This is a genomic window from Corynebacterium sp. CCUG 71335 (assembly GCF_024454075.1).
Classification (GTDB): domain Bacteria; phylum Actinomycetota; class Actinomycetes; order Mycobacteriales; family Mycobacteriaceae; genus Corynebacterium; species Corynebacterium genitalium.
Genome location: NZ_JAGPYY010000002.1, coordinates 1 through 56,965, shown reverse-complemented (window position 1 = coordinate 56,965; position 56,965 = coordinate 1). Strand labels below are relative to the sequence as shown.

The 56,965-nt window shown below is 63.1% G+C and carries 51 protein-coding genes, 6 tRNA genes, 1 other RNA gene and 1 pseudogene (1 of these 59 cut by a window edge); 32 read left to right on the top strand and 27 right to left on the bottom strand.

All coding sequences use genetic code 11. The features are described 5' to 3' along the window. The 5 genes in view from KBX19_RS01800 to KBX19_RS01780 are tightly spaced (at most 51 nt apart) and all read right to left on the bottom strand, a layout consistent with a single transcriptional unit that may run on beyond the window. Positions 1-1,505 carry the start of an arabinosyltransferase domain-containing protein gene (locus KBX19_RS01800; protein ID WP_255997189.1) on the bottom strand. The gene continues 1,999 nt to the left of window position 1, outside the view, so only the first 1,505 of its 3,504 coding nucleotides appear in the window; the start codon lies at positions 1,503-1,505; the stop codon falls past the left edge of the window. Further along, a complete protein-coding gene (locus KBX19_RS01795; RefSeq protein ID WP_255994711.1) occupies positions 1,502-3,508 on the bottom strand; it encodes a galactan 5-O-arabinofuranosyltransferase in 2,007 nt (668 codons plus the stop codon). The genes KBX19_RS01800 and KBX19_RS01795 overlap by 4 nt, the downstream gene beginning before the upstream one ends. Positions 3,509-3,559: 51 nt before the next feature. Then, positions 3,560-4,324 carry a decaprenylphospho-beta-D-erythro-pentofuranosid-2-ulose 2-reductase gene (locus KBX19_RS01790; RefSeq protein ID WP_255994712.1) on the bottom strand — a complete coding sequence of 255 codons (765 nt, stop codon included), beginning with the start codon at positions 4,322-4,324 and terminating at the stop codon, positions 3,560-3,562. A 40-nt stretch (positions 4,325-4,364) separates the two neighbouring features. Next, entirely contained in the window at positions 4,365-5,780 is a 1,416-nt protein-coding gene (locus KBX19_RS01785) for an FAD-binding oxidoreductase (RefSeq protein WP_255997188.1), read from the bottom strand. Positions 5,781-5,796: 16 nt separating this feature from the next. Continuing rightward, positions 5,797-6,015 carry a hypothetical protein gene (locus KBX19_RS01780; protein WP_005287412.1) on the bottom strand — a complete coding sequence of 73 codons (219 nt, stop codon included), beginning with the start codon at positions 6,013-6,015 and terminating at the stop codon, positions 5,797-5,799. 41 nt (positions 6,016-6,056) lie between these two features. On the opposite strand from KBX19_RS01780, the gene KBX19_RS01775 reads away from it, so the two are divergent. Further along, a complete protein-coding gene (locus KBX19_RS01775) occupies positions 6,057-6,902 on the top strand; it encodes a hypothetical protein (RefSeq protein ID WP_005287409.1) in 846 nt (281 codons plus the stop codon). A gap of 24 nt (positions 6,903-6,926) precedes the next feature. Further along, positions 6,927-7,385: a GtrA family protein gene (locus KBX19_RS01770; RefSeq protein WP_005287406.1), complete on the top strand. Its 459-nt coding sequence runs from the start codon at positions 6,927-6,929 to the stop codon at positions 7,383-7,385. A gap of 18 nt (positions 7,386-7,403) precedes the next feature. Here the strand turns inward: KBX19_RS01770 and KBX19_RS01765 are convergent, their stop codons facing one another. Next, positions 7,404-8,321 carry a glycosyltransferase gene (locus KBX19_RS01765; RefSeq protein ID WP_255997187.1) on the bottom strand — a complete coding sequence of 306 codons (918 nt, stop codon included), beginning with the start codon at positions 8,319-8,321 and terminating at the stop codon, positions 7,404-7,406. Positions 8,322-8,410: 89 nt separating this feature from the next. On the opposite strand from KBX19_RS01765, the gene KBX19_RS01760 reads away from it, so the two are divergent. Next, positions 8,411-9,331 carry a hypothetical protein gene (locus KBX19_RS01760; RefSeq protein WP_255997186.1) on the top strand — a complete coding sequence of 307 codons (921 nt, stop codon included), beginning with the start codon at positions 8,411-8,413 and terminating at the stop codon, positions 9,329-9,331. 186 nt (positions 9,332-9,517) lie between these two features. On the opposite strand, the gene KBX19_RS01755 is transcribed toward KBX19_RS01760, so the two are convergent. Next, positions 9,518-10,336 carry an ABC transporter ATP-binding protein gene (locus tag KBX19_RS01755; RefSeq protein ID WP_255997185.1) on the bottom strand — a complete coding sequence of 273 codons (819 nt, stop codon included), beginning with the start codon at positions 10,334-10,336 and terminating at the stop codon, positions 9,518-9,520. A gap of 10 nt (positions 10,337-10,346) precedes the next feature. After that, the gene (locus tag KBX19_RS01750) at positions 10,347-11,195 is read right to left on the bottom strand and encodes an ABC transporter permease (protein WP_255997281.1); all 849 of its coding nucleotides are present in this window, start codon (positions 11,193-11,195) and stop codon (positions 10,347-10,349) included. Between the two features lie 118 nt (positions 11,196-11,313). On the opposite strand from KBX19_RS01750, the gene KBX19_RS01745 reads away from it, so the two are divergent. After that, the gene (locus KBX19_RS01745) at positions 11,314-12,576 is read left to right on the top strand and encodes an aminotransferase class V-fold PLP-dependent enzyme (RefSeq protein WP_005287390.1); all 1,263 of its coding nucleotides are present in this window, start codon (positions 11,314-11,316) and stop codon (positions 12,574-12,576) included. Between the two features lie 11 nt (positions 12,577-12,587). Here KBX19_RS01745 and KBX19_RS01740 read toward each other — a convergent pair whose 3' ends face one another. Further along, complete coding sequence (locus KBX19_RS01740) at positions 12,588-13,547, bottom strand: NAD(P)H-quinone oxidoreductase (protein WP_255997184.1); 960 nt, start codon at positions 13,545-13,547, stop codon at positions 12,588-12,590. Positions 13,548-13,595: 48 nt separating this feature from the next. Between KBX19_RS01740 and KBX19_RS01735 the strand changes: the two genes are divergently transcribed. Next, positions 13,596-13,683, top strand: a tRNA-Ser gene (locus tag KBX19_RS01735). 65 nt (positions 13,684-13,748) lie between these two features. On the opposite strand, the gene KBX19_RS01730 is transcribed toward KBX19_RS01735, so the two are convergent. Genes KBX19_RS01730 through KBX19_RS01720 form a run of 3 tightly spaced genes read right to left on the bottom strand, consistent with a single transcriptional unit; the run spans position 13,749 to position 15,661 of the window. Further along, positions 13,749-14,132: a phage holin family protein gene (locus tag KBX19_RS01730; RefSeq protein ID WP_005287384.1), complete on the bottom strand. Its 384-nt coding sequence runs from the start codon at positions 14,130-14,132 to the stop codon at positions 13,749-13,751. Positions 14,133-14,162: 30 nt separating this feature from the next. After that, positions 14,163-14,576, bottom strand: coding sequence for a hypothetical protein (locus tag KBX19_RS01725; protein WP_255997183.1), 414 nt, complete (start codon positions 14,574-14,576; stop codon positions 14,163-14,165). A gap of 53 nt (positions 14,577-14,629) precedes the next feature. Beyond that, positions 14,630-15,661, bottom strand: a complete 1,032-nt coding sequence (locus KBX19_RS01720) for a histidinol-phosphate transaminase (RefSeq protein WP_255997182.1) — start codon at positions 15,659-15,661, stop codon at positions 14,630-14,632. A gap of 78 nt (positions 15,662-15,739) precedes the next feature. On the opposite strand from KBX19_RS01720, the gene KBX19_RS01715 reads away from it, so the two are divergent. From KBX19_RS01715 to KBX19_RS01700, 4 genes are all read left to right on the top strand, one after another. Beyond that, positions 15,740-15,829: transfer RNA gene (locus tag KBX19_RS01715), tRNA-Ser, on the top strand. A gap of 1 nt (position 15,830) precedes the next feature. After that, positions 15,831-15,906: transfer RNA gene (locus tag KBX19_RS01710), tRNA-Arg, on the top strand. 83 nt (positions 15,907-15,989) lie between these two features. Next, complete coding sequence (gene mgtE / locus KBX19_RS01705; protein ID WP_255997181.1) at positions 15,990-17,354, top strand: magnesium transporter; 1,365 nt, start codon at positions 15,990-15,992, stop codon at positions 17,352-17,354. A 60-nt stretch (positions 17,355-17,414) separates the two neighbouring features. Further along, positions 17,415-17,490, top strand: a tRNA-Arg gene (locus KBX19_RS01700). A 97-nt stretch (positions 17,491-17,587) separates the two neighbouring features. Here the strand turns inward: KBX19_RS01700 and KBX19_RS01695 are convergent. The 4 genes from KBX19_RS01695 to KBX19_RS01680 form a co-directional block, all read right to left on the bottom strand. Continuing rightward, on the bottom strand, positions 17,588-18,493 hold the full coding sequence (locus KBX19_RS01695; protein ID WP_005287360.1) for a glycine betaine ABC transporter substrate-binding protein: 906 nt from the start codon (positions 18,491-18,493) through the stop codon (positions 17,588-17,590). A gap of 205 nt (positions 18,494-18,698) precedes the next feature. Next, positions 18,699-19,580 carry a proline/glycine betaine ABC transporter permease gene (locus tag KBX19_RS01690; RefSeq protein ID WP_255994724.1) on the bottom strand — a complete coding sequence of 294 codons (882 nt, stop codon included), beginning with the start codon at positions 19,578-19,580 and terminating at the stop codon, positions 18,699-18,701. After that, complete coding sequence (locus tag KBX19_RS01685; RefSeq protein ID WP_255994725.1) at positions 19,580-20,845, bottom strand: glycine betaine/L-proline ABC transporter ATP-binding protein; 1,266 nt, start codon at positions 20,843-20,845, stop codon at positions 19,580-19,582. Before KBX19_RS01685 ends, KBX19_RS01690 begins: the two co-directional genes overlap by 1 nt. Before the next feature lie 146 nt (positions 20,846-20,991). After that, a complete protein-coding gene (locus KBX19_RS01680; RefSeq protein ID WP_255994726.1) occupies positions 20,992-22,035 on the bottom strand; it encodes a prephenate dehydrogenase in 1,044 nt (347 codons plus the stop codon). Between the two features lie 39 nt (positions 22,036-22,074). On the opposite strand from KBX19_RS01680, the gene KBX19_RS01675 reads away from it, so the two are divergent. The 6 genes from KBX19_RS01675 (at position 22,075) to tgt (ending at position 27,246) form a co-directional block, all read left to right on the top strand. Further along, the gene (locus KBX19_RS01675) at positions 22,075-22,563 is read left to right on the top strand and encodes a tRNA adenosine deaminase-associated protein (RefSeq protein WP_005287348.1); all 489 of its coding nucleotides are present in this window, start codon (positions 22,075-22,077) and stop codon (positions 22,561-22,563) included. A 7-nt stretch (positions 22,564-22,570) separates the two neighbouring features. Then, the gene (locus KBX19_RS01670) at positions 22,571-23,059 is read left to right on the top strand and encodes a nucleoside deaminase (protein ID WP_370686987.1); all 489 of its coding nucleotides are present in this window, start codon (positions 22,571-22,573) and stop codon (positions 23,057-23,059) included. 93 nt (positions 23,060-23,152) lie between these two features. Then, positions 23,153-23,365: a CsbD family protein gene (locus KBX19_RS01665; protein ID WP_005287340.1), complete on the top strand. Its 213-nt coding sequence runs from the start codon at positions 23,153-23,155 to the stop codon at positions 23,363-23,365. A gap of 56 nt (positions 23,366-23,421) precedes the next feature. Further along, positions 23,422-23,509: transfer RNA gene (locus KBX19_RS01660), tRNA-Ser, on the top strand. A gap of 87 nt (positions 23,510-23,596) precedes the next feature. After that, positions 23,597-25,996 (top strand): MMPL family transporter, encoded by a 2,400-nt coding sequence (locus KBX19_RS01655; protein ID WP_255997180.1) that lies wholly within the window; start codon positions 23,597-23,599, stop codon positions 25,994-25,996. Next, entirely contained in the window at positions 25,993-27,246 is a 1,254-nt protein-coding gene (tgt, locus tag KBX19_RS01650; RefSeq protein ID WP_255994729.1) for a tRNA guanosine(34) transglycosylase Tgt, read from the top strand. The genes KBX19_RS01655 and tgt overlap by 4 nt, the downstream gene beginning before the upstream one ends. A 7-nt stretch (positions 27,247-27,253) precedes the next feature. On the opposite strand, the gene KBX19_RS01645 is transcribed toward tgt, so the two are convergent. Beyond that, positions 27,254-27,910: a queuosine precursor transporter gene (locus tag KBX19_RS01645; protein WP_255997179.1), complete on the bottom strand. Its 657-nt coding sequence runs from the start codon at positions 27,908-27,910 to the stop codon at positions 27,254-27,256. A gap of 7 nt (positions 27,911-27,917) precedes the next feature. Between KBX19_RS01645 and KBX19_RS01640 the strand changes: the two are divergent. From KBX19_RS01640 to KBX19_RS01615, 6 genes and pseudogenes are all read left to right on the top strand, one after another. After that, positions 27,918-28,034 (top strand): annotated as a pseudogene (locus tag KBX19_RS01640) (glutamate--tRNA ligase family protein); the annotation flags it as partial. A 211-nt stretch (positions 28,035-28,245) separates the two neighbouring features. Next, entirely contained in the window at positions 28,246-29,934 is a 1,689-nt protein-coding gene (locus KBX19_RS01635; RefSeq protein WP_255997178.1) for a DUF262 domain-containing protein, read from the top strand. Between the two features lie 214 nt (positions 29,935-30,148). Continuing rightward, complete coding sequence (gene gluQRS, locus KBX19_RS01630; protein WP_255997177.1) at positions 30,149-31,072, top strand: tRNA glutamyl-Q(34) synthetase GluQRS; 924 nt, start codon at positions 30,149-30,151, stop codon at positions 31,070-31,072. A 345-nt stretch (positions 31,073-31,417) separates the two neighbouring features. Next, on the top strand, positions 31,418-34,483 hold the full coding sequence (locus KBX19_RS01625; RefSeq protein WP_255997176.1) for a SpaA isopeptide-forming pilin-related protein: 3,066 nt from the start codon (positions 31,418-31,420) through the stop codon (positions 34,481-34,483). 97 nt (positions 34,484-34,580) lie between these two features. Continuing rightward, positions 34,581-35,303, top strand: coding sequence for an RraA family protein (locus KBX19_RS01620; RefSeq protein WP_255997175.1), 723 nt, complete (start codon positions 34,581-34,583; stop codon positions 35,301-35,303). A gap of 369 nt (positions 35,304-35,672) precedes the next feature. Beyond that, positions 35,673-35,909, top strand: a complete 237-nt coding sequence (locus KBX19_RS01615; protein ID WP_255997174.1) for a hypothetical protein — start codon at positions 35,673-35,675, stop codon at positions 35,907-35,909. Between the two features lie 24 nt (positions 35,910-35,933). On the opposite strand, the gene KBX19_RS01610 is transcribed toward KBX19_RS01615, so the two are convergent. After that, positions 35,934-36,022 (bottom strand) — tRNA-Ser (locus KBX19_RS01610). Positions 36,023-36,175: 153 nt separating this feature from the next. Here KBX19_RS01610 and ffs point away from each other — a divergent pair. The 3 genes from ffs (at position 36,176) to KBX19_RS01595 (ending at position 38,178) form a co-directional block, all read left to right on the top strand. Beyond that, positions 36,176-36,272: signal recognition particle sRNA small type (gene ffs / locus KBX19_RS01605), an RNA gene on the top strand. 113 nt (positions 36,273-36,385) lie between these two features. Continuing rightward, entirely contained in the window at positions 36,386-37,657 is a 1,272-nt protein-coding gene (locus KBX19_RS01600; RefSeq protein ID WP_255997173.1) for an aminotransferase class I/II-fold pyridoxal phosphate-dependent enzyme, read from the top strand. Continuing rightward, on the top strand, positions 37,657-38,178 hold the full coding sequence (locus tag KBX19_RS01595) for a suppressor of fused domain protein (RefSeq protein ID WP_255997172.1): 522 nt from the start codon (positions 37,657-37,659) through the stop codon (positions 38,176-38,178). Before KBX19_RS01600 ends, KBX19_RS01595 begins: the two co-directional genes overlap by 1 nt. Positions 38,179-38,185: 7 nt before the next feature. Here the strand turns inward: KBX19_RS01595 and KBX19_RS01590 are convergent, their stop codons facing one another. Both KBX19_RS01590 and KBX19_RS01585 read right to left on the bottom strand, forming a co-directional pair. Next, a complete protein-coding gene (locus KBX19_RS01590) occupies positions 38,186-38,833 on the bottom strand; it encodes a response regulator transcription factor (RefSeq protein ID WP_255997171.1) in 648 nt (215 codons plus the stop codon). Next, positions 38,821-39,507 (bottom strand): sensor histidine kinase, encoded by a 687-nt coding sequence (locus KBX19_RS01585; protein ID WP_255997170.1) that lies wholly within the window; start codon positions 39,505-39,507, stop codon positions 38,821-38,823. Before KBX19_RS01585 ends, KBX19_RS01590 begins: the two co-directional genes overlap by 13 nt. Positions 39,508-39,590: 83 nt before the next feature. Here KBX19_RS01585 and KBX19_RS01580 point away from each other — a divergent pair, with 83 nt between their 5' ends. From KBX19_RS01580 to recR, 5 genes are all read left to right on the top strand, one after another. Further along, on the top strand, positions 39,591-40,265 hold the full coding sequence (locus tag KBX19_RS01580; protein WP_005287301.1) for an ABC transporter ATP-binding protein: 675 nt from the start codon (positions 39,591-39,593) through the stop codon (positions 40,263-40,265). Continuing rightward, positions 40,262-41,653, top strand: coding sequence for an FtsX-like permease family protein (locus KBX19_RS01575; protein ID WP_255997169.1), 1,392 nt, complete (start codon positions 40,262-40,264; stop codon positions 41,651-41,653). Before KBX19_RS01580 ends, KBX19_RS01575 begins: the two co-directional genes overlap by 4 nt. Before the next feature lie 48 nt (positions 41,654-41,701). Further along, positions 41,702-44,176, top strand: a complete 2,475-nt coding sequence (locus KBX19_RS01570; RefSeq protein ID WP_255997168.1) for a DNA polymerase III subunit gamma and tau — start codon at positions 41,702-41,704, stop codon at positions 44,174-44,176. 60 nt (positions 44,177-44,236) lie between these two features. After that, positions 44,237-44,593, top strand: a complete 357-nt coding sequence (locus tag KBX19_RS01565) for a YbaB/EbfC family nucleoid-associated protein (RefSeq protein WP_005287292.1) — start codon at positions 44,237-44,239, stop codon at positions 44,591-44,593. 136 nt (positions 44,594-44,729) lie between these two features. Beyond that, complete coding sequence (recR, locus tag KBX19_RS01560; RefSeq protein ID WP_005287289.1) at positions 44,730-45,365, top strand: recombination mediator RecR; 636 nt, start codon at positions 44,730-44,732, stop codon at positions 45,363-45,365. Between the two features lie 153 nt (positions 45,366-45,518). Here recR and KBX19_RS01555 read toward each other — a convergent pair whose 3' ends face one another. From KBX19_RS01555 to KBX19_RS01530, 6 genes are all read right to left on the bottom strand, one after another. Next, positions 45,519-46,247: a glutamine amidotransferase gene (locus tag KBX19_RS01555; RefSeq protein WP_255997167.1), complete on the bottom strand. Its 729-nt coding sequence runs from the start codon at positions 46,245-46,247 to the stop codon at positions 45,519-45,521. After that, complete coding sequence (locus KBX19_RS01550; protein WP_255997166.1) at positions 46,240-47,520, bottom strand: Mur ligase family protein; 1,281 nt, start codon at positions 47,518-47,520, stop codon at positions 46,240-46,242. The genes KBX19_RS01555 and KBX19_RS01550 overlap by 8 nt, the downstream gene beginning before the upstream one ends. Positions 47,521-47,531: 11 nt before the next feature. Next, complete coding sequence (locus KBX19_RS01545; RefSeq protein ID WP_255995904.1) at positions 47,532-48,557, bottom strand: DNA polymerase III subunit epsilon; 1,026 nt, start codon at positions 48,555-48,557, stop codon at positions 47,532-47,534. Then, on the bottom strand, positions 48,551-49,654 hold the full coding sequence (locus KBX19_RS01540) for a hypothetical protein (protein ID WP_255997165.1): 1,104 nt from the start codon (positions 49,652-49,654) through the stop codon (positions 48,551-48,553). Before KBX19_RS01540 ends, KBX19_RS01545 begins: the two co-directional genes overlap by 7 nt. 103 nt (positions 49,655-49,757) lie before the next feature. Further along, positions 49,758-51,596: a 2-isopropylmalate synthase gene (gene leuA, locus KBX19_RS01535; protein WP_255997164.1), complete on the bottom strand. Its 1,839-nt coding sequence runs from the start codon at positions 51,594-51,596 to the stop codon at positions 49,758-49,760. 197 nt (positions 51,597-51,793) lie between these two features. Next, positions 51,794-52,675, bottom strand: a complete 882-nt coding sequence (locus tag KBX19_RS01530) for a DMT family transporter (RefSeq protein ID WP_255997163.1) — start codon at positions 52,673-52,675, stop codon at positions 51,794-51,796. 133 nt (positions 52,676-52,808) lie between these two features. Between KBX19_RS01530 and KBX19_RS01525 the strand changes: the two genes are divergently transcribed. From KBX19_RS01525 to KBX19_RS01515, 3 genes are all read left to right on the top strand, one after another. Next, positions 52,809-53,705 (top strand): acetamidase/formamidase family protein, encoded by an 897-nt coding sequence (locus KBX19_RS01525; protein WP_255997162.1) that lies wholly within the window; start codon positions 52,809-52,811, stop codon positions 53,703-53,705. Between the two features lie 131 nt (positions 53,706-53,836). Beyond that, complete coding sequence (locus KBX19_RS01520; protein WP_255997161.1) at positions 53,837-55,102, top strand: aspartate kinase; 1,266 nt, start codon at positions 53,837-53,839, stop codon at positions 55,100-55,102. A 46-nt stretch (positions 55,103-55,148) separates the two neighbouring features. Beyond that, a complete protein-coding gene (locus tag KBX19_RS01515; RefSeq protein ID WP_255997160.1) occupies positions 55,149-56,180 on the top strand; it encodes an aspartate-semialdehyde dehydrogenase in 1,032 nt (343 codons plus the stop codon). Here the strand turns inward: KBX19_RS01515 and KBX19_RS01510 are convergent. Then, the gene (locus tag KBX19_RS01510; RefSeq protein WP_255997159.1) at positions 56,177-56,734 is read right to left on the bottom strand and encodes an RNA polymerase sigma factor; all 558 of its coding nucleotides are present in this window, start codon (positions 56,732-56,734) and stop codon (positions 56,177-56,179) included. The genes KBX19_RS01515 and KBX19_RS01510 overlap by 4 nt on opposite strands. Between the last annotated feature and the right edge of the window lie 231 nt (positions 56,735-56,965).

The window sequence follows — 56,965 nt, the reverse complement described above, 5'->3', positions numbered from 1 at the left end:
GTGGACTCCAGCACGGTCGCCAGTGTCTGGTCCTTGAACACAAGCACCATGACGGCGAAGCCGGCACCGAGGAACGGGAAGATGTAGGACACCAGCGGGGCAATGACGCGCCGCTCCGACAGGATCTTCAGCACTTGCGGCAAGCAGACGAGGAATACGCCCACGGCCGTCAGGCCGGTCGGCCCGCAGGCCAGGGTCACGGCGGCGAAGATGGTTCCTAGGGTGGCGGGGAGGAGGCGTCGTGAAGCAATGGCGCTTTCAAACGATGCCCACGTAGCAAGGGTGCCCAGCGCGATGATCGGCTCCGGGCGCAGGCCGTTGTCGTACGGCAGCCAGAACGCGAGGAACATGAACGCGGCCGTCCAGTAGGACACGCGCCGTGTCGCAATGGTCGCGCCGAGCCGCGGCAGGATTTCCCGCGAGAGGATCCACCAGATGAGGATGCCGGCGATGAGCGTGGGCAAGCGCATCCAGGCTGACGCGGTACTGACTTTCGACAGCAGCGACAATAAGTCGTAGAACGGTGAGCCGAACGGGGCCTCGGGCACGCCGTACCAGCGGTAATAGTTGGCCATGTAGTCCGACTCGTTGGCCACCCGCGCCATGGTGAGCAAGAAACCGTCGTCGGAGGTGTTCGCGCCGAAGAAGTGCCAGAACAGCAACAGCGTGACGACGACCCCATCCAACGGCTTGAACGACCTCCACTCCGGGCGCAACACGCCCAGGCGGCGGCCGTCCAACACATCCATCCGGGCGATGGACCACAGGGCGATCAGGGCAGCGATCGTGCCGGCGATCATGGCGAGCCACTTCACCAGCGACGGGCTGGAGGTGAAGCGGGAGTTGATTTCGACGTGGGCGGTCAGGCCAGCGTCGATAAGTGCTTGGGCGTCGCCCGTGAGCTCGCTGTAGATGCCTGTGACCTGGGGACGCATGTCGTCCTCAGTTTCTTCGCTGAAGTCGGTGCCGGGGACGGAAACCGTCAGGGCTTCGTCGGTGGCGGAGACTTCGAGCACGGCGTCACCACTCAGTGTGGCCAGTTCCTCGGCGGTGAGCTCGAAGACGACCTCGTTGAGCGAGGAGACGTTGACGCTGCCGTCGGCAGGCGCGGTGACGAACAGGCCGCGGTCGAGCGCTTCCGTGGAGTCCACAGGCAGCGTGGACAGCACGTTCGACTGGCCGGGGGCCAGCTCCTCCAGCACGCTGATGGGGATGGTCAGCTCGAGCGATTCCGGCGCCAGCGAAATCAGCGGCGCGTTGACGGAGTTGAGCGAGCCGTTCTGCGGCCAGTCGAACGAGGACTGCACCTGCTTGACCGGCAAAAACGGCAGCAGCGCGAAGAAGATGAAGGCGAGCAGGCCGGACATCATCGCGGTGAGCGCCAGATTCCGGGGCGCGCGTTTGGAATGCGCCAGCGGGTCGGATTCGGGCGTGAACGCGGTGGACCCGCCAGTCGGCTCAACCACGGTTTGCGTCTCGACGTTATTCACTCGTCTACCTTTCATCGGTTCCGGACCACCACCACGAAGGGGCCGAACTGCTGGGTGTCCCACTCGGGCGAGTTGAAGGCTGCCGGGTTGAAGAACAAAGCCTCATAGTGCACGTTGGGCTGGCTGGGGAAGATGTCATGCGCGATGTGGGTTTTCCACGGCGCTTCCGGGTCGGTTTCGCTGCCGCGGAAGATGAAGGCTTGGGGCGGGGCCCAGGGTGCGTCGTCAATAGCTGCGGCGAACGCCTGCGGGTTCGACAACTCGTTGAACGATCCGTTCGCCCACTGCTTCAAGGACTCGTTGCGCGCGTCGAATTCACCGAGCGGGTTGGCGTAGTGGCTGGTGAACGCGTTGAAACCACGGTAGGGGTGGTAGGCCATGAAGTTGATCTCGTCGGTGAACAGCACGGTCTCGCCCGGTGTGTAGCCGCGGGATTGGATGTATTCGTCCATCTGCTTGTAGTAGCGGCCGACATCAGATTCGCGCAGGTCGGAGCGCTCGCCGTTGCCGTCGGTGCTGGCATAGGCCTCGTCGATGAAGGATTCATTCTCCGCCGGGATCTGCTGCACGTACCCCAAGGTCGCCGTAGCGAGCAGCAGGACAAACAGCGTTGTCAAGAGATGGCTGCAGCGCTTGCTAATCGAGTTGGGGTAGAGCACGGCCAGACCGGACAAACGCAGATCCGCGATCGCGAGGATGCCCGCGGTGGACAGCAGCAGCGCCACAAGCACCTCCACACGGAAGCCGAGCAGCGTGGTGCCGGCCAGCGTGATCACCATTGAGCCGACCACCCAGACGTAGCACACGCCCACGGCAATGCTGATGTGTGCGATCTCCGGACGGCGGAACCGCACCACAAGAAAGACCAGACCCGCCAGGCTGAGCAACCCGACCAGGGAGAGGTCAAAGAACGGCAAGGGTACTTCCGCGCCTTCAGACGGCAGGAAGTGCTGCGCCGTCGAGCGCGTGGTCTCCGGACTGCGCAGCACGGCCATGAGGTACGGACCCCACGCGATGAGGGCAATGAGGATCGAACCGAAGCCCATCAAAGCGAGTTGTCTCAGGGGCACCCAACGCTGCTTGCCTTCCATCGTCAAGAACCCCGTCAGGGCAAACGCCATCATGGTCACGGCAACGATGCCTGTGTAGAGGGTGTACAAGCAGGCTGAGAGACCCAGGTAAAGAGTCAAGGTGATAGTCGGCGCCCATGATCCCCGCATGGCGTAGTAGCCGAGGACAGCTGCGGCGGGCACGAACATGCCGACGATGGCCGCATACGGCTCGTCGGGGGTCTGGGTGAGGATGATCGCGATGGTTACCAGTGCAATCGCCGTGGCGATCGGGAGCGAACTGGTGAGCTTGCGCCACAGCGGGACCAGCTGCGACGCGGCGGTCGCCAAAGAAACAAGAGCCCACGGCTGGTACACCTCCCAGCCCGGCATGCCTAAAACATCGGACAGGCGTCCGCCCAGCCAGAACCAGCCGATCGGGTAGAACGCCGGCAAGTCGGCGTAGTTCATGTCCTGGTTGGACATGGTGTCGGCCATGCGGGTGAGGAACTGGGTGCGGAAACCCTGGTCCACCTGGATGCCGTCGAGATAGAGCTTCGTGGAGGCCAGCGGGATCCCCAGCGTGGACACGACCAACCCCGCAGGGGCGAACGAGCAGACGAACTCAGTGAGCCAAACGCGCCAGGTGGGGCGCCGGCGGGAGGTGGATTCGTCGCGAAGCCACGCGAGCAACAACGCGCCCACCGCAAGAATCACCACGAATGAGCACGCTGTGGCCAACGCGCGGGGGACCATGGAGACGTTGAACGCCGCCAAGCTCGACGCACGCAGTAAGTACCACGCGGCAAGCGTGAGTGCCCCTCCTACCAGGGGGTAGACCAACATGCGCACGGTCGTGCCAACCGTGTCGATGCTGTCCGGTTCGTAGTCGTAGACGCGGATGGCGCGCGTGCTGCCGCGAAGCTCTTCCTTGGGCTCTTTCTTTGTGTCCGTGACGGCCGTGGTCATACCGAACAGTCTCCCACAGACTCGGCCGCAAACAGGTATTAGAAGAAGCGGTTAGAAGCTCAGCTTCCGCATAATCGGTGCCGGGATGTGCTGGAGCACCAGAGAGATCGGGCCGAAGAGCTTGTGCACGAACACGTGGCTCTTACCGTCGAGAGCTGCGGAGACGGCAGCCTTGGCCACGTCTTCCTTGTCCACGGTCAGTGGTGCCTCGTCCAGGCCGTCGGTCATCTTGGTGCGCACCTGGCCAGGGCGGACAACGGTGACGTGTACACCGCTGCCGCGTAGCGCCTCCCCGAGCTGGGTGTAGAACCCGTCCATGCCGGCCTTGGTGGAGCCGTAGACGAAGTTGGATCGGCGCACCTTCATGCCCGCGACCGAGCTCATGGCGATGATGGTGCCGTGGCCCTGCTGCTTCATCTTCTGGCCCAGCAGCACGCCGACGGAGATCGGCGCCGTGAAGTTGGTCTGGGCGGACGCGACGGCGGCCTGCTGGTTCTGCCACAGTTCTTCCTGGTCGCCGAGGGTGCCGAAGGCGACGATGGCCACATCGACATCGCCGGCCGCAAAGGCTGCGTCGATGACGGCCGGGTGGGAGTCGGTATCAAAGGCGTCAAAGTCGACGATGCGGACCTTGCCGGCGCCGTGGCGGGAGACCTCTTCGACAGCGGCGTCGATACGCGGGCTGTCTTGGCGGGCAGCCAGGGTGACGGTCGGGTTGCCTCCGCGCTTGGTCAGCTCGGAGACGATGGCCAGGCCGATCTCGGACGTGCCGCCGAGAAGGAGAATATTCTGTGCTTGTCCTACTGCGTTCAGCATTGCGGTTCCTTTCGGTTTCTTGAGCGGGCTACGCAGCCAACTAGTGCAGCTCGAGTCGGCGGGACATGTCGGAGGCGAACACCCCAGTCGGGTCGATCGCGTTGCGGGTTTCCAGCCAGCCGGCCATGCCGGGGTACATCTGGTGGAACTTCTCGGCAGACGTGCGGGACTCCTTGGCCAGGTAGAGGCGTCCGCCGAATTCCATCACCTGGTCGTCCAAGCGATCCAGGAAAGAGTGCAGGCCGTCGCGGATGGGGAAGTCCACGCACACGTTCCAGCCGCGCATCGGGTAGGACAGCGGGGCCTTGTTACCGTCGCCGAACAGCTTGAACACGTTCAGGGCGGTGTAGTGGCCAGAGGACTGAATGTCGTAGATGATCTGCTTGAACGGCTCGACAGCGTCGGTGGGCACAACGAACTGGTACTGCAGGAAGCCGGCCGAGCCGTAGCCGCGGTTCCATTCCGCGATCATGTCCAGCGGCTGGTAGAACTGCGTCAAGTTCAAGATGTCGTTCTTCGAGTCTTTGCCCATGAAGTAATAGGCCTCACCGATGGCGCGCAGAGTCAGCTGGTTCATGGTCCAGGACGGGAAGATGTCCGGCACCGTCATCAGCTGCGGGGCGGAGAACTTCAGCGGGTCCTTCGCCAGCTTCGGCGCGAACTCCTCGAGCTGCGCCAGTGTGGCCAGCGATCCACGGGAGATGGTGGAGCGGCCGGTCTTCGGCGGGGCGGAGATGGCGTCGAACCATGCAGAAGAATAGGTATATCCCTCTTCTTGGCCGTGGGAGTGCTCCTCGATCGTTTCGTCGAGGGTGGAGGTGCGGACCGTGTCGGAGATGAAGTAGGCCGTCTCGGTGCGCGTCATCTTGATGCGGGCGCGCAGGATGATGCCGGTCAGGCCCATGCCGCCGACGGTGGCCCAGAACAAGGTGCCGTCCGGGTCATCCGGGGTGCCAGCAGGCTCGAGGTGCAGGACGCGGCCGTCGGCGACGAGCAGCTCCATCGACACGACGTGGTCGCCGAAAGAACCGGCGGAGTGGTGGTTCTTGCCGTGAATGTCCGGGCCGATCGCGCCGCCGATGGTCACCTGGCGGGTGCCGGGCAGCACCGGGACCCACAAGCCGTAGGGGATCGCGGCGCGCATCAGTTGGTCGAGGGTGACGCCGCCGTCGACGTCCACGATCGCGGTATCGGGGTTGATCTCGTGAATCTTGTTCAGCGGCTGCATGTCAATGACAAGGCCGCCACCGTTTTGGGCCGGGTCACCGTAGGAGCGGCCCATTCCGCGGGCGATCACACCGCGGCGCTTGCCTTCCGGCAGGGTCGCGTTGTCTTCGGCGACGTGGCGCACTGCCTCCTTGATCGCGTCCACGTCGGCGGTGGCTAGGACTTGCGCGGTGGACGGTGCGGTGCGGCCCCAGCCGTAGAGGGACTTGGTGGTGGTGTGGAGTTCCATAAACCCCACCCTACCGCTAGAGTTCCATGATCTCCCGGATCCTTTTTGGCAGCTCCCCCTGATTGGTGATCACCGGTTTGCCTGCATTTTTGTGTGCCCGGAGCTCTTCGTAGACGATGCCCCGGGAGGTGCTGTCCAGCAAGGGTAGTTCTTGGGCGATCAGGCGCGTCATGAAGTCGTCGAGGGGGACGTCGGCAAGTTGCGCCGACATGTGGGGTTTGTCAGGTTGCTGCATGGATGACATCCTACGGGGCGCGCAATCGCTAGGGTGGGGTCATGTCGGTCGTGGTCGAGCTCAAGCGCACCTTGCTCGTGCGCTGCGCCACAATGCTTGCCGACGAATCCGTCTTCCGCCACATCGGCCTGAACTCCGAAAGCACTCTCGAGGATGTGCAGCGCGTCCTGGAAGTCTGTTTCGCGATGCCGGACGGCCCGCCGAGCCCAACGCGCTTCACCGCGGACGCCGAGGATGCAGGCCGCCTGGAGGCCGGTGTGCAGATCGGTTCCTACCTGCGCCGGGGCGGTGACCGGCTGTTTTTCCACTGGGGGCTGTGGCAATTCGAACTCACCTTGCTGGATATCTACCCACGCGATAGCGCGACCCCGAGCGCACTGTGTGTGGCTGGACACGGGGACTTCGCCGATCAGCCCTTTGACATCCCCGCCATCAACGCGGAGCTGCTCGGGCCGTCCGCAATTGAGAATGTGCTCGCGGGCGCGCGCGATGATGTCGTCGACATCGTCGACCGCTCCCACACTCTCGACTTCCTTCCCCTGTTGCAGGCAATTGACCTGCCGCGGCCGTGCGAGCTCGACCCGCTGGTGGCCGACACGCTGGCCAGCCTGCCGCGCGAACGCACCCCGCTCGCCCGCGATGCCTTCTGGTCTACCGTTCTCGCCCTGTCGTGCTTGGCTGACGACGACACCACCGACGACGTCATCGAAACCACCATGAGCGCCCTGAACTGGGCCAACCCAGGCGGCGAGAGATACTCCGCCCGCCAGATCCGCTCCCTGTGCGCCGGATCCCTCGTGCGGCTGGCGTCGGTGGGCGGGTACGGGGCCGGGGGCGTGAGTGCCGTCGATAAGCTGGACATGTACCGCGCTTTGCTGCGACGGTGACTGGTGGGGGTAAGGTGAACCGCTGTGACCTCCAAGGTTGAAACGACACACCCGATGAGCGCGAAGCGGCAACTGCTGCGGTTCGTGATCATCGGTATCTTCTGCGCGATGCTCGATTTCGGGCTGACGTACCTGCTCGACCATTCCTTCGGCTTCACGCGCGTGTCTGCGAAAGTGGTCGGCTGGTGCTTCGGCACGCTCGTCGCGTACCTGCTCAACTCGCGGTTCACGTTCCAGGCGAAGATCACCGGCAAGCGGGCGCTAGCCGTGTTCATCCTCTACGCCTCGACATTCGGCATCCAGGTGTTCCTCTACTGGATCACTAATCCGCCGCTCATCGCGCTCGGCATCGAGGACCCGTGGAAAGACTTCATCGCCTTCGTCATCGCTCAAGGCGTGGCGACGATCACCAACTTCATCCTCCAGCGCGTCCTTATCTTTAAGCAGCCGACGAAGGTCGTCGTCGACACTGATCCATCTTGATCCGGACGTCGGCCCGGATCAAGGTCGGCGGAAGTCCTCGTTCGCGCCCATCCGCAGCAGGCGCAACCACTCGCGGAACTCCCGCGGGTTCTTGCGCTGGATCAGGAAGAACCAACCGAAACGCACCAGCTCCTGCAGCTGCATCTTCTTCATGCCGCGCTGACCGATGATGTAGCCGCGGTTGCGGTAGGTGAAGTAGCGCTTGACCTCATTATCCGGCCACTGGGCGTGCGCGCGGCCGCCCATGATCGGGTGGAACTCGGCGGAGCCGTCCGGGTGCAGGTAGCTGGTGGTCAGCGCGGTGCCGTATTTCATGCCGGACTGGGCCAGGCGGCGGTGGTATTCGACCTCGTCGCCGCGGATGAACAGGCGGTAGTCGGGCACGCCGATGCGCTCCATCGCCTTTGCGCTGATCAGAGCGCCGTTGAAGAGGCTCGCGTACTGCGGGAGGTAGTCTCCCTCCAGCTCGCTGCGGCGCCGGTGCCAGATCAGGCCTTGGCGCAGCGGAAAAGCGAGCTGGTCAGGGTCATCGATATTGGCCACGACGGGGGAGACCTCAGTCAGACCCTCCCGCGCGGCGACGCGGTAGAGCTCCTCCAGCACGCCCGGGTCGGCGGGGCGGCCGTCGTCGTCGGCGCACCAAATCGCGTCCGCGCCGAGGGCGAGCGCGTGCAGAAAGCCGTATGCGAATCCGCCCGCGCCGCCGAGGTTCGTATGCGACGCCAGGTAAACGCCCTTGTCGCCGGCAAGGTCGTGGACCAGCTCACGGACTTCATCTTCTGCGCCGTTATCCACCACGATCACCCAGTCGACCGGGTGAGTCTGCTTCGCCACCATCTCCAGCGAGTGCCTGAGCAGTTCAGCGCGCTTGTGCGTGACAATCACCGCCGCGGTGGTGCCGTTCGGGTTCAGCAGCGCATCGGTGGTGGAGGTCATGGGGACTATTGTGCCACGACGGTGGACACGGATAAGGGAAGCGCTGCGGTGAGGGAACCGTAACGGTGTCTGCGCCTGTCTAACAGTGCATGGCATTGCGCAACAACATGGACATCACCGCCAATGTGCACGGCGGCTTCTATCTGGACGGTCCTGGGGTGCAGGTTTCGCGGCGGTTCTGGATGGCGGAGCCGTTCGCTTTGGCACGTTCTTCGGAGCTGGGGCACCGGGCGCCCGCAGCCACACGGGCCGTTGCGATGGTGTTGGAGCACCCCGGTTGCTTAGTCAGCGGATTCAGCGCGTTAGCCGTGTTCGGCCTGAGGTTCTTTGCGGATTCGTTCCATACGACACTGCATGGTGCTGTCCGGAAAACCGTCGAAGCGACCCAATACACACCGCGGATTACCCGCGCCCGCCCGCGAAATATATGGACTGTCCGTTACCAGGGGCAGCCGATCCCCATATCCCAACCAGGGTCCGCCGTCGTGGAAGCTTTGCAATGCATCCGCGCCGGGGAGATCCGATGGCCCGTCGCCACGGTCGACGGGTGGAGTCCAGCGGACCTCAGGGCTCTGCAGCTTATCGACGCTTCCCGCCGCCACCTCAACATCCACCCCGACCTCATTTACAACGCTGCCCGGAACCGCCTGCCCCGCGCATGGCTGAAAAGGATCGTCGGAGCGTCCAGTGACCGCGCCGATTCCCCGAAAGAGACCGAAATGCGGCTGATCGTCCAACAGATCTGCGCAGAACTCGGGGTGGAACTGTCCGAACAGGTGAAGGTTTCCGACGGCAACGGCATCATCACCACCTTTGACCTGGCTATTACCGAACTAGGGATCGGCCTCATGTATGACGGCGAGCACCACCTGCAGCGTAGCCAGCGCGACCGGGACTCGGCCATCAACCTCAGGTGCGTCATGCAAGGGTGGACAGTACTTAGATTCACCGCCGGAACGATGGGCAAGATCGCCCAGTTGCTGAGGGAGCTGATCTCCCAGCGGTTGTGAACCAGGCGGTTATGGCCCGGGCGGCGGCCGCGGCGGCTGTGTGAACGATTAAGCGCACCGACCTATAAGTCCCGAGCAGTAAGTGCAGGTCAGGGGGTTATGGCCTGAACGATACGGGGCCGAAATGCTCATATCGTTCACCGCTGATGCTTTGGCTGGGGGCCCGGGGCCCTGGAGTTTAGGCCCCTAGCCCTCCTGGTCTGCCTGATCGTCCCGGTCCTCATCGTCGAAACGGACGAGCAGGTCGCGGACGAAGTCGCCGGCTTCTTTGCCTTCGTAGGCTTCGACGACTTCGTCGACAAGCCCGGCCTGGCGTACTTCCCCTTTGTCGATCCACAGTGCGGTGTTGCACAGCTGCGCCAAGAAGTCGTTGGAGTGGGAGGCGAAGACGAGGATGCCGGAGCGTTTGACCAGTTCAGCCAACCGGACGCGGGCTTTGGCCATGAAGGCGGCGTCGACGGCGCCGATGCCTTCGTCGAGAAGCAAAATCTCGGGCTCGATGGATGTGACCACTCCGAGCGCCAACCTCACGCGCATACCGGTGGAGTAGGTGCGCAACGGCATGGCCAGGTAGTCGCCGAGCTCGGAGAACTCAGCGATTTCGTCCATTTTGGCCTTCATTTGTTTGCGGGTCTGGCCGAGGAACAGTCCGCGGATGATGATGTTCTCGTAGCCGGAAATCTCCGGGTCCATGCCCACGCCGAGGTCGAAGACGGGGGCGACGCGGCCGCGGACATCGGCGACGCCGCGGGTCGGTTCGTAGATGCCAGATAGCAGGCGCAGCAAGGTGGACTTGCCGGCGCCGTTGTGGCCGACAAGGCCGACTCGGTCGCCTTCGCGCAGGTGCAGGTTAATGTCCTTCAGCGCCTCGACGACGACCGTGTTGGAGGCGTTCTTGCCGATCGCCCCTCCGGCCGAGGACATGACGGCCTTCTTCAGGGAGCGGGACTTGGCGTCGAAGATGGGGAAGTCGACGCAGGCGTTGTAGGTGTCAATAGAAACCACGTGAAACTCCTTACACCCAGTACGGTACGCGGAAGCGCCACTGGCGCATCACCAGCAGGGCGGCGAGCAGGCCGACAGCAGTGAAGGCCAGCACGATCCACCAGTGATAAGCGGCCAGGTCGCGGCCGATCAGGGGCGCGCGGACGATTTCGAGGTAGTGGTAGAGGGGGTTGAGCTCGGCGAGCATGGCGCGCTGGGCGACATCGCCGCTTTGCTCCTTCAGGGTCTGGGTGGTCCAGACGATCGGGGTGACGTAGAACAGCAGCTGCACCAGCGCCTCCAGCAGAGGCGCGACATCGCGGAAGCGGGTGGCGATGATCCCGAACAGCATGGTCACCCACACCCCGTTGAGGATCATCAGGGCCAGTGCCGGGATGAACAGCAACAGATCCCACCCCAGCTCGAGGCGGAAGATCAGCACGAGCACGAGCCAGATGACCATGTTGTGCGCGAAGAACAGCAGCTGGCGCCACACTAGGCGGTACACGTGGACAGACAGTGCAGAGGGGAGCTGTTTAATCAGCCCTTCGTTCTCTATGAATACATTCGCGCCGTCTTTTATGCACCCGGAGATGAAGCCCCACACGATGAAGCCGACGGTGACGTGCGGCAGGAAGTCGCGCACCGGAATCTGGAACAGCATGGAGTACAGCAGGCCCAGGGCCAGCGCCATCACGCCGGTAGCGATCGTGATCCACAGTGGGCCGAGCACGCTGCGGCGGTAGCGCTGTTTGATGTCCTGCCAGCCCAATTGCAGCCACAGTTCGTACTGGCCCCACCCGCGGGTGAGGTCGGCTGCCGCAGCGCGGAAGGTTTTGGACTTCGACGCTGGGGTGGTCTCGTCGGCGGAGGACGTCATGCGGGAGACGTCGGAAAGCAATGTTGCCTTGTCTTGCACACTTAACAGCTTAGTGCCAAGATCCTTAAATATTGCTAAGGGGCCGATGGTGCGTCCCGCCTGGTATGGGTGCATACTAGTGAAACACTTAGTTCGGAAGGAGGAGACCGTGGATTACGGTGCGGAGTATGACGTGTACCGCGTTCGCGGGCTGTACGCCTCGCTTTCCGACGGCTGGACTTACCTGAATTCCCACGACTGCCCACAGATCCCGGAGCGCGTTTCCGCGGCTGTGTCTCGGTCGTTCCGGATGGCGCCGCAGGTGCCGGCGCGTGAGTTTCACTCCGGTTCGCACTCGGGGCAGTCTGTCGGTCGTCCTGAGGGTGACAATCTGCTGGAGGCCGCGCGGCATGCCGTGGCAGACCTCGTGGGGGCGAGCGCGGACCGGGTGATTCTCGGTGCCAGCCTGCCGGTGCTTTACAGCGCTCTGGTCACGTCGATGGAGCCGCAGTTCCGGTACGACTCGTCTGTGGTGGTCAGCAGCCTGGACCGGTGCGAATTGCGCACGGCCGTGTCGCGGGCGCGGGCCCAGGTCCGCACGGCTCACGCTGAGCTGGGCACGGGCGAGCTTCCATCGTGGCAATACGAGCAGCTTGTCGACGGCTCCACCCGCCTCGTCTCCATTCCCGCCGCCCACGCAGAACTGGGGTCGGTGACGGAAGTGTCCGAGATTGCCGAGCGTGTCCGCTCCCGTTCGCGCGCCTGGGTGCTTGTCGACGCGACGGCGTACGCCCCGTACCACCGCATCGATTTTGATAAGTGGGACGCTGACATCGTCGCCTTGGACATGGCGGCGCTGGGAGGGCCGCAGGTCGCGGCGCTCGTGTTGCGCGACGCGGCGATGCTCAAGCGTGTCGACTCACAGGTGCTGGGCATCGTCAGCGCCGGCGTGGCCCCCGGTCTTGCCGGAGGTGTCACCGCTGCTGTGGACCACTTGGCGGGTCTCGCGCCGGAGCTGCCCGGCCGGGGCACGCGCCGGGCACGCCTCGACCGTTCGATGGCTGAGATGTCGACTTACCTGGGTGGTCTACGCGATGACCTGTACACCTTCCTGGGTACGTGGCCGCACGTGCACATTCTCGGCAGCTCCGGGGAGGCGGCGGCGGATGCGACGACGGAACGCCTGCCGCGCCTGACCTTCGGTGTGCAGGGCGTGCCAGCGCCGACGGTGTATGAGCGGTTGTTCGACAACGGCATCGTGACCACCCTGACCCGGCCGACCCCGCTTTTGACGGATATGGGCCTGGAGGAAATCGGCGGCGGCGTGACCGTCGGCCTCGGGCCGTTCAATACCTACCAGGACATCGAGCAGGTCATGCGCGTCGTCGCGTCGCTGGCGTAGCTGGCTTCGGGCTAATCGACAACAAGGACGACCTTCCCGGTGGAGGTGCCGGAGTCGAGGTGATCGTGGGCTGCTGCGGCTTCGGCAAGCGGGAACGTCTTAGTCAGCTGGTGCTTGATCGAACCGTCCTCAATGAGCGGCCACACGTGCTCCTCGGTGGAGCGGCAAATATCTGCCTTCATCGCCCGCGGGCGAGCGCGCAGGGTCGTGGCGTGCACCGACAGGCGGCGCGGCATCATCCGGCCCAACGAGAGCTCGCCCTTCGGGCCACCCTGCACAGCGATGACGATGAGTTTGCCGTCGGTCGCCAGGGACTTGATGTTGTCTTCTAGGTAGGGCCCGCCGATGACATCGAGGATCACGTCGCAGGATCCCTTGAGCTCGTCGACGAAATCCTGCTCTTTGTAATTAATGAGGATGTCGGCGCCAAGCTCCTTGCAGTACTCGAGCTTTTCTGCCGAGCCCGCGGTGACCGCGACTTCCGCACCGAGTGCCTTGCACAGCTGGATGGCAAACGAGCCGATGCCGCCGGAACCGCCATGAATAAGGACGCGGTCGCCCTCGCCGACGCCGGCGAGCATGCCCAGGTTGGACCAGACGGTGGTGGCCACCTCAATGACAGCAGCGGTTTCGATCAGAGACAGTCCGTCCGGGATGCGCATGAGCTGGCCCTCCGGCACAGCGACGTACTCGGCGTAGCCGCCGCCGGCGAGCAGGCAGGCGACCTCGTCGCCGACCTTGCGGTCGGTGCCGCCTGCGTCGACGATCTCACCGGTGCATTCCAGGCCGATAATCTCGGACTCGCCCTTCGGCGGTGGGTAATTGCCCTCCGCCTGCACGAGGTCGGCGCGGTTGACGCCGGTCGCGTGAATTTTCACGAGGACTTCGCCTTCGCGGAGGACGGGGGTGGGGGCGTCGACAAGCTCGAGCGAACGCGGGTTCTCTGGGTCCGTGACGGTAATTGCTTTCATGGTGCCCCAGGGTAGTAAAGTTTTGTGGGCGCCCTGATCGGGTAGCAAGGAGACGTGGCAGAGCGGCCGAATGCACTGGTCTTGAAAACCAGCGAGGGTCACACCTCCAGGGGTTCAAATCCCCTCGTCTCCGCCAGAATTTTCGCTCAAAGACGAAAGGCGCCCCAGCGGGGGCGCCTTGTGTGGGGGAGTGGACGTTACTTAAGCGTCAGTCTTCACCTTGTCGCCGCCGATGGCGCGGAAGATGCCGCCGACGATCCAGGACGCGATCGCCATGACGATGGCACCGAAGAACGCGGACCAGAAGCCGTCAATCTGCAGGCCGTTACCGATGCTGTCGGAAATCCAGCCGGTCAGGGAGAACAGCAGGGTGTTGACGATCAGGGAGAACAAGCCCAGCGTGAGAACCTTCAGCGGGAAGCTGATCAGGTTCACCAGCGGGGAGATGAACGCGTTGACGAACATGAACACCAGGGCGACCCAGATGAACGCGCCGATGCCGCCGAAGATCTCTACGCCCGGGACGATAACGGTGACCAGCCACAGGGCCAGTGCTGTAACTACGAGGTCGACAATGAAACGCATGAACTTACCTTTTCTTTAGTGGTCTTGTTTTTACTGTTCGAAGAACTCGTGGATGATGTGGAACTGGCGCTCACCGGGGATCTCGGCGAACTCGCGCTGAGCTTTCCGTCGCGTCGGGCCGTCTTTCGCGACCACTACCTTCACCTGCTCCAATGCAATCGGCGAGGTTACCTCTACCGTAGCGTGTGCGTCGGGCTGGCCGTAAGAGAGCTGCTGCGGGTCGATGTTCCGCCCGGCCAGCGCATCTGCCACGCCGTCTAGGTCGCCGACAGGGACACCGAGGAGCACGGTGTCGTCGTTCAGCGCCATCGCGCGCGGGGCCAAGTAAAGAGTCGTCGCGTCGGGCGCGGGGGCCCACGCGATCCAGGCGGAAACGTTGTCGCGGGTGGGGGCAGAGCCGTCGCCGGTGGCGAAGCCGGAGTTCAAAGAGTAATTCAGCTGCATGAGCACCAGCGTACGGATTTTTGCCCGGGGCGGGGACTAAGCGGCGGGACCGGCTAGGTCACCGCGTCCCACGCGGAGAGGAACTCGTTGGCTTCCTCGCGGTCAGTCACCGTCACGCGGAGCCCCTCGGGGAAGGCGCGCACAAGCACACCGCGCCGGGCAAGATCAGCGGCGATGTCGGCTGGTTCGCGGTCGCACTTCTCGGCAGGAAGCCAGACAAAGTTGGCCTGGGAGCGGGCGGCGCCGATGCGGTCGGCGACCTCGTCACGGACCTCGATGGTGTCTTCGAGGCGGGCCAACAGCTCGTCGGAGTGGTGCAGCGAAGCGAGCGCCCCGGCTTGGGCGATGGCGGAGACTTGGAAGGGGACGCCGACTTTGTTCACGGCGTCGATCAGCTCGCGGTGCCCGAAGGCGTATCCGATGCGCACGCCCGCCAGACCGTACGCCTTGGAGAAGGTGCGCAAACACAGGACATTGTCGTGCTCCCGCCAAACGTCGCAGCCGTTGACGGCATCGGGGTCGCGGTTGAACTCGACGTACGCCTCATCGAGCGCCACGGTGACATGGTCCGGAACGCGGGCCATGAAGTCGTCGAACTCGGCGCGGGTCACCACTGCGCCCGACGGGTTGTTGGGGGAGCAGAGGTAGACCAGGGACGTTCGTTCGTCGATGGTGGACGCGATGGTGTGCAGGTCGAGGTGGCCGTCGTCAAGCAAAGGCACCGGTCGCGGCTCGGCCCCGGCGATGCGGCAGAAGATGGGGTACGCCTCGAAGCTGCGCCACGGGAAGACGATGTTGTTCTCGGGTGTGGACGTGGCCTGTGCGAGCTGCTGGCACAGCGCGGACGAACCGCAGCCAACGGCGATGTTGCCGGGATCGACGCTGAGGTGCTTGCCCAAAGCTGTGCGCAGCTGCGTCGTGCCCATGTCCGGGTAGCGGTTGCCGCTGATCGCGGCCTTGGCCATTGCCTCCGCAGCCGCCGGGAGAGGCTGGCCGGCAACCTCGTTCGAGGACAGCTTCAGCGCCTCCGGATCAGACGTGCCGGGGACGTAGGCGGGGATGGCGGCGAGGTCAGGGCGGATCATGCTCAAAGATTCTAGACAGGTGTTTTGGCCGACCGCACGAATGTGGGTAATGTAAGTCCAGGCCTGCTGAAGGCCGTTGGAGATGTGCCAGAGTGGCCGATTGGGGCTCCCTGCTAAGGAGTTGACCTTTCACGAGGTCCGCAGGTTCAAATCCTGTCATCTCCGCCACGCGCCCGTAGCTCAACGGATAGAGCATCTGACTACGGATCAGAAGGTTGGGGGTTCGAATCCCTCCGGGCGCACCATTTTTAGCTCCTACTCGGACTTCGCTGGCTGGGATATTCCGCTACCCTCAAGCTTCGGAATATCCCGAGGTGAAAGGACCAGCATGGCCACCGTTGAGCAGCACGATGCCCTGCTTGAGCTCGAGCGCATGATCGACTCGCACGACATCGACGGCGACCACGCCGAAAAGATCTCCGGCCTATTAGAAGAGGCCCAGCTCAACGACATCATCTGGCTGATTGAACGCTCGCCCGTCAAGCGCGGTGCCGTGCTGTTCCGCCTGCTGTCGCCCGAGCGCGCCGGCGCTGTCTTCGACGCGCTCGACCCCAACCACCAGGCCGACATGGTGCGCGCGCTTGGCGACGATGAAGTCGCCGCATTCTTCGAGGAGATGGGTGCGGAAGACCGCGTCATGCTTCTCGACGAGCTTCCCGCCCCGGTGGCCGACCGCCTCCTCAAAGAGCTCAACGAGCAGGACCAAGAGAACACGAATGTGGTCCTCGGCTACGAAAAGGGCTCGGTCGGCCGTGTGATGTCCCCGGAGATTCCGGAGATCTACGGGGACATGACCGCGCAAGAGGTCGCGAGCCTGCTGCGCGAAGAGGCCGAGGAGCTGGAGACCATCTACACCATCCCGGTGATGGATGAAGACCGGCAGCTGGTGGGCATTGTGAAGATGCGCGACTTGTTCCTCGCGGATGCCAATGACCTTGTGTCTGACCTAGTGCAGGATTCGCCGTGGGCGCAGGCGGAGGATGATGCAGAAGACACCGCCCGCTGGTTCCTCCCGCTGGCGCTGCTGGCCATCCCGGTGGTGGACAACAACAACCGCCTCGTGGGCATTTTCACCTTCGACGAAGCTCAGGCCGTGGTCGAGTCCGAGGACACCGAGGACAGCGCCCGCCAGGGTGGTTCGGAAGCGCTGAAGCGGCCGTACCTGTCCACGCCCGTGTTCACCCTGATGCGTTCGCGCATCGTGTGGCTGCTGGTGCTGGCGATCTCGGCGATTCTCACCGTGCAGGTCCTGGACGTGTTCGAGGGGAAGCTCGAGCAGGCCGTGGTGCTGTCCCTGTTCATCCCGCTGCTCACCGGCACCGGCGGAAACACCGGTAACCAGGCGGCGACGACCGTGACGCGCGCCCTTGCGCTTGGCGACGTCCACAAGTCCGACATCCTCAAAGTCATGTGGCGTGAAATCCGCGTCGGGTTCATGCTGGGGGCCGTTCTCGGCTCGATCGGTTTCGTGCTGGCCTCGTTGGTCTACGACTTGGACATCGGCATCATCATCGGGTCGACCTTGTTGGCCATCTGCACAATGTCGGCGACGGTGGGCGGCGCCATGCCGATCGTGGCGAAGACCGTCGGGGCGGATCCGGCGGTGTTTTCCAACCCGTTCATCTCCACATTCTGCGATGCGACGGGTCTGATCATCTACTTCCTCATCGCTACCTCGGTCCTGGGCCTGTGACCTGCTGATTTTGCCTGCTGTTCACCGTGGTGTACCGTTACATCTCGTTGCAAAAAGCACGCGCCCGTAGCTCAACGGATAGAGCATCTGACTACGGATCAGAAGGTTGGGGGTTCGAATCCCTCCGGGCGCACCAATAAAATGAGGGCCCTACCTGGTGTTTCAGGTAGGGCTCTTCGCTTTTGCCTACCCCTGCGCTGCAGCGAGCGCGGAGCTGCTAGGAACTCAAAAGACTAGCTCTCGAGATCCTTGACAATGTCGGGGTTCTCGCCCAGCCATGCCTCGATCGCTTCAGGCTCCTTGCCTTCGCCGTACTCGTTGACCACGGTGTCCTCGAGGGAGCCGTACTCGTCGTCGGAGAGCTTCAGGTCCTCGAGCCACTTGGCCACCTCGGGGTTGTCCTCGGCGAAGCCGCCGCGTGCGAGCCAGTGCAGGGACTCCGGCTCACCGAGTGCGCCCTTCGGGTCCTCCAGGTCCTTGACCGGGAACTTGGAGTTGGCCCAGAACGGGCGCCACAGGGTGACGACGATGTCCTTCTCGCCGTCCACCGCGGTCTGCAGCTCGGAGAGCATAGCTGGGGTGGAAGAGGTGGACAAGGAGTATCCGTCGGCATCCAGGCCGTACTCGGTGATGGCCTCCTCGGATGCCTTGGTCAGGCCGGCGCCAGGCTCGATGCCGACGACCTTGCCGCCGAAGTCGTCCGCCTTGCCCTTCAGGTCCTCAATGGAGTTGATGTCCTCCATGTACTCCGGCACAGCCCAGGTCAGCAGTGCATTGTCGTAGTAGGCGCCCAAGTCCTCGATGTCGTCGGAGTACTTGTCCATGTACTGCGCGTGGGTCTTCTCCGGCCATGCGGACGGGTACAGGTCGATATCGCCCTTGGCCAGGCCGGCGTAGAGGACGGCGGCGTCGGTGAGGGTCTCGTGCTCGACGGTGTAGCCGGCGGCCTCGAGCTTGTTCTCCAGCAGGTAAGCGGTGGACAGGCCGTCGGTCCAGGACGGCAGGTAGCCCAGGGTGATGGTGCCCTTGTCTCCGTCGCCCCCTTCGCTCGAAGCGGTGTCGCCAGAGTCGGAGCATGCCGTCAGCCCGAAGATGAGCGTGGCGGCAGACAGCGTAGCTAGCGTTTTACGGATGGTCATTGAAAGTAAGTCCCTTCTTCGACTGTGTAAGACAAAATCTCCGTGCCTCCCCCGTCCCCGCCAGAAAAGGCGGCGCCGCCTCACCCCGAGTGATTCAGCGGTGAAGCGGCGCGCGCATTTCTCCAGCAGATGTGGGGTTATTCCACCAATTATAGAGAATGATCCAATCTTCAGCCAAGGAAAATTACAGGTAGGGCGGAGTGCGCTAGTTTTTTCGATTCCGGATCTGGGTCAAAAGAGACGACTTATATGCATTCAAATCGCCCAGTGCGGCGGTGAGACGGTCGAGGTAGACCGCCAGGATGACCACGGCCAGACCTGCTTCGACACCCTGGGCGACATCCAGCGTGGAGATCGCGGCGGTGACTTCTTTGCCCAGACCGTCGGCGCCGACCATGCCGGCGATGACGGCCATGGAAAGCGAGAGCATGATGACCTGGTTGATTCCGGCCATGATCGTCGGCACTGCCAGCGGCAGCTGGATGCCGCGCAGAATCTGCCACGGGGTCGCGCCGTAGGAACGGCCGGCCTCGACGGTCTCCTCGTCCACCTGGCGGATGCCCAGCTCCGTCATGCGCACGCCCGGGGGCAGCGCGAAGATGATGGTGGAGAACACGCCCGGCACGACACCGATGGAGAAGAAGGTCACGGCCGGAATCAGATAGACGAATGCCGGCATGGTCTGCATGAAGTCCATGATCGGGCGGACGATCTTGCTCACCGTCTCCGACTTCGCCGCCCAGATGCCCAGCGGGATCGCCATGATTACCGCGGTCAGGGTGGACACGAGCACCAGCGACATTGTCTGCAGCATGGTCTCCCACTGCCGCATGCCCATCACCAGCAGGAAGCCGATCAAAGCGCCGAGGGCCAAGCGCCAGGAGCGGACGAACCAGGCGATGAGCACCAGGATGGCCAGCAGAATGAAGACCGGGATGGACAACAGTGCGTTGGAAAAGCCCTCGACGAGGAATGTCATGACGGCACTGAAGGCGTCGAAAAGCACTGTGGCGTTGTCTGTGAGCCAGTCGATGCCGTCGTTGACCCAGTCGCCGACGTTGATGCGGGGAATCAAAGTCTGGTCCATTACTCGTTCACCTCGTTGGTCGTGGTGTGTGCAGTGGTTGCAGCGCGGGCATCGGCATCGTCGGCGGCGGCCGCCGCGGCGGGATCGCTGCTCTCAGTGGATGCGGCGGACAGTAGCGTCACGCGTGGGACGACACCGCAGAATTTGCCGTCGTTGTCCGTGACCACGATCGGGGTCGGGGAGTCCGCGGCGAGCTGGAACAGCTCGTGAAGGGGGGTGTCTTTGTGGACGGTGTGAGTTGCCGGGCCGTCGTTAAGCGGAAGCGCGTTCTCGCTGTTGCGCACGGCGCGCGCGACAGCGTCTTCCCACACGATGCCGGCGGGCGTGCGGTCGCGGTTGAGAACGACGAGCCACGGGTTCTGCGTCTCGCGCAGGAGTTTCTGCGCGGCGAGCGGGCCGTGGGCTGCGCCGAGGGTCTCCTTCGGCTGCTCGGCGATGTTGTCGGCGGTGAGCACGCGCGCACGGTCGACGTCTTTGACGAAGTCGGCGACGAAGTTATTCGCCGGGTTCTGGAGGATTTCTTCGGCGGTGCCGATCTGCTCGATGCGGCCGGACCGCATCATCGCGATGCGGTCGCCGATGCGCATTGCTTCGTTGAGGTCGTGGGTGATGAACAAAATGGTCTTGTTCAGCTTGCCCTGCAGCTCGATGAGCTGGTCCTGCATGTCTTTGCGGATCAGCGGGTCGAGCGCGGAGAATGCCTCGTCCATGAGCAGGACATCGGTGTCCGCAGCGAGCGCGCGGGCGAGGCCGACGCGCTGCTGCATGCCGCCGGAGAGTTCGCCCGGCATGTAGTCGGCCCATCCGTCGAGGTCGACCATGCGCAGCGCCTCGTGCGCCTTCTCGTCGCGCTCGGCCTTCGGCACGCCCTTGATTTCTAGGCCGTAGGCTGCGTTCTGCAGCACGGTGCGGTGGGGGAGCAGCGCGAAATGCTGGAAGACCATGGAGATCTTGTCGCGGCGGAGGTCGCGCAGCTGGGATTCGGACATCTCCGTCAACGGGGTGCCGTCGATCTCTAGGGTGCCGCCGGAGGCGGGCAAGAGTCCGTTGACCATGCGGATGAGCGTGGACTTGCCGCAGCCGGACAGGCCCATGATGACGAAAATCTCGCCCGGCTCCACATCGAAAGAGGCGTCGATGACGGCGGCTGTGCTGCCCTTTTTCATTAGTTCTTCGCGGCTCACGCCGTTTTCAAGGGCGGCGATCGCGTTCTGCGGATCTTTGCCGAAGACTTTATAGAGTCCCCGAGCTGAAATCGTTGTCATGCATGCCTCCAGAAAAATTACACTGAAAATTCAGGTTCTTCAGGGATTTCATCTTTCCACATACTTCACCCAGTATCGAGCTCAGAGAGTGGAGATCACGACATGCCGCACGATGAAACAGGGGCATAGACGAGGGCACGCGTGGACTAGAAGACGTCGATGCGCCCGCCGAGCGACTCGGTTTGCCGCAGTGCTTTGACCCAGCCGTGCGCACCAAGCTGGATGCGCATGACGGGGCGGGAGGAGATTTTCACCGGGGACACGGATTCGGCGCGGGCGCCCTTGCGTGCGCCCATCCGGGTGGCGGCGCGGTAGCCGGCACCGGCGAGCTGCTCGATGGAGGGGCGGTCCGGGTCGGCGAGGGAGTCGCGGGCATCCTGCAGGAGGACCAAGATCTCGTCGATAGTTTTCACCACGGCATCGGCGTTGGTCTCGCACATCGCGCGCACGAGTCCGGGCTCGGTACCGGCGACGCGGGTCGCTCCGCGGAAGGACCCAGCCGCCAGCGACTGGGCGAGGGTGCCGCCACGGTCACCGACGATGGCCAGCGCCTCGGCGAGCACGTGGGGCAGGTGGGAGACCCGTGCGACAGCTTCGTCGTGGGCAGCCACAGACACCGGCACGGCTTCCGCGCCGCAGATGCGGGCGAGCTCGCAGACGTCGGCAAACAGCTCGATCCAGTCCGCCGGCACTCGGCGACCTGCGTTGTCGCACTCGACGGCGTAGTCGTAGGTGACGGCCCAGGCCGCGCGGGTGAACAAGCCTTCGCGTGAGGCGCCCCAGCCGGAATCTTCGGTGCCGGACATGGGGTGCCCGCCAACGTAGCGCAGCTGCATGCCACGCTCGCGGATCAGATCGTAAACGGACTTCTTCACGCTCACCACATCTGTCACCCCGCAGTTCGGGGCGTACAGGGCGATGCCGTCGAGCACATCTTCCACGGCATGCATCGGCACGGCGACAATGATCAAGGCGTTGTCGGAGGCGGCGCGGGACAGCACGCTGGAAAGGTCATCGTGGACGTCGAAACCCTCGCGGGAGGCGGCGCGTGCGCCGGAGCGGGAGTGGTTGTAGCCGTAGACATCTACGCCGGCGGCGGCCAGATCTCGCATGATGGATCCCCCGATGAGCCCTAGCCCGATCACGCAGGTAGGGGGGAGTTCGCGCTTGCTCAGATTGTGGCCGTTCACCCTGACAAGTGTTCCACAACGCGGGTAGTCTGACTAGGCATGGGTGCAGAGTTTGAGGATGGCTACGCGGTGACCGTGGCCATGCGTGGTGGCGAGTGGGTTGTCGCAGGGTTCGACGATGACTTCGAGCACCTGTCCACCGCTGTGAAGGCGGTCCGCAACCTGCGTAGCGAGGGCGCTGCTTTCGCATTGCTGAACGTCGAGGAGGAGTACCTCGTCATTGTGCGCCCCGGCCCGAGTGACGTGCGCGTGCTCATTTCGGACGCGACGATGGGCGTGGACGATGATTTCGCTGCGGAGATCCTCGACCAGGCAGGCATCGACATCCCGGACATCGATCCGGATGAGCTGGACAATGTCGACGGGTGGGCGGACGGCGACTTCGCCATTCTGGAAGACGTTGGTCTCTCCGAGCAGGTGCTCGCAGTGCTTATCGACGACACCTCCGCCGACCCCTCCACCATCATCGACTCCATTGCGGACGAACTCGGCTTTGCCGACGAACTGGACCGCGTGATTAGGCGGTGATCCCGCGGTGAGCCTGCGACAGGCACAGGCCGAGGAGCGGATGCGCCGCGCCATCGAAGTCGCCCGGACCACACCCATCGGCGACATTCCCGTCGGTGCTGTCCTCTACGGCCCGGACGGTGAAGAGATTGCCACCGGGACGAACCGGCGTGAAACGGATCGGGATCCGGTGGGGCACGCGGAGGTCGTCGTCACGCGAAAGGCGGCGCAGGCACTGGGAACCTGGCGATTGGATGGCTGCGAGCTCGTGGTCACGTTGGAACCGTGCACGATGTGTGCCGGCGCAATCCTGGGCGCGCGCGTGCAATCGCTGGTCTTCGGCGCGTACGAGCCGAAGACGGGAGCTGTCGGATCGCTTATCGACGTCTTGCGTGACCCGCCTCATCTCCACACCGTCGAAGTGCGCGGAGGCGTGCTGGAGACTGAAACCGCCTCACTGATGCGGGACTTCTTTGCGCGTGAAGTCCGTGGTCACACGGCCGATGGGCGAGCTTGAAGGCGATTGAAACGAAATCGTTACCCACGCCACAGCCGACTTTCTCTACCATGGGCGACGTAAGCGAAACTCACTTAGATAAAGGAGAAGATCATGGCTGATTTTGAAGGCAAGGCAGACCAGCTCAAGGGCGACGCTAAGGAAGCTTTCGGCAACGCTACCGACAACGACCAGCTGAAGAACGAGGGCAAGGCTGACCAGCTCGGCGGCGACATCAAGGAGAAGCTGTCCGACGCTGGTGACGCTGCTAAGGACAAGTTCAACGAGGTCGCTGGCAAGGTCCAGGACAAGCGCGACGAGGCTTAAGTAGCCCCTTAAGGCGAATTTGGTTCGCCGGTCACGTTGCCGTTAGTCTGTTCTGCGGTAGCGTGTCCGAGCGGCCGAAGGTACTCGCCTCGAAAGCGAGTGAGGGTAAAACCTCCGCGGGTTCAAATCCCGCCGCTACCGCCAAAAATTTTGAAGTTCGGAGTTTGGGTAATATTCAGTCGACAACAGGCTGAATCGCACCCAGGCTCCGAACTTTTTTGAAAGGTACATGTGGCGACGTTTCTTTACCGGCTCGGCAAATGGTCCTTCCTGAACAAATGGAAGGTCATCGTCGCGTGGCTGCTGTTGTTTGCCGCTGGTCTTGTTGGGGCGTTGACGCTAATGAAGCCGCTGACGAGCGACTTCGAAATCTCGGGCACGCCGTCGATTGACGCGCTGTACTCGCTGAACGAGAACTTTCCTGACCAGAGCGATCCGGTCCAAGCCCCGTCGGTCAACCTCGTTTTCGCCGCGCAGGAGGGTCAGCGCTTGGACGCCGCCCACAACATGGCGGCGATTGACGAGACCATCGCCTACATCGAGGACAACCTCGACGGGCTCACCGGCACAGACCGCTTCGGCAACCCGGTCACGGTCAACAAGGCCCAAACCGAACAGATCGTGTCCATGATGACGGACATGGGCATGCCGGAGGAGCGCGCCAAGGCCGACGCCCACAATGTGCGCTTGCTGTCCGACGACGGCCGCATCGGCTACACCACCTTCGAATTCGGCGCCGAAACGTCGATGCAGGTGAGCGCCGAAGAACGCGAAGTCGTCGCGGAGGCAATGGAGCTCGCCCGCGACAAGGGCCTCCAGGTGGAGGCAGGCGGGCCGGGCTACGGCGACCCGATCGAGATCAAGGCCACCTCGGAAATCGTCGGCATTGCGATCGCCTTCGTGGTCATGATTGTCACGTTCGGTTCGCTCATCGCGGCAGGCATGCCGGTGATCACCGCGGTGCTGGGCGTGGGGCTCGGCGTGTTCCTCATCCTCATGACCACGCACTGGGTCGATCTGAACGAGGTCACGCCGACGATGGCCATCATGATCGGCCTGGCTGTCGGTATTGATTACGCGCTGTTCATCCTGTCGCGTTACAAGACCGAGCGCAGTCGACTACCCGGCCCGGAAGCTGCGGGTTTGGCGGTGGGCACAGCCGGGTCATCAGTCGTCTTCGCCGGCACGACAGTGTTCACAGCACTCATTGCCCTGGTGCTGGCGCAGATCGAGTTCCTGTCCTGGATGGGCATTGCCGCCGCCGTCACTGTTGCGATCGCCGTGCTCGTGGCTATCACGCTGCTGCCCGCACTCATGGGCGCGCTGGGCGACAAGATGTTCGCCGCGAAGATTCCCGGTGTGGCCGGCAACCCCGGCCCCGGCGACCGGCCCGGCAAGAACCTGCAGGAAAGGTCCCTGGGCAGGTCGTGGGTGAACGCGATCAAGCGCGCACCTGCTCTGGTCATGGCCAGCGTCGTGCTCGTGCTGGGCACGCTCGCGGTGCCGGTGCTCGGGATGGAGATGTCGCTGCCGTCGGACTCCAACTCCAACCTGGACACCACGCAGCGTAAATCCGCCGACCTCATGGCGGAGGGCTTCGGTGAGGGCGTCAATGCGCCCTTCCTGTTGATCGTCGACGCTCACGACGTGAACGCCGACGCCCAGGCACTGCAGCCTTACGTCAACGTGCTGCCGGATGAGGAGGAGAATAAGGCGCAGCTGTCGACCTTCCTCTACGCGATGGAGCGCGCTGGATCCGTCAACGGCATCACCCACGCGCAGCTCATCGCGGTCAACGAGGACATGACCGCCGCGCAGATCTTGGCGACGCCCACCACCGGCCCGGATAATCCCTACACCGTGGATACCGCGCACGCGCTGCGCGAGGTCGACCGCGAGATCACCGACGCCACCGGCGCTGACATCGGCCTGACCGGGTTCACCGCCGTGCAGATGGACATCACCGAAGAGCTCGCCGACGCGATGCCGCTCTACCTGGGCATTGTCGTGGGTCTGGCGGTGATCCTGCTCGTGCTGGTGTTCCGGTCCCTCATGGTGCCGTTGGTCGCGGGGCTGGGCTTCCTGCTCTCCGTCGGCGCGGCGTTCGGCGTCACGGTCGCGTTCTTCCAGTACGGCCTGTTTGGGCTGGTGAACACGCCGGGTCCGATCCTGTCCTTCCTGCCCATCCTCCTCATCGGCGTCACGTTCGGCCTGGCGATGGACTACCAAGTCTTCCTGGTCACACGCATGAGGGAGGAGTACACCGGGGCGCGTTCGCACGGCGCGCGCGGCGATTCACAGGCGACGCTCGCCGCCGTCGAAAAGTCCACGGTGGAGGGCTTTGTGCGCGGTGCGCGCGTGGTCACGGCCGCCGCGATCATCATGATCGCCGTCTTCGTCGCCTTCATCGACCAGCCGCTGCCGTTCATCCAGATCTTCGGCTTCGCGCTCGGCGCCGCCGTGCTTTTCGACGCATTCTTCGTCCGCATGGCGCTTGTCCCCGCCACCATGTTCATCCTGGGTACGGCGACGTGGTGGATGCCGGGGTGGCTCGACCGCATCCTGCCCAACCTGGATGTTGAGGGTGAAGCACTGGAGAAGCAGTTCGAGGAACGAGGAGTCCACGCATGACAGAACAGAGCGTGGATCTGAGCTTCACCCTGGGCACGCGTCTCGACGGCGCGAACGGCCGCACCGGCGTCATCCATACTCCGCACGGCGACATCCGCACGCCCGCGTTCATTCCCGTGGCCACGAAAGCGACGGTGAAAACGCTCACCCCGGAGCAGGTGCGGGCGGCTGGCGCGCAGGCGATTCTGTCCAACGCATACCACCTGTACCTGCAGCCCGGATCCGACATTGTCGACGAGGCCGGGGGAGTGGCGGCGTTTGAGAACTGGCGCGGCCCGACATTCACCGACTCCGGCGGCTTCCAGGTGATGAGCCTGGGTGTCGGCTTCAAAAAGATCCTCGCGATGGACATCACCGACCTGACCGAGAGCGACATCCGCGCCGCGAACAAAGACCGCATGGCGCGTGTCGACGACGACGGCGTGGACTTCAAATCCGTCATCGACGGCTCCGCCCACCGTTTCACCCCGGAGAAGTCGATGCAGATCCAGCACCAGCTCGGTGCGGATATCATGTTCGCGTTCGATGAGCTGACAACGCTCGTCGATACGCGCGCTTACCAAGAGCACTCTGTTGAGCGCACGCGGCTGTGGGCGCAGCGGTGTTTGCGCGAACATGATCGGCTCACGCGGGAGCGCGAGGGCAAGCCTCTGCAGTCGTTGTGGGGAGTGGTGCAGGGCGCGAACTACGAGGACCTGCGGCGCCAAGCAGTACGTGGGCTGCTTGCCTTGGACGAGGAGGCACGCGCGGAAGGCCGGCGCGGATTCGGCGGCTTCGGCATCGGCGGCGCGCTGGAAAAGGAGATTCTAGGCACCATCACCAGCTGGGTCACCGACGAGCTTCCCGAGGACAAACCCCGCCACATGCTCGGCATCTCCGAACCCGACGACCTGTTCACCTGCATCGAGAACGGCGCCGACACCTTCGACTGCGTCGCGCCGACCCGCCTCGGCCGCCGGGGCGGCGTCTACACCCTCGACGGGCGAATGAACCTCATGGCCGCCCGCTTCAAACGCGACTTCACCGGCATTGACGAGGAGTTCGGCGGCTACGTCTCCGAGAACTATTCCCGCGCCTACATCCACCACCTGCTCAAGGCGAAGGAATTCCTCGCCGGAACGTTGTGCACCCTGCACAACCTCGAGTTCATGCTGCGCCTGGTGGACAACATCCGCGCCGCCATCGACGAGGGCCGGTTCTATGAGTACCGCGACGAATTCTTGGGGCGGTACTACGCGGGGCGCGGGTAAGCGGCTGCTACGCCGTCGTCGAGCTGACTTCTTCTTCCTTCCGGCGCACGGCAGCGATGGTCGGGTAGGTGATCGGCAGCAGGACGATCTCCATGATGGTCTTCCAGAAGAAACCGACGGCGACGTAGTTGATGAACGCGCCAGCGGAGTCGACGCCGATAACGCCGGCCGCGATGGAGCAGAACAGCAGCGTGTCAGCGAACTCACCGACGATGGTGGAACCGATCAGGCGGGCCCAGAGGTTGTCGGTGCCGAAGCGGTCCTTCATCTTCTGCAGGACCCACGCGTTGAGCAGCTGGCCGACAACGTAACCGGTCAGCGAGGCAACGACGATGCGCGGCAGCAGGCCGAGGACCGCCTCAAAGGTGTGCTGCATGTCGTAGAATTCAGCCGCCGGGAGCCAGATTGCGATGTAGAACGACAGAATCGCCAGCACAGCCACACCGAAGCCGGTGAACACGGCACGGCGGGCCGTCTTGAAGCCGTACACCTCGGCGATGACGTCGCCGATCACGTATGAAATGGGGAAGAGGAAGAACGCGCCGTCAGTGATCAGCGGGCCGATCTGGACGCCCTTTTGCGCGGTGATGTTGGAGATCAGGAACACCGCGCAGAACACTGCGAGCAGGTAGGGGTACGGGGAACGCGATACGGGATGGCTCATGCGCAATATGATGGCACACATGAGCCCGTTCGACGCTCCCGCTGGCAGGTATGCCCCCAGCCCCAGCGGTGATTTGCACTTCGGCAACTTGCGCACGGCGGTGCTGGCGTGGCTGTTCCGGCGGTGATGCAGCGGAGCCCAGAGTTAGGGAATATCTTGATGGCCGACTGTACTTGAATTGCAGTCGGCGGAGCGGTTTGTCGCGTAAACAATGGTTAATGCTCAACACGAACTACGTCTGGGTTTTCCCGCTAAGACAGAGATGCGAAGCCGGGGTAATGTCTAAAAACACAGTTACAAGTTCGCCCGATACTGGCCCCGGGGAAGGACAGAATATGGCACGCACAACCGAATTCGATCACGACACACTTGCACACCTGCTCCAAGACAACAAGCTAAAGGTTCCCAACTTCCAGCGCCAATACGCATGGGATGATGAGAATGTCCGGGACTTTTGGGAGGACATTACCGCTGCATACGAGCGTGGTGACACTTACTTTCTAGGAACCGTCGTTCTTGCCGACATTACAGACCCGGAGAATCGAAAATCGATCGTTGACGGCCAACAGCGAATGGTAACAACGGCCCTCACCATGTACGCTATCAGTAGAACCCTGGCCAGACTAGGTAAAGATGCGGCTGCGCAGAAAATTTACACCGATTACATCGCCGACTTTGATCTTGAGGAAGAGGATCAAATCACGAAGTTAACGCTTGGCACCAAGGACCAAGAGATATATGGGCAAATTGTCAAGGGCGAAGACCTGGAGCAGCTGGAAAAAGAGCTCGCTGGAAAACGGGAAAAATCCAAGATTCTCACTGCCTTTCGGTTCCTTCAGGAGCGGGTCGACCACTTCGCTGACCAGAACGGTGGGTACTCAGCTGTTACGCAGTTAAGTAAATTCCTCCGGGAAGATGCCCAGGTTCTGCTTGCCGTCGCCACAGGGTTGGGTGAAGCCTACGTCATCTTCGAAACGCTAAATATTAGGGGTGCCGATCTCACCACAGCTGATCTTCTTAAGAATTTCTTTTTGAGCTCAGCCGGTGACAAGAGCGTTAACGAAGCACTTGAGCTCTGGACCGAGATTTCGAGCCGTTTCGACGATGGTGAGAAGCTAGTTTCCTTTATCAAGGCAGACTTCACCTCTAGGTGGGGAGCAGTGAAAGTGCGCGATCTTTATAAAGAGCTGCAAAACCAGCTCGGGAGAGACCCTAAGGCGGTGCTTGTATACCTTCGCGACCTGCGTAAATCACTCGATCTTCACCTAGCTCTATCTTCGCCTGAAGACCCGTTTTGGAGTTCGATTGCTACCGATGTTAGGGACGAGATTATTGCTAATCGCCGGTTCAGACTGGAAGTTCCGAACGCCATGTACTTGGCTGCGATGAGAAAATGGCGCCCGAAAGACTTTTGCGCTCTGATTAAAGCTGGGACGGCATGGTCCATTCGCGCCACGATAGTGGGCGCCATGGGTGGCGGAACTGCGGACAGAATCTTCGGTGACTTAGCGGCTGGGATTGCCGATGGTTCGTTGAAGAGCGTTGATGATGTTCGAAAGGAGATAGTTTCTCGCCACTTCTTGCCCTCTGACAACCAGTTCAAGCGTGCAGTCGTGGCGGTAGACGACGGGAACCTAAGTCGTGTTAAGTACCTGCTTGCCATGCTCGATAATGCTTACAGTACTGAACAGGGCATTCAGAACGAGGGTGCAGTGGGATGGGATGCGAAAGTGGTAAGCGTCGATCACATCGTTCCAAAAGATGAGACAATTGTTGTGGGGCCAAACGGAGAGAATCAGGTCCTTCAGGATGCGCATCGTTCGATCGCTAATCTGGCACTTCTCGAAAGATCTGTTAACAACCGTGCAGGCAACTCGTCGTTCGAAGATAAGAGGGATTTTTACGCCGAGTCCAAGTTTGAGCTCACTTCGAAGTTAGCCGATGAGAACATGTTCAGCGACGATGCGGTGGCAGAGCGTTCTGAGCTCTTCCAAGAGCTAGCCCCGTTAGCCTGGCCTGTTTGATTCATTCGTCGAAAACACGCGTGCAGGATAAGAGGTTTGCGGCCAACTAAGCGTATCTTCGGGAAGAATTAGGCAGAGCTAGTCGGAGGTTTGGACACGCTGCGCCTGACTATCCGCCTCGGCGCAGCGATACATTAGGGGCTGCTTAAAGCAGTCTCTTTTTGGTGGCATCTAGGCCGTGGCAGGAACCATCGGGCGCAATATCATGGCACACATGACCCCGTTCGACGCCCCCGCTGGCAGGTACGCCCCCAGCCCCAGTGGAGATCTGCACTTTGGAAACCTGCGCACGGCGGTGCTGGCGTGGTTGTTCGCGCGCCAGTCGGGCCGGCGGTTCCACATGCGGGTGGAGGACATTGATTCGGAGCGGTCGTCGGCTGAATCGGCGCGCCGCCAGCTCGAGGACCTTGCGGCGGTCGGCATCGAGTGGGACGAGCCGCTCATTTACCAATCGGATCGCTTCGAGGCGTACGAGGCCGCACTGGACAGGCTCACCGAAAAGGGCCTGGTCTACGAGTGCTATTGCACGCGCCGCGACATCCGCGAAGCAGCGTCTGCGCCCCACATTCAGCCCGGCATGTATCCCGGTACGTGCCGGGAGCTTGACGACGAGACCCGCGCCAAGAAACGCGACCTCCTCCAATCCGAAAACCGCCTGCCGGCCCTGCGCCTGAAGTCCCAGGCGGAGCAGTGGACGGTGCGGGACTTTTATCACGGCGAGTTCACCGGACCTGTCGACGATGTCATCCTGCGCCGCGGCGGCAACCTCAAGCAGGCGCAAGCGGGGGACTGGGCCTATAACCTCGCGGTGGTCGTGGACGACGGCGACCAGCGTGTCGACCAGGTGGTGCGCGGGGATGACCTGCTCGCCTCCGCCCCGGCGCAGGCCTACCTGGCGCACGAACTGGGATACGACGAGCCGGAATACGTGCACGTTCCATTAGTAGTGAATGCGGAAGGGCGCAGGCTTGCCAAACGCGACGGCGCCGTCACCCTTCGTGAGATGGTGGCCAATGGTGTGGATGTCGTGGCCGCGATCGCCGAGTCGCTGGGTTGCCCCGGTGCGGACATGGCCTCGTTGTTAATGAATTTCCGCCCAGAAGCGCTGTCGCGCGAGCCGTTCGTGTGGCGCGACTGAGAACAGCACCGAGACGAGCACGCTTGAATTTATCTGCCCTCTTTTCTACGAAGCACGAGCTGCAATTGTGAGAAGTATCCCCGAAGAATGCCAGAGCGTTCCGAGAGAACACAAAGTGGTCAATTAACCGGGATTAAGTCTAATTTTAAAGCTTCTTTACGCATGTAGTGAGGGGTATGACAGGTAATTGACATATTGCAAGGGGTGGGTTAGCTTCGACCACGATTATTACCCTCGGAGAAATCACAAAAGAGGTTTCCCTGTCTGAACGATACTGCTCGCTCGAAACTGGGGCCAGCCTATTTTGGGCACGGCTAGACACCGGAAACTAAAGGAGCTAGGAAGATGACCAAACGTTCACATACTCGTGTGCGGGGGTTCTTGTGCTCAATTTCGGCTGCCGGTGCCCTGCTTATTGGTAGTGTTGCGCCGGTTGCGGTCTCCCAAACCGCAACCGAGTCGGCCTCGGATGAAGCATCTGTTTCCGATGTGGGAGAAACTCCCTTGGATATGCCGGCCGACGGAATGGGTGATAACGGTGGCGGGACTGCGGCTGGGGGCGATGCGCCCGACGACCGAACGCCGAGTGCCGGAGAGCAAACCATTGATTTGTTGAACTCGGCACGCTTTGGTGATGTCATTCCGATCCCCAAGGGATCCAATGCCGCGGGGAATCTTCTGTACACGCTCACCGGTAAGGTGTCTTCCACCGAGATGGGCCAAGATGAGTACATCAGACTCGTCCGCCAAGATCCCGGGGCCCCGGCAAAGGTGGAAGAAGCTCGCCTTAACTCGGATGAAGTCGAGGTATCAGAGGGAGTTGATGACCAAAATAGGCAGATCATTAGCCTTCAACGTCCAGCTCACGTAACCGACTCTAACGTGGTTGAAGTGGACGTCGAAGTAGAACCAGACAGCGCCCCCACCGCGCAGTCCTGGCGGCTGGAAACGTCCGATGAGGCACTCGACAGCGAGCTTTCCATTTCCCCGCAGCTTTTCCGTAGCCAACAGGACCCAGCGCTTGGGGATCCGCAAGCGGATATATGGAAGATTCAGGAGTACAAGGGCGGTGGGGACAACTTCTCCCTCGGCAAAAATCCGACCTTCCAGCTGACAGAAATCGTGCCAGAAGAAGATGACGGCAAAGTGGCGACTATTCGTTTCACGTTCCAAGTCGACGGCATGGACCCCCAGGGCGGGCCGTTCAACGAGCTTCGATTCAACCCTCGCGGTTGGTTCATTCTCGAGCAGGGGGCCAAGCTCGAGGGGTTAGAGTATCTGTGGCTCAACGACAGTGAGGACACGAACCCGGAGAATTCGCTGACGGAGCAAAAAAGGGTGCTCAAGAATTTGGTCGAGCACTCAGTGGACGAAAGGGGAGCGGGCGCGCCTTTCGATGTTTGGTCTTCCACTCACTTCCGAATACCCGATAGACGGCCGCAGATTAAGGATGGCGACACCCTCACAGTTCGTTACAGACTCACACGTGGAAAGTATGAGGTCGAGCCGGACTCTGGGCTCTCCGGAACGCCGACAGAAAACACCTACTGGGTGAATACTGCGTCCCAGTTCACTAGGTACGACATTTCGCCGGATTTGGGCACCGTGAGGATTGGCCGCCAGTTTCCCGCCATGGAAGGATACGGTGACATTGCGGTAACAAGGGACGGTAAGTACCTTTATGCCGTCAAGTTTGTGGGTGGGTCGGGGAACTTTAACGAGTTCTTCATTGATCAATATGACGCTCGCACGGGTGCTCACGTTGGTCGAGGTTCGTTCGATCTAGGAACATTAGCGGCCGGAGGATTGATTACAGATGGTGGTCAGCTGAATGCTTTGACTTTTGATTACGACGGAAATCTGATTTTCGCCACGCCAAAGGAGACTAACCCTGGGGCTAATAAAAGCCCCATTTGGAAGCTCGATCCCTCTTGCGTAAAGGATCCGGCTTTGAAATCCGTGTGCAACCTTGGGACAGACGTCGTAGAGATGGACCTGAGGTGGCCTAAGGGCTTGACGTCCGCAGGTGACTTCTTTGTGGGTGCTGATGGAAGCCTGTACGGTGCAGGAACTACCAACTCAGGGCACTCTCGATCTAATTCCCCGATTGTCCGTTGGGCGGCCGAGGTGCCCGGCGAGCCGAGGGAAGGGCGCAAGCGAGAGGGGGAAATCGTAGGAAACCTTCCTCGTCCAACTTATGGCATGGGTCGCTTTGGCGAGTACATTCTCTCGACGCAAACGGACGGAACTCACGATAGCGTTGCCAACTCCGGTCTTGTTTGGTCTCACTTTGTCCCAGATGGACAGGGTGGCTACGTCCTCGAGGGTGATGAACTAAAAGCGACGGTTGAAAGTACTCCGTACGGAATATTTAAACCGAACCAATCCCTGTGGGGAGCCACCTCCATTTATGATTCGGGCCCGTTTAATGAATTGATTCTACGGATCGAAAAAGAGGTCAAGGGCGAACGCGTCAAACCCGATGACCAATTTGAACTAGGTGCCTTTCGGGAGTCATTGACAGGAAAGCGTTCCTATTTGGTGTCCCCCGCGACGGCATCAACGCCTGAGACCGGGCTGCAGGACCAGGTTGCTTTTAGCTATGTCAAACGTGGTGAAACGTACGGGATCTTTGAGGGATTCCGCGATGGAGAGGGCGAGAAGCTGGCCAAGGATCACACTGAGCAGTACTCCTCCTCCCTCATATGTGTTGAAGGCGATACGTGGTCCGCGAACGGAACAGTGGTTCCGACGGAAGCACTGTCGGACCTGACTGACAGATCCGACCTCGAGAGCAGGTTGACGATTCCTTCAAACCCCGGCCTGCAGGCCGTGACGTGTAGGTTCAGCAACTCTGCTGGGGCAGAGAAAACCTCGTTGGCGCTGTTCAAGATGGCCGATAATGACGGACGCGACAACTTGGAGCTGCTCGATGGAGCTAAGTTCGCGCTTCATGAAAAGGACGAGAATGCTGCCGATGGACTGGGCGCGAAGGTTTCAGACATCGTCCCCAACCCGGCGAGCGGCTACTCGGTCAACGACCTGGAGTTCGACAAACCGTACCTTTTGGTAGAGACGCAAGCGCCCCCAGGCTACCTTCGACTTGCGCAACCGATTGAGTTCATGATCACCCGCGGGCAGGATGGTCGCTCCCAACTCCAGCTATTGAGTCAACCGACGAGCGTCGGGGTGGCGCTTCCCCCAGATGATCCGAAAGCTCAAAAGGTCCGAGATGCGGGTGGCGTGGATGGTGTTGCTCTGACAGTTGTCAATGTTGAGCAGCCACAACTACCGAAAACTGGAGGTCCTGGTGTGCATCGTCTAAGCGCATTTGGGCTGTTGTTGCTGGCTTTGGGTAGTTTGTCCCTGATTAATGGCTCTCAGGGTGCCAGGAGACGGCTCCCTGTTTAGCGCGTTCGCGCAAGCCGTGAGTTTGGAGCGAGTGACCTGGTAGAACCCCAATTATGGGGCCCGCCCCACGGTGCCAGATCTCCATACAGTGGGGCGCATGCTTTTCGATGCTGATCTGTCCAACGTCCGTGTCAATGACCCCTGGAAGCGCTACGACCTGTCCACCCTGAACCGGCTCCACGACGCCGAGGCCGCTGTCGTGGGTGACACCCTCGGCCACCTGACCACCATGGCGGGCCGGATCCACCGCGTTACCGGCGAAGGCAGCGCCATCGGCAACGCATTCCCGATCAACTGCACCCCGGGCGACAACCTCGGCGTATGGCGCGCGCTTGACGACGCGCAACCCGGCGACATCTTCGTCATCAACGCCCGCGGAGCTGACGGCTCGGCCATCGTCGGCGGCCAGATTGGCCGCATGATGGTGGAAGCGGGCGTCCTCGGCTGCGTCGTCGACGGTCCGGTCCGCGACGTGAATGACTTGGAAGAGTACGGCCTGCAGGTGTTCGCCACCGGCACGACACCGATGGGGCCGACGCGCTTCGGCCCGGCAGAGGTCGGCTACCCGGTGGCCTGCGCCGGCACGGTGGTCAAGGGCGGTGACCTCATCATTGCCGACAACGACGGTGTCACGGTCGTCCCCGCCGGTCGCATCCAGGAAGTCCTCGACAACATCGCCGATTCTGAAAAGAAGGAGAAGGACTTCTTCCGCAAGATTAGCGAGGAATGGGTGCCCGCCAAGAAGCGCGGCGACGTCGGCCAGGAGAACCCGGGCACTGTCACTCCTGAGACGGAAGACGAAGTCGATGAGGAGCGCTAAACCCTTAGGGGTGCAGGACTAGCGTTCACGCAAGCGGGTCAATACGTGAATCTGCAGCAGGACCGGGTAGAGGTGAAGGACAACTCCAGTCAGCAGAAGGACTATGCAGGCCACCCATCCTCCGGTCGCACCAGCCCAGATTGCGGTGGCGGCATGAAGCATAAATCCCCACCCGTGGCCAGCAGCCGCCGATCTCATGTGCTGTGGGTCAAAGCGGCCACCCTCCCCGGCTGTGCTGCCCTCCCGCATAGCGAAGATGAGCTTGTTCCACCCGACCCATGACAGGAAAGAATTGAACAGGGACACTCCCCATCGGCGAGAGGTTTCACGGGACAAGGACAAGCGATCCCACAGGGAGCACGGGACATAGTGCTCAAGAGAATTGCCGACGAATGGAGCACATCCGAATGCGATGAAGATCACTATGAGGACAAAGATCGCAGAGTGGGCGCTCGTCGCGTCCGCAACAATCTCAAGGCCCCCGACGGCAACCACCGTTATGACTACGGCGATCACGCCAACGCCGCCTGCGCACTGATGGACATAGGTTGTCAGTTTAAAGCTGGGGGCAGCGGGGGCGTCGATAAGCAAAATGCCCTGGCCTGAACAGTGCAGACAGGGAATTTCGTGTGGCGGAGGATGTGGGATTTGAACCCACGAGGGTCGTGAAACCCGCACGCGTTCCAGGCGTGTGACATAGGCCGCTAGTCGAATCCTCCAGCGACGTTGCTCTGCTCACCGCAAGGCGGTGAACAGCGTCGAGCAACCACTTTAACCGATTGGGGACGGTGTACAAAATCCCCGGGCGGAACCGGGTTGGGCGCAGGTAGGCGTGCTTTTTGAATCGCCTTGCCCGAGACGATAAGCTGGTGCGCAGGATCTCACGCGGTGCTTATCTTGTGAACTCCCCCAGGGCGGGAACGCAGCAAGGGTCAGCGAGCTCTGGCAGGTGCGTGAGGTCCCTTTATTTTGCGCGTACACGCTCGGGGGCGGTGTCCGTCCGCTGATCGCGGGTACGCTGGACGTGGCAAATTAAACTTACCCATTTCCCGTTTAGCCGAACGCAAAGGACGTGATCGCCAATGTCCCTTCTGGATCTTGATCAGGCAGCCCGCGACGAGCTCGCGCAGCAGGTGCGTGGCGAGTACGAGGCGCTCAAAGCGCGCAACCTGAACTTGGACTTGACCCGCGGTAAGCCGTCGTCGGAGCAGCTCGACTTTTCCAACGAACTGCTGGAGCTGCCGGGGCGCGAGAACTACACGGACTCCTCGGGCACGGACGTGCGCAACTACGGCAACCTGAAGGGGATTGCGGACATCCGCGAGATCTGGGGCGAGCTCATCGGGGTCAACCCGGAGAACCTGTACGCTGGTGATTCGTCGTCGCTGAACATCATGTTCGACCTGATTTCTTGGTCCTACACCTTCGGCAACAATGACTCGGAGCGTCCGTGGCGTGAAGAGGAGACAGTGAAGTGGATCTGCCCGGTGCCCGGCTATGACCGCCACTTCGCCATCACGGAAAAGTTCGGCTTCGAGATGGTCAACGTGCCGATGCTGGAGGATGGCCCGGACGCGGACGCCATCGCTGAGCTGGCTAAAGACCCTGCCGTGAAGGGTGTGTGGGTCGTGCCGATGTACTCCAACCCGACGGGTGCGACTGTCTCGGAGGAGGTCGCGCGCAAGCTTGCCACGATGGAGACGGCCGCGCCGGACTTCCGCGTCGTGTGGGACAACGCGTACGCCGTGCACACGTTCAAAGATGATTTCCCGCCGATCATCGACGTTTTGTCCATTGCCGCGGAAGCCGGCAACCCGAACCGCTTCTGGGTGATGAGCTCGACCTCCAAGATCACCCACGCCGGTGCCGGTGTCGCGTTCTTCGCGTCGTCGACGGAGAACCTGGACTGGTACGCCTCCATCGCAGGGATCCGCGGGATCGGCCCGAACAAGATCAACCAGTTGGCCCACGCGAAATTCTTCGGCGATGTTGACGGCGTTCGCGACGTGATGCGCAAGCACGCGCAGTCGCTGGCCCCGAAGTTCGAGGCCGTGCTGGAGATCCTCCAGAACCGCCTCGGAGAGTACAACGTGGCGCGCTGGACGGAGCCGGAGGGCGGTTACTTCATCTCCCTCGACGTCGTCGACGGCACCGCCACCCGCGTCTGGGAGCTGGCCAAGGAAGCCGGTATCAGCCTGACCAAGGCGGGTTCCGCTTTCCCGCACGGCAAGGACGACAATGACCGCCACATCCGCCTGGCGCCGTCGTTGCCTCCGCTGGATGAGGTCCGTACCGCCATGGACGGCGTGGCCACCTGCGTCCTGCTCGCCGCTTTGGAGAAGCTCGAGCGCTAGTGGCACCTGAAGAGACGATTGAGTGGCTGACGAATGTTGTCGGCCCGATTGAGGTGCGCGAACTCGCCGGATTCCCGATCGCGGTAGCACAGACAATGCCGCTGGCCGCCACGGTGGGTTTCAGCGCGGAGGACACGGGCCTGACCCTCGACGCCGACGGGGTCACGTCCGTGCGGTGCGAGCTGGTGTGCGGGGGAGGAAGCGCAGAGCAGCGCGCGATGGCGCTCGCGGGGACGTGGAACACGCTACGTGACGCCGCGATTCCCGCACAGCCTGGGGAACTGTTGCCGCAGCTTATCGACGACCCCGACCTCACCGTCCACCACGGCCTCCTGCGCGAACCCCAGCTGTTTGACCAGGGGACGCCGACTTTCACGGAACAGGGGCAGATGACTCTGCTGCTGGAACTGGTGCTGCTCACCGACGATGAGTACGAGATCGTCTCCGAGCAGGGCCCCGACGTGCTGGAGCGCCGCCTGCGCCGCCGCCGGACCGATCTTGCAGACTGGGGCCGGGACTAGCTCGCGACTAGCTCACGCCGCGTTCGGACAGGTACATCAAAATGGCGCGCACGCGCCGGTTCTCCGTGTCGGGGTGCAAGCCCAGCTTGGCGAAGATCGACGAGACATGCTTCGCCACCGCAGCACCGGAGAGGTAAAGCTTGCCGGCGATCTCCGCGTTGGACAGGCCTTCCGCCATGAGCTCGAGAACTTCACGCTCCCGTGGGGTGAGGGTAGTCAGCCACCGCGAGCTCGCGGCCATGAGCGCGCCGGCGACGTCCGGGTCGATCACGACTCCTCCTGCGGCGACAGTCTCACAGGCGGCAACGAAGTCCTTGACCTCGGCCACACGGTCTTTGAGCAGGTAACCGGTTCCACCGCCACCGCCGGCGAAGAGCTCGCGGGCGTACGTCGCGGCAACATACTGCGACAGCACCAGCACGTTGACGGCTCCGAAGGTTTCGCGGAGGGTGAGGGCGGCGCGCAGGCCGTCGTCACGCATGTCCGGCGGCATCCGCACGTCTGTGATCACGAGGTCAGGGCGCTGCTCATCCACGACCCCTGCCAGCGACGGCGCATCGCTGACCTGCCCGACCACCTCGTGCCCGCGCCGGGTGAGCAGCCCGGCGACACCTTCGCGCAGCAGCGCAGAGTCATCCGCGATCACGATCCGCATTGCGCCACCCCGCTTTCACCACGGAAGAGGAGCAGCGGGATCCGCGCGATGACGGTCGTGGGTCCGCCGCTCGGCGAGTTGAGCTCGACGGATCCGCCGAAAGCTGCGATCCGTTCCCGCATCCCGTCCAGCCCGCCGCCAGGGCGGAAATGGGCGCCACCGTCGCCGCTGTCGGTGACTGCGACGTTGAGGGTGCGGTCGCTGGTGATCAGCACGTCCACAGCTGCGCCGGGCGCGTACTTCGCCGCGTTGGTCAGTGCCTCGGCGGTGAAGAAGTAGGCGGCGGCGAGGACGGAGGCGTCGATACGCGGAAGGGCATGCGGGGCGCGCACAGTGACGTGCGGGCCGTATTGGGCAGCCGCCGTTTCGATCGCCGCGACCAGACCGCGGTCGGTCAGTTCGCGGGGGTGAATTCCGTGGACAGTGCGCCGCAGTGCTTGCAGGCCTTCGGTGAGGTCGCGTGCGGCGTCGTCAAGCAGCGGCGAGTCCAGCTCAAGCCGTGCCTCCCCGAGCTTCATGGCGGCAGCGACGAAGTACTGCTGCGCCCCGTCGTGCAGGTCGCGTTCGATGCGCAGCCGCTCGATTTCGTACGCCTCCGCGATTCTGCGCCGTGACACCGTGAGTTGGTGGATCGCCGCGGCGGAGGCCGTTTCGTGGTTCTGTTTGCGCCACATGTGTCACACAGTAGCGGGGTAGTGCTGGCACTACCCTTATTCGGGAGTCCGCACCATGGTCTGTGCGCAGAGCCGAAGGTGGAATGGAAAGCATGCTTGAACTACGCGACATCACGAAATCATTCACCCAACAACGGGTTCTAGAAGGCATCAGCCTCACCGTCGAGGCCGGCCAGTCGGTGGCTATCATGGGACCGTCCGGCTCGGGCAAGTCGACCCTGCTGCACTGCATGTCGGGGGTGCTTGTGCCGGATACCGGCGAGATCCTCTTCAACGGGCGCAATATCGCATCGCTTAACGACGCCGAGCGTTCCGAACTCCGCCTCGACCACTTCGGCTTCATCTTCCAGGACGGGCAACTCCTCCCCGAGCTGACCGCGAAGGAGAATGTGGCGCTGCCGCAGATTCTGCGCGGCACACCCCAGAAGGACGCGCACGCCGCGGCAGCCGACATTCTCGGCAGGCTGGGCATGGGTGACTTTGTGGACCGTTTTCCCGGCCAGCTCTCCGGCGGCCAGGCGCAGCGCGTCGCCATCGCCCGCGCTTTCGGCGGTCCGCCGCTGGTCGTCTTCGCCGATGAGCCGACCGCCGCGCTGGACCAAGCAACCGGGCACGAGGTCATGCAGCAGATCACCGCGATCACGCGCAAAGCCGGGGTGACGTTGGTACTGGTCACCCACGACCCGAACATCGCCGCATGGTGCGACCGGCGGATTGAAATCCGCGACGGCTTGATCCACTCGGAGGCGGCGGCATGAGCGCAACGACCTTGATGAAAGCTGCACGGTCCCAGTCGCGCGACGCCCGGGCGCAGCGCAACAGCGGCGAGCGCTGGGTAGGGGCTTTGTCCCTGGCGGCGTTCACCCTGTCCACGTGGATGCTGTTGACCCTTGCCGGCGGCACATGGATGTTCTTTGAGCGGCACCGCAACCCCCACGCGGAGATTGCTGCAGGTGCTGAAGAGTTTGGAACGCCGTTCTCTTCGAGCTACGTGTTTCTCGCCCTGTTCGCCGGCATTCTCTTGCTGCCTACGTTGCTAGGCCTGCTCACCCAGGCCGCGCGCACGAACCTGGGCGGGCGGGAAGAACAGTTGGCCGCGCTGCGTCTCATCGGCGCAACTGCGCGCCAGGTGCGCGGCATGATGACCCTCGACGCGCTGCGGCAGGCGGCCGTCGGATTGGTGCTCGGCACGGCACTCTACCTAGCCACGGTGCCTGCGTGGTCGCTGCTGACCCTGCAGAAAAAGCGCATCGGCACGTGGGAAATGTTCACGTGGTGGCTCGTGCCTGCAGTATGGCTACTGGTGCTGGTTCTCGCCGCTGGTTCCGTCTGGCTGGCGCTGCGCCGGGTGGCCATCACCCCGCTCGGCGTGGCCCGGAAAGTCCCGCCCAAGGGCCAAAGCGTCGTTGTTCTCGTCCTGTCGGTGATTGCGGCTATTGCGCTCTACCGTGTGCTCTCCAGGCTCTCTATTACACCAGGTTCGGATGCGCTCGAATTCGCCATGGTGCTTATGATTGTCGGCTTCATTCTGGTGATCAACGGGGTCATCGCGGTAGGGATGATTCAGCTCATCTCGCGTCTGAGCTACGGAATGCCCGGTGCCGCGAACTACGTGGCCACCAGAAGAGTTGGCCGCGGGGTGCGCACCACGTGGAAGCGGGTGACAGCGTTGTTCTTCGTGTCTCTCATCGCCGGTGTCGGCAGCTGGGCCGCATCGGTCCCGGTGTTAGAAGTCGATCCGGCCACTGCGATGATGACCACGGATATCAGTACAGGCCTGGCGATCACGGCGGTCTTCGGTGCCGTGTTGCTGGCCGCCTCGACCCTGCTCACCCAGTCGCTGTCCGTTGTTGAGCAGAAGCAACTGACCCAGGCGCTTTATTTCATCGGTGCACCGACGAGCTTCCACACCCGCACCGCAGTGCGCGAAGTCGGCGTGCCCATGCTTCTCGCGATGGTGATGGGGTTCTGCATGGGCGCACTCATGGGGTCGATCGTCGTCGTGGTCTACGCGGACGTCGCCAAGCGCCTGGCTCTGTTCGCCGTGTTGATTCTGCTGGCGTTCATCGGTTGCGTCGGGGCAGTGGCGGCAACCGGGCCGCTGCGCACCAAGGTTCTCGCGGAGACGGGCCGGCTGAACGACTAACGGCCGAGGTCGGCCCTAGTGTCCGGGGCGAATAGTAGGGTTAGTTCCGTGGCTCTCTACAGGAAGTACCGCCCGGGCTCGTTCGCCGAGATGATCGGGCAGGACCAGGTGACCCGCCCGCTGTCGACCGCGCTGGACAACGGGCGGATTAATCACGCCTACTTGTTCTCGGGGCCGAGGGGTACGGGCAAGACGTCGTCGGCACGCATTTTGGCCCGCTCGCTGAACTGCGTCGAAGGGCCGACGTCGACACCGTGCGGAGTGTGCGCCTCGTGCGTGTCGCTCGCGCCGGGTGGGCCGGGCAACCTCGATGTGACGGAGCTGGATGCCGCATCGCACCGCGGCGTGGAGGACATGCGTGCGCTGCGTGAGAGCGCCATGTTCGCGCCGGCGGAGTCGCGCTACCGCGTCTTCATCGTCGATGAGGCGCACATGATCACCCGCGAGGGCGCGAACGCCCTGCTCAAGGTGGTGGAGGAGCCGCCGGAGCATCTCGTATTCATCTTCGCCACGACGGAGCCGGAGAACATCATCGGCACGATCCGTTCGCGCACGCACCACTATCCATTCCGCCTGCTCACGCCGAACGCGATGCGCTCGTTGCTCGAGCGCACAGTCGGGGCCGAGGGCGTGACTGTCTCCGACGATGTGTATCCGCTGGTCATCCGTGCCGGCGGCGGTTCCCCGCGTGACACGCTGTCCATTCTGGATCAGCTGCTCGCGGGCGCAGGCCCCGAGGGGTTGACGTACGATCTCGCGTTGCCGTTGCTGGGGGTCACGGATCTTTCGCTTATCGACGCGACTGTCGACGCCCTCGCCGAGCGCACCCCCTCAGCACTTTTCCAAACGGTGGATGACGTCATTGAAGCCGGCCACGAACCTCGCCGCTTCGCCATCGACCTGCTCGATCGGTTGCGCGACCTGATGATCCTGCGGGAAGTGCCCGACGCCTTCGACCAGGGGCTTGTCGACGCACCGACGGACCGCGCCCAGATCCTCGCCGCCGAAGCGGACTCTTTCACCGGCACCCAGCTGGCGCACCTGGCCACAGAGGTCAACGAGCGACTCGGGATGCTGCGCGGCGCGACCTCCCCGCGCCTGCTGCTGGAAATCATGATGGCGCACCTGCTTGGCGTGTCCGCCGGCACCCAGGCCCCAGCTGCTATCGCTGGTCTGGAAGAGATTCGCGACGCCTCCGCTGAAGCTGTCGGCATGGGCGACCAGCCGCGCGGTGCCGCCGCCGCGCTTGCGGCCGCTGCCGCGGTGCAGGCCACAGCCGACGTAGTGTCGCAATCCACGCCGGCGCCGCGGGAAGCGCCCAAAGCGCAGCCTGCACAACCCCAGCAGAGCCAACAGTCGCGTCCGGCACAGCCAGCCCCGGAAACTGCCCAGCCGGCCCCGTCCGCTCAGCCATCGGCGCCGGAGCCGCAGGAACAGACTGCGCAGCCCGCTCAGCCGGAGCCGGAGCAGCCCGCTCATCCGGAACCGGGGCAACCGGAGCGCGAGCCTTCCCGGCCCGAGCCTCAGGAGCATGCTGAACCGCGAGAGCGTGCCGAACCGGAGCCGACGGAACCGGTTTCGGAGGCAACGTCGGACGGTAGTCACGCTGGCGCCAGCGATGACCTTATGGACCGCATTCACCGCGAATGGATCACGCTGCGCCAGTTCGTGGGCGAGCGCAACAAGGTCGCGGAGATCATGCTGACCGAGGCCAAGCCGTTGGGCATGGAAAACGGCACCCTCATTGTCGGCCACAACACCGGTGCTTTGGCCAACGCCATCAATTCCGAGCACAACAACGTCGACATCGTTGCTGCGTTCGCCGAGAAACTCGGCACTGAAGTTGCCGTGCGCTGTGTGGTGGGTACGGACCCAAAAGCCGCGGGCTTTGAGCCCCAACCCCCACCGAAACGCAACGAGTGGAACCCGACCCCGCCACCAAATCCAACGCCGAGCCAGCCGGCGGTGCCTCAGCCAGAGGCGAGCCAGGAGCAGGAGAAGAACCCCGACGAAGTCCGCGCAGAGAATCCGACAGATACGGCTGACGGTTCCGCCGCTCAGGACAACCCGTCGGTGACTCCGGAACTCGCTCCCGCGCCTGTGGAAGACGACGAGAGCCAGCCCGACACCGAGTCTGACGAGACGGATGCGGTGCCGGACGGCTCGGAGGAGACGTCGGCACTTGCAACGGAGTACGCGGCGACTCAAGAGGGCCCGGCCCAGAGTGCACTCACCCAAGAACTCACCGGGGCAGCAGCTGCAGCGGCTGCGGCAGCTGCCGCGGTAGGTGGTCGATCCCGTAACCGCGACTTCCAGGGCTTCAGCGATGGCACCCCGTTGCCTCCTGAGCCTGCCGACGATTTCCCCGACGCGCCCGATGAGGAACCCGCCGCCTACTCGCGCGAGGACGAAGAGCGCGACATGGTCGATCAGTCCCAGGAGGCTGGAGAGCTCGATCGCCGCAACCCGACGGAAATGGCGATGGAGTTGCTTGCCGACGAGCTCGGCGCCCGTCCCCTGTAAGCCCCTTGGCGCTTCTCGCTACACTGGTGGGAAACGAAATCAAAGGAAAGGCCAACAATCATGACTCAGCCCGATCAGCCCGGTATGCCCGATATGCAGGAACTCATCCGCCAGGCGGCTGAGGTTCAGGCGCAGATGCAGCGCGCGCAGGAGGAAATCCTCGCGACTAACGTGCAGGGCACCGCTGGTGGTGGCCTGGTGACCATCACGATGACCGGTGGTGCAGACATCACCGACCTGAAGATCGACCCGGAGGCTGTTGATCCCGAAGATGTGGAGACGCTCCAGGACCTGATCCTCGCCGCATACCGCGATGCGCACACCAAGGCTGGCCAACTCGCCCAAGAGAAGCTCGGCCCGCTGACCCAGCCGGGCGCGGGCGAGGGTAACGACTTCACCCAGATGTTCGGCGGCTAGTAGCCGACGGCCGACACAGGTCGGCACTATCAAACAGGGCCTTTTGGGGGCCCTGTTTGCGTTTCGGGGTGGTGTTGGCGACCTCCGGGGTCCTCGGTGGCAACCGGCCGGTGGGTGAGTGACTAGTATTGCAACGGTGTTTGAAGGCCCGCTGCAAGATCTGATCGATGAATTTTCCCGCCTGCCCGGTGTCGGACCGAAATCGGCGCAACGGATTGCGTTCCACCTGCTCAAGACCGATCCGGAGGACATTGACCGGCTCCGCGCAGCGTTGGGGGCAGTCCGTGACGGGGTGACCTTCTGCCGGATCTGCAGCAACGTCTCGCGCGAGGAAGTCTGCCGAGTCTGTGCGGACTCGGGGCGCGACGCGGGACTGATCTGCGTTGTCGAGGACGCAAAGGACATCCAAGTCATCGAGCGCACAGGGGAGTACACGGGCCGTTACCACGTGCTCGGCGGGGCACTGGACCCGCTGGCGAATGTCGGGCCGAAGGACCTGTCCATCTCGTCGCTATTGCAACGTATCGGCGGGGTTTTGCCGGACCGCGATCCGGATGACGCAGATAGCATCCCCGAGATTCACGAGGTCATCTTGGCCACCGACCCCGATACAGAGGGTGAGGCCACAGCGTCCTACTTGGCGAGGCTGCTCAAAGACTTCCCGGAACTGACTGTGTCGCGGTTGGCATCGGGCATGCCGCTCGGCGGGGATTTGGAGTTCGTGGACGAACTCACCCTCTCCCGTGCGTTGTCCGGCCGCCTCACTTTGTAGCGGCCAACGGCTCCTTGCCCCGGCAGCACGCTCGCCTGGAATACTGCTGGAGAATATAAGACAGATCGCACCCTTTTGACCTGCGTGTCTGTGTGAGCAGTATTCCGGAAAAGGGCCAGTAGTATTCCAGCGCGGAAAGGCGGAAGGGGGAGGTTAGCCTTTCAGGCGCTCGAGGCGCAGGCGGTCGACCTCGGGAAGCTCGAGGGGCTCGAGGTCGGACAAGGGCATGTCTAGCGCCTGGGCGAGGATAAGGTCCGCCAATTCGGGGTTGCGGGCCAGCGCCGGACCGTGCATGTAGGTGGCGATCACGCTGCCTTGGACAACCCCTTCGACGCGGGCACTGCCAGCACTGCCGCCGTTGCCGTTGCCGGTCCGGACGGTGCCCAACGGCTCGGCGTCGGGGCCCAAGACGGTGCCTCCGAGGTGGTTCTCAAACCCGGTCAGCGGCTGGGTCAGCTCGCGCGTGATGCCGGCTTTGGTCGGGGCCGACGAAACTTCGCCGATGGAGCGGGTGGGAAGGGGGGTGGTTGTGGCGTCGATAAGCGACAGGCCGTCGACGGCGGAGCCTTGCGCGTAGAAGGAGACGCCGAGTACTTGCAACCCTGCGCACACGGCGAAGATGGGGCGGCCTGCAGCTGCGGCGCGGGTGAGGCCGCCGTCGGTGCGCAGGTGCTCCGCGGCGAGAACCTGGGCTGCGTCCTCACCGCCGCCGATGGTGTAGCAGGACAGGTCGTCGGGAACCGGCTCGCCGAGCTTGATCGGCACAATGTCGGCGGTCATGCCGCGCATGCGGGCGCGGCCACGCAGGACGAGCGCGTTGCCGTCGTCGCCGTAGGTGCCTAGGACGTCAGGCAGGACAAGGCCAATGCGGATGTTATCCACGGGCGGACTCCTTCGTCAGCGCGTTCTTCAGGTTGAGCAGCGCGGTGTAGTTGGCCAGGACCTCCACGCGGCCTGGCGGGCAGGCCTGAATCGCCTTGACCGGGTCGTGGATGAGCTCGTGGTCGATGCCGGCGTAGAGCAGACGGACGGCCAGATCGGTGCCGCGCTCGCCGGCGGCTTTGACGGACATGCCTTCGAAGTCCTCGAACTTCACGTCCCACAGCCAGGACAAGTCCTCACCGTCGCCTTGTTGGCCGTTGACAGCGATGACCAGGCCGTCAGCATCGCGGTCGACCATGGACAGAGCCTCCTGCCAGCCCGCGGGGTTCTTGGCCAGCAGCAGGCGCGCGTGGTGGTCGCCGACGGTGATGGTGGTGTAGCGGCCGGCGACGTCGTCGATGCTCTCTGTGGCGGCGATAGCGGCGTCCACGTCGACCCCGAAGGCCTCGACAGCGGCGGCCACAGCCTGGGCGGCGTTGCCGCGGTTCGCGCGCCCTGGCAGGGTGAGCTCTAGCGGGTAGGTCCCGTCGGGTCCGGTCAGGCCTTCGTCGGTAACGGCCCAGTCGGGGGAGGGGCGGCGGAAGTCGCCTGTGGTGGCGTACCAGTCGTCCTCATCGCGCACGATGTGGCCGGCCCCGCGGGGGTTGGACACAGAATCACCGAGCCAGCCTGCGCCAGCGGAAACCCACACGACATTCGGTGCGTCAAGAGCCACCGAGGTCATCAGGACATCGTCGCAGTTCGCGATCACGGTCATCTCCGGATGCTTTTCGACGCACCCACGCAACGCCCGTTCAATCGCATTGATCTCCCCGACCCTGTCGAGCTGGTCCCGCGACAGGTTGAGCAGCACGAGGGCTTCCGGCTTGAGCCGGTCGGCGATCGCGGGCACATGCAACTCGTCGACTTCGAGGACGACGTGGGAGGCTTCACCGTCGGCAAGCAGGGCGGAGATGATGCCCGCGTCCATGTTGTCGCCGCCGTCATTGGTGGCCACGGTGTACTTCGTGCGCAGCGCCGCCGCGAGCATGCCAGTCGTAGTGGACTTGCCGTTGGTGCCGGTGACCAGGATGGTCGGCCGGCCCGCGAGCCCCTCGAGGATGTTCGGATCGATCACACCGGCGACAAGGCCGCCGATCATGCCGCCGGCCCCGCGGCCGGTCGCCCTCGAAGCGGTAGTGGCTAGTTTTGCGGCGGACACTGCGGCCCGCGAACGCAGGCGGGCAAAGGCGCTCCTGCCGCCGGTGGTGCTCCGGCTCGTGCTTGAACTCATGGGTAGAAACTTTAGCGCAGCGCCTCGGCGGCGGCCGCGAGGAATTCCGTGTCCGTCACGAGCGGGATGTTCTTCCGTTGCGCGTGCATCGCCTTACCGCGCAGCTGCTCCGGCGGGCCGGTGATGTTGCTGACCACGAGCGATGTCTCCCGGGACAGCTTCTCCGAGTAGTTCAGGTCCAGGTCCAGGATCTTCTGCACCACCTCGTCGTGGTCGGCCTGAATGTCGTCCGTGACCACGACCTCCATACCGGGGCGCAGGCCGGACTTGTCGGTGAACTGGCCGGGGTTGCCCTGCTTCGGCTGTTTCTTCTCTGCCTCGACGCGGATGCGCGAGCGTTGCAGGCCGAAGCGGTCCGGGGCGAGCTCATCAGGGGTCCGCGAGACGACCTCACCGTTCTCCAACTGCTTCAAGAACAGGCTGACCAGCACGAGTGTGCGTTCGCGGGAGGTTTCCTCCTCCGGCCGCGCGGCGCGCTGCGGGCTCGCGTCCGGCGCGGGTGCATCGATGCCGGAGGCGGAGGCGACGGATTCGAGTCGGACGTCGATAAGCGTCACGCCCTGCTTGCGTGCTGTCGCGAGCGTATCGACGATGCCTTCCGGCGCCGGCACATGCCCCACCCGCTGCCTGCGGCGGCCTTGCCTGCGGTTGCGGGAACGGTTCGCGCGGGCTGCGGCGTTCATCGCGCGGCGGGCTTCGGACACGATGAACCCCCACGTCATAGGGGCATCATGAACCACAAGTGTGCGCGCATCGAGGAATTTGTCCAGCGCCTTGAGGTGGCGGGAGAATTTCGCGGCGCGCTCGAACAAGTTCGGCTCCACCCCGTGCATGTGCATGGGGCCCGGGTCACCGCCGACGTTGAAGATGCGGTGGAACTCCTCACCGACCACCCCAGAGTCGTCGAACGCCACCGCATCGAGGGTGACCAAACGCCCGGTGCTCGGGTGGATATTCGTCGCTTGCACGTAGAGCGCGACATACGGGAACTGCTCGGCCGGCGGGATCACCTCGGCCTCAGGGGTGCCTTCTACCATGAAATCTCAAAAATGGGCTTGCCGCCGCGCTCCTCAGGCGTCAAGGGCCGATTGGGCGGCGGAGGCGCGGGGGCCGGTGGAGGAGGCGGTGCGGGCGCAGGGGCAGGGGCAGGAGCAGGCGGCGGCGCAGGAGCGGGCGGCGGCGCGACGTACTGGTTGTTGTAATCGTTGCCGGACGGCGATTGCGGAACCGGGGCAGGAGAGCCCGGCTGCGGAGCCGGGGGCACGTGAGCTCCCTCGTCCGTCGCGGGATCCTTGTCCGGGTCCTCGGAGGGCTCCTCGGGTTTGGAGGATTCAGGCGGTGCTGGTTTCTCGGAGGATGCCCGTGTGGGCAGGCTCGGCCCAGTGGATGCCGTTGTGTTGTCGGACCCCATGAAGGCGTTCATCTCTTGGCCCTGCTGGCCCATGCCGGCGTAGTAGCTAATGGTGCCCACTATGCCCAAGGCCAGCGCGAGCGCCACGACAGCGGTGGTGTTGGTGCCCATGCGCTCCGGGAGCAACCGCACCCGGCTACTCGACCGGGGTGCATCGCCTTCCTGGTCTGCGGCCAGAGCGGCTGCCTCCGCCTCGGCGTCGGCCGCGAAGTACGTGTTCGCGGCGCTGGCACCAGCAGCTGTTGCAGTGCCGGCAGCAACGGCGGCACCGGCACCGGCACCGTCGTCTCCGTCTTCATCTTCGGGCAGGTCATTTTCTGCGTTCACCGGGGCAACCGCAGTTACGGGCCCGCCGCCGAGAGCGTCCGCGTACACGGTCACCGTTGGGGTGCCGTCCGCGGTGGAGTACACGCCGTGGGCCAGAGCGATCAGGCCGCGGCTTTCCATCATGCGTAGAGACGGACTCAGCTCAGCGCTTGCAGCACTGTCGAATTCGCCGAGCACTTCACCGTCGATACGCGCGACAACATCGCCCGCGGCGTCGAAGGCGATCTCCACGGCCACGCGGGCGCCGTCACTGCTGACGCCGACACATTCCGCGGCGGCAGGCTCCAGCGTGATCACGCGCGGTGTGCCAGCGGGCAGCCATACGCTCTGAGTTTGCGGGGACAGGTCAGAGCGATCTTTGGCAAAACCGTCGCCGTCTGGCTTGGTCAAGCTCATCGCCTCCCCTGGTTACTCTGTGGAACGGTGCCTAGTCGTGCCCCTAGAGTAGTACGACCACAAGGGTCCAAGCCAACAGGCGGGAGCGGCGGACTACTGACCTCTACTGGCCCAGAGGTTGCTGCACCTTCAAACCACGGTTGACAGCAGAGACCATCGCCTTGATGGATGCGCGGGTGGTGGAGCCGGCGATACCCACGCCCCAGGCCTCTGATCCGTCGACGTCGCTGTAGATGAAGCAAGCTGCGTCGGCGTCGCCGCCGGCGGTGCGGGCCTGTTGGCGGTAGTCGCGCACCTCGTATTCAAGGCCCAGGGAGCGCAGTGCGCTGGCAAAGGCCGCGATCGGGCCGTTGCCGGAGCCGGTGATCTCTTTTGTCTCGCCGTTGTAGACAACGCCGGCGGTCACGGTGGCTTCATCGTCGTCGGACTCAGCGGCGTCCACATGCAAGCTGACCAGCTCGAGCGGCGTGTCCACATCGAGGTATTCGCCAGCGAAGACGTCCCACATGTTCTTGGAATTGACCTCACCGCCCTCGGAGTCGGTGATCGCCTGGACGACGGAGGAGAACTCCGCCTGCATCTCCTTGGGCATGTCGATGCCGTGGTCGGTCTTCATGATGTAGGCGACACCGCCCTTGCCGGACTGGGAGTTGACGCGGATGACGGCCTCGTAGTTGCGGCCCACGTCCTTCGGGTCGATCGGCAGGTAGGGCACCTCCCACACGGTTTCGCGCAGGTCCTCCCAGGCCACCTCGGTGGAGGAGGCGCCGGGGCGCACCTTCTGCGCCAGAGCATCCAGCCCCTTGTTGATGGCGTCTTGGTGGGAGCCGGAAAACGCGGTGAAGACCAAGTCGCCGCCGTAGGGGTGGCGCTCCGGGACACGCAGCTGGTTGCAGTACTCCACAGTTTCGCGGATGCCGGCGATGTCGGAACAGTCGATCTGCGGGTCTACGCCCTGGGTGAGCATGTTCAACCCCAGCGTGATCAGGTCGACGTTGCCGGTACGCTCGCCGTTGCCGAACAGGCAGCCTTCGATGCGGTCCGCACCGGCCATGTAGCCCAGCTCTGCCGCTGCGACACCTTCGCCGCGGTCATTGTGCGGGTGCAGCGACATGATGATGGAGTCGCGCTTGGCAAAATTGCGGTGCATCCACTCGATGGAGTCTGCGTAGACGTTCGGGGTGATCATCTCCACTGTCGCGGGCAGGTTGATGATCATCGGGTTGTCCGGGGTGGCCTCCATGATGTCCACCACGGCGTCGCAGACCTCCACAGCGAAGTCCAGCTCGGTACCGGTGAAGGACTCCGGGGAGTACTCCCAGCGCCACTGGGTGTCCGGGTAATCTTTGGCAATGGTCTTGATCAGCTCAGCTGCGTCGGTGGCCAGCTTCTTAATCGCCGGGCGGTCTTTGCGGAACACCACCTCGCGCTGCAGCTTGGAGGTGGAGTTGTAGAAGTGGACGATCACGCGTGGCGCGCCTGCGCAGGCCTCGAAGGTGCGGCGGATGAGGTGCTCGCGCGCCTGAACGAGAACCTGGATGGTCACATCCTCCGGGATCATGCCTTCTTCGATGATCTCGCGCACGAAGTTGAAGTCGGTCTGGGAGGCGGACGGGAAGCCGACCTCGATTTCTTTGTAGCCCATCTCCACCAGCAGCTTGAACATGCGACGCTTGCGCTCGGGGCTCATCGGATCGATCAGGGCTTGGTTGCCGTCGCGGAGGTCGACCGCGCACCACTGCGGTGCGACCGTGATCTTCTTGTCCGGCCAGGTGCGGTCCGGCAGGGTGATGTCTTCGACTTCCTGGGCGAAGCTCAGGTAACGGTCGGCTGGCATCTGGGAGCCGCGCTGCATGTTCCAGGCGGGCTGGCCTTCGTTGCGGGGGCCGTTCGGTTTGCGGATTTCAGAAGGTGCGCTGATCTGGGAGTCAGAGGGGGTCATGGCGAACGTCCTTGTGTGAGAGTTGAGTCGTCAGGGTACGGCCGGCATGGCGAACTCCGCGACGGGGCGCCGGCCGTGAATGAATGTGGCCTAGAACCCGCCGCGGCGTAGAAGTAGGGCAGTTCCCTGACGTGGGAGCGCCTGCACACGCGCGGTTGCCAATGACATGGCTCACACCCTACCACGCGTCTGCGGGCTCACACCGGTTTCCGGGAGAGCATGAACGTTGCCGCGAACATCATCAGAACCGCCAGCGCCATCAACGCCCACCCCAGCGGCGTGGATACGTCGAAGGTCTCTCCGAGCAGCGTTAGCCCCAACGCGTATGCAAGCAGCGGCTCGAAGATCTTCATTGCAGGCAGCGACTGCGCCAGGTTGCCGGCGCTGAACGCGTACTGCTGCACAATCGTGCCCAGCACTGCGGCCGCCAGCAGAGCGTAGAGCGGCCACGCCGTCAGCAGGCCTTCCACGCCGCCGGCAACGAAGGTGTCCACTGCCTTCTTTGAAAACACCGCGAGATAGCCGAAGATGGCGCCGCACACCGCCCCCAACGCAAATGTGCTTATCGACGCGTCGTGGCCCACGGCCACGGCAAACACCACCGCCATGATCACTGCGCCGATCCCCACCGCGACGAGCCATTCCGCTGGTGGAGCCTCGCGGGTGCCGGGCACAGGACGGCCGAGAATGACCAGCACACCGACGGCCGCCGTCAGCGTCGTTGCCCAGAACGTCTCGTCGATTTCCATTGGGCGGCGTTCTACGTGGGCGGCCAGCAGCAACGTCATTAATAAGGAGAGAACTAGCACCGGCTGCACAACCAGGAGGGAACCGTAGGCAAGCGCCACCGCTTGGAAGCCGTAGGCCAGCCACGCCAACATGAGCGACAACCACCACGTAGGACGCTTCACTGTGCCGAGCGTGGATACCTTGGAAGCGCCCGCGCCCCCGTTCGCATTTTCCGTTTGGCGGCGGTGGCGGAGAACAATCTGGTGCCGCCAGACAGTTCCTACCGCGATGGTCAGCGCCGACAGCAGCGCGAAAGTCACGGCGAGGAAGTTGTTGTGCACCCGGATCATGGTAATAGGTAGGGGGCCTAAACCCCTGTAACAACCGCTGTAACCATGCGTCTCATCAGGTTTCAATCTGCAACGCGGGGAGTTCACTAAGCTATGGATCACCATTCAATTGCTGTGAAAAAGAGGTTGATCCGTGCATTCCATTCGGCCCCACCACTGTGTTCTGTCGATGTCGCGCAAGCACAGACCGCAGCTGGAAATCAGCAGCGGAGACGAAGTCGCGGTGCAGACGATGGACTGTTTCTCTAACACCGTCACCGACGAGTCCCAACTGTTTGACTCCATTGGTGAGGAATTGGTGAACCCGGCAACGGGACCCATTGCGGTCAGGGGCGCCCGCCCCGGTGACACGTTGAAGGTGGAGATCCTGAGCATCGAGGTGGGAGGCCAGGCCACCATCATGACCCATCCAGAGGTCGGGGCGTTGCCCGGCACTGTCGAGGAACGCACGCGCCTTTTGCCTGTGCGCAACGGTCAGGTCTACTTCTCCGAGCGGGTCGCAATCCCCGTTCGGCCGATGATCGGTGTCATCGGGACCGCGCCGGCGAAGCGTGCCGTGCCCACGAGTGAATCGCGTGAGCACGGCGGAAACATGGACACCAAAGAGATCGTGGCTGGTTCGACCCTCTACCTGCCCGTCGAGGTCGAGGGTGGGAACCTCAGTCTTGGCGACGTGCACGCAGTCATGGGTGACGGTGAAGTCGCTGTGTGCGGTGCAGAAATCGACGCGGAAGTGAAGATCCGCGTCACGGTCATCCCCGGCCGGCCGCTGCCGCTGCCGTTCCTTGCTTCGGGCGATTCTGTGTACGCCATTTCTTCGGAGATTGATCTCTACGACGCTGTCAGTGAGTCGACCCGGATGATGCGGGACTGGTTCGCTGCCGCCAGCGGTCTGGATAGAACGGACTCGCTCATGTTGTTCTCGCTCGTCGGGGACACCCAAATCAGTCAGATCGTCGGGGAGTGGAATACGGCGCGATTCCGTTTACCGGTTTATATTCTCCACCAATACGGCGTGCGGCTTCCTTAAGCACTGATTAAGCGCTAGTAAGAACAACTATGCGATCACAAAGCGCGAACGCGCCACGACGTACGTAAAGTGGGCACCGCATGTGCAGGCCGTGGCCGGTCTGCACAGAAAACAAGTAAGGAGAACGCACCGTGGCACTCATCGTCCAGAAGTATGGCGGCTCGTCGCTGGAGACCGCGGAGAGAATCCGTGCGGTGGCGAAGCGTGTCGTCGAAACGCGTAAAGCGGGCAACGATGTCGTTGTGGTCTGCTCCGCAATGGGGGACACCACCGATGAGCTGCTTGACCTTGCGGCGCAAGTGAACCCGACTCCGCCGCCGCGCGAGATGGACATGTTGCTGTCGGCGGGGGAGAGGATCTCGAATTCGCTCGTCGCTATGGCAGTCGCCTCACACGGCGTGGACGTGCGGTCCTTTACCGGTTCCCAGGCGGGTGTGATCACTACCGAGCGTCACGGCAACGCCCGCATCCTCGAGGTCACCCCCGGCCGCGTCAAGGAGGCTATCGACGCTGGCAAGGTCGCCATCGTCGCCGGCTTCCAAGGCGTCAACCGCGACTCCAAGGACGTGACCACGCTCGGGCGCGGCGGGTCCGACACGACTGCGGTCGCGCTGGCTGCAGCCCTCGGTGCCGACGTGTGCGAAATCTACTCGGATGTCGACGGTGTCTACAGCGCTGATCCGCGCATCGTCCCCGACGCGAAGAAACTGGACGAGCTCTGCTTCGAGGAAATGCTCGAACTGGCAGCCTCTGGTTCGAAGATTCTCGTTCTGCGCAGCGTGGAGTATGCCCGCGCATTCAACGTTCCTATGCGAGTACGCTCGTCTTACAGCAACGATCCCGGTACCCTCGTGACCGGAGCGATGGAGGATATCCCCATGGAAGAAGCAGTCCTGGCAGGCGTCGCCACCGACGACTCTGAAGCAAAGATCACCGTCTCGGGCATCCCGGATGTCCCCGGTGAGGCAGCCAAGTTGTTCCGCGTGCTCGCGGATGCCGAGATCAACATCGACATGGTGCTGCAGAACACCTCGTCGCTGCGCGACAACATCACTGACATCACCTTCACCCTGCCGAAGGCCGACGGCCCCCGCGGCCTCGAGGCGCTGCGCGAACTGGCGAAGAAGGAGGGGTGGGGTGACATCGCCTACAACGACAAGATCGCCAAGGTGACCCTTGTCGGCGCAGGCATGAAGTCCCACCCGGGTGTGACCGCAGACTTCACGCAGGCTCTGCGCGACAACGGCATCAACATCGGCATGATGAACACGTCCGAGATCCGCATCACCGCTGTCATCGAGCAGGAGAAGATGGAAGACGCTGCCCGCGCCATCCACGAGAAGTTCAACCTCGGCGGCGGCGAAGCGGCCGTCGTCTACGCAGGTACCGGGCGCTAACACGCGCAACGCTCGCCAACTGCCCAATAATCAAAGGAGAACAGAAATGACCACCGTCGCCGTCGTCGGCGCAACCGGCCAAGTCGGCCGTGTCATGCGCGACATTCTGGAGCAGCGCAACTTCCCCGCAGACACTGTGCGCTTTTTCGCATCCCCGCGCTCTGCGGGCAAGAAGATCGAGTTCCGCGGCGAGGAGATTGAGGTCGAGGATCTCACCCAGGTCACCGCTGACTCTGTCGCGGATGTCGACATTGCGTTGTTCTCCGCGGGCGGTTCCACGTCGCGTGAGTGGGCGCGCGTGTTCGCTGAAGCTGGCGCCAAGGTTGTGGACAATTCCTCGGCGTGGCGCAAGGACGATGAGGTCCCGCTGGTCGTGTCCGAGGTCAACCCGGACGACCTCAAGGACCTGCCGAAAGGCATCATCGCCAACCCGAACTGCACGACCATGGCAATCATGCCTGTCATCAAAGCGCTGCACAACGCTGCCGGGTTGAACACCATGCGCGTTGCGTCGTACCAGGCGGTGTCTGGGTCGGGGCTTGCGGGCGTCGACACGCTTGCGGCGCAGGTCGCGGGCATCGGCGAGCGCAACACCGAGCTCACACACGACGGCTCCGCGCTGCAGGCCGATGACCTGGGGCCCTACGTCGCACCGATCGCGTTCAACGCGCTGCCGCTGGCGGGCAACTTAGTCGATGACGGCACTCTGGAGACTGACGAGGAACAAAAACTGCGCAACGAATCGCGCAAAATCCTCGGCCTGCCGGAGCTGAAGGTGTCTGGCACCTGCGTGCGCGTTCCGGTGTTCACCGGCCACACCATGGTCGTGCACGCCGAATTTGACGAGGCCATCACGCCTGAGGATGCACGGCGCGTGCTTGACGACGCTCCAGGCGTCACCGTCGTCGACGTGCCCACCCCGCTGATGGCCGCCGGGCAGGACGACTCCTTTGTCGGCCGCATCCGCCAAGACCAAACTGTCGACGGCAACCGCGGCCTGATCTTCGTCGTCTCCGGCGACAACCTGCGCAAGGGCGCAGCGCTGAACACGATTCAGATCGCCGAACTGCTGGTCTAACTTCCTTGGCCGTCGGCCTCGATGCCGGTGACGAGGTCGCGCCGCGCACGCGCCACACGCGACCGGATCGTGCCGATGCGTACCCCGGTGATCTTCGCGGCCTCTTCGTAGGTGTACCCCAGCACTTGTGTGAGGATGAGGGCTTCGCGGCGCTCGGGAGAAAGCGCGTCGAGAAGCGAGCGGGCATCCATGACCTCTGACCAGGTGTTGGGGTTGTCGCGGCTCGGCTGCTGGGCAGCAACATCTTCGTACTCTGCCGCGGCTTTGCGGGGGCGGGCCATGTCGTGGCGCACCGAGTCGACCCACGCGCGGCGGGCAAGCGAGAGCAACCAGGTGCGCGCGCTGGATCGCGCCGCGAACCGGGGGAGCGAGCCCAACACTCGCAGATAGGTTTCCTGGGTCAGATCGTCGGCTTGTTCACGACCGGCGAGGTGGGCCAGTAGACGCCAGACATCGTCATGCGTGAGGCGGATGAATTCGGACAACGCTTGCTTGTCGCCGCGGCCGGCTTGCAGCGCCAGATTCGTGACGTACGCGTCGTCCTTTTTATTCACGCTTGCCGACGTTACCAGCCGAGTCGGTATTGATTATTGGGCCTGTTCTGATATCGTTTACGTACCAGCCCAGCCGTTGACCCTCCGCCAATAAGGAGCGCGCCGATGACTGGGCTCATCCAGGTAGGCCGACACCTGAAGTGTCCTGGGTTTGGTTCCGATCGTTTCTAGAGGAGGATTGGATCATGCCTAGGAAGTTCAGTGACGAGTTCAAGGACAAGGCGGTGCGGT

Bases quoted from the DNA above. Each gene is read 5' to 3' on its own strand.
- KBX19_RS01685 (WP_255994725.1), bottom strand. From the start codon at position 20,845: ATGACAACGATTTCAGCTCGGGGACTCTATAAAGTCTTCGGCAAAGAT.
- gluQRS (WP_255997177.1), top strand. From the start codon at position 30,149: ATGACCCCGTTCGACGCCCCCGCTGGCAGGTACGCCCCCAGCCCCAGT.
- KBX19_RS01565 (WP_005287292.1), top strand. From the start codon at position 44,237: ATGACTCAGCCCGATCAGCCCGGTATGCCCGATATGCAGGAACTCATC.
- KBX19_RS01750 (WP_255997281.1), bottom strand. From the start codon at position 11,195: ATGACGTCCTCCGCCGACGAGACCACCCCAGCGTCGAAGTCCAAAACC.
- KBX19_RS01585 (WP_255997170.1), bottom strand. From the start codon at position 39,507: ATGTGGCGCAAACAGAACCACGAAACGGCCTCCGCCGCGGCGATCCAC.
- KBX19_RS01690 (WP_255994724.1), bottom strand. From the start codon at position 19,580: ATGGACCAGACTTTGATTCCCCGCATCAACGTCGGCGACTGGGTCAAC.
- KBX19_RS01540 (WP_255997165.1), bottom strand. From the start codon at position 49,654: ATGAGCTTGACCAAGCCAGACGGCGACGGTTTTGCCAAAGATCGCTCT.
- KBX19_RS01785 (WP_255997188.1), bottom strand. From the start codon at position 5,780: ATGGAACTCCACACCACCACCAAGTCCCTCTACGGCTGGGGCCGCACC.
- KBX19_RS01580 (WP_005287301.1), top strand. From the start codon at position 39,591: ATGGAAAGCATGCTTGAACTACGCGACATCACGAAATCATTCACCCAA.
- mgtE (WP_255997181.1), top strand. From the start codon at position 15,990: ATGGCCACCGTTGAGCAGCACGATGCCCTGCTTGAGCTCGAGCGCATG.
- tgt (WP_255994729.1), top strand. From the start codon at position 25,993: ATGACAGAACAGAGCGTGGATCTGAGCTTCACCCTGGGCACGCGTCTC.
- KBX19_RS01550 (WP_255997166.1), bottom strand. From the start codon at position 47,520: ATGAGTTCAAGCACGAGCCGGAGCACCACCGGCGGCAGGAGCGCCTTT.
- KBX19_RS01575 (WP_255997169.1), top strand. From the start codon at position 40,262: ATGAGCGCAACGACCTTGATGAAAGCTGCACGGTCCCAGTCGCGCGAC.
- KBX19_RS01625 (WP_255997176.1), top strand. From the start codon at position 31,418: ATGACCAAACGTTCACATACTCGTGTGCGGGGGTTCTTGTGCTCAATT.
- KBX19_RS01720 (WP_255997182.1), bottom strand. From the start codon at position 15,661: ATGATCCGCCCTGACCTCGCCGCCATCCCCGCCTACGTCCCCGGCACG.
- KBX19_RS01725 (WP_255997183.1), bottom strand. From the start codon at position 14,576: ATGCAGCTGAATTACTCTTTGAACTCCGGCTTCGCCACCGGCGACGGC.
- KBX19_RS01780 (WP_005287412.1), bottom strand. From the start codon at position 6,015: ATGCAGCAACCTGACAAACCCCACATGTCGGCGCAACTTGCCGACGTC.
- KBX19_RS01600 (WP_255997173.1), top strand. From the start codon at position 36,386: ATGTCCCTTCTGGATCTTGATCAGGCAGCCCGCGACGAGCTCGCGCAG.
- KBX19_RS01730 (WP_005287384.1), bottom strand. From the start codon at position 14,132: ATGCGTTTCATTGTCGACCTCGTAGTTACAGCACTGGCCCTGTGGCTG.
- KBX19_RS01775 (WP_005287409.1), top strand. From the start codon at position 6,057: ATGTCGGTCGTGGTCGAGCTCAAGCGCACCTTGCTCGTGCGCTGCGCC.
- KBX19_RS01590 (WP_255997171.1), bottom strand. From the start codon at position 38,833: ATGCGGATCGTGATCGCGGATGACTCTGCGCTGCTGCGCGAAGGTGTC.
- KBX19_RS01530 (WP_255997163.1), bottom strand. From the start codon at position 52,675: ATGATCCGGGTGCACAACAACTTCCTCGCCGTGACTTTCGCGCTGCTG.
- KBX19_RS01765 (WP_255997187.1), bottom strand. From the start codon at position 8,321: ATGACCTCCACCACCGATGCGCTGCTGAACCCGAACGGCACCACCGCG.
- KBX19_RS01795 (WP_255994711.1), bottom strand. From the start codon at position 3,508: ATGACCACGGCCGTCACGGACACAAAGAAAGAGCCCAAGGAAGAGCTT.
- KBX19_RS01740 (WP_255997184.1), bottom strand. From the start codon at position 13,547: ATGAAAGCAATTACCGTCACGGACCCAGAGAACCCGCGTTCGCTCGAG.
- KBX19_RS01695 (WP_005287360.1), bottom strand. From the start codon at position 18,493: ATGACCATCCGTAAAACGCTAGCTACGCTGTCTGCCGCCACGCTCATC.
- KBX19_RS01620 (WP_255997175.1), top strand. From the start codon at position 34,581: ATGCTTTTCGATGCTGATCTGTCCAACGTCCGTGTCAATGACCCCTGG.
- KBX19_RS01790 (WP_255994712.1), bottom strand. From the start codon at position 4,324: ATGCTGAACGCAGTAGGACAAGCACAGAATATTCTCCTTCTCGGCGGC.
- KBX19_RS01645 (WP_255997179.1), bottom strand. From the start codon at position 27,910: ATGAGCCATCCCGTATCGCGTTCCCCGTACCCCTACCTGCTCGCAGTG.
- KBX19_RS01760 (WP_255997186.1), top strand. From the start codon at position 8,411: ATGGCATTGCGCAACAACATGGACATCACCGCCAATGTGCACGGCGGC.
- KBX19_RS01675 (WP_005287348.1), top strand. From the start codon at position 22,075: ATGGGTGCAGAGTTTGAGGATGGCTACGCGGTGACCGTGGCCATGCGT.
- KBX19_RS01515 (WP_255997160.1), top strand. From the start codon at position 55,149: ATGACCACCGTCGCCGTCGTCGGCGCAACCGGCCAAGTCGGCCGTGTC.
- leuA (WP_255997164.1), bottom strand. From the start codon at position 51,596: ATGACCCCCTCTGACTCCCAGATCAGCGCACCTTCTGAAATCCGCAAA.
- KBX19_RS01545 (WP_255995904.1), bottom strand. From the start codon at position 48,557: ATGGTAGAAGGCACCCCTGAGGCCGAGGTGATCCCGCCGGCCGAGCAG.
- KBX19_RS01635 (WP_255997178.1), top strand. From the start codon at position 28,246: ATGGCACGCACAACCGAATTCGATCACGACACACTTGCACACCTGCTC.
- KBX19_RS01665 (WP_005287340.1), top strand. From the start codon at position 23,153: ATGGCTGATTTTGAAGGCAAGGCAGACCAGCTCAAGGGCGACGCTAAG.